Below are 57,671 nucleotides of genomic sequence, written 5' to 3' on the forward strand. Positions count from 1 at the left end.
CCCCCCCCCCCCCCCCCCCGCTCCGACTTGAGGACCTTCGTACGACTTCGTACGGGCCGGCGCGTCAGACCTCGACGACCACAGGGAGGATCATCGGGCGGCGGCGGTAGTTGTCCGAGACCCACTTGCCGACCGCGCGGCGGACCAGCTGCTGGAGCTGGTGGGGCTCGGCGATGCCGTCCTGGGCGGACTTGGCCAGCGCCTCGTCGATCTTGGGTACGACGGCCGCGAGGGACGCGTCGTCGATGCCGGAGCCACGGGCGTGCAGGTCCGGGCCGCCGACGATCTTGCCGGTGCTGGAGTCCACGACCACGAAGACCGAGATGATGCCCTCGTCGCCGAGGATGCGGCGGTCCTTGAGGGAGGTCTCGGTGACATCGCCGACCGAGAGGCCGTCGACGTAGACGTAACCGGCCTGGACCTTGCCGGCGATCCTGGCGACGCCGTCGACCAGGTCGACCGCGACACCGTCCTCGGCGATGACGATGCGGTCCTTGGGAACGCCGGTCAGGGCGCCCAGTTCGGCGTTGGCGCGCAGATGGCGCCACTCGCCGTGCACCGGCATGAGGTTCCGGGGCTTGCAGATGTTGTAGAAGTACAGCAGTTCGCCGGCCGAGGCGTGGCCCGAGACGTGGACCTTGGCGTTGCCCTTGTGGACGACGTCGGCACCCCAGCGGGTGAGGCCGTTGATGACGCGGTAGACCGCGTTCTCGTTCCCGGGGATCAGGGACGAGGCCAGGATGACGGTGTCGCCCTGGACGATGCGGATCTGGTGGTCGCGGTTGGCCATGCGGGAGAGCGCCGCCATGGGCTCGCCCTGGGAACCGGTGCACACCAGCACGACCTCGTCGTCCGGGAGGTCGTCGAGGGTCTTGACGTCGACGACCAGGCCGGCCGGGACCCGCAGGTAGCCCAGCTCACGGGCGATGCCCATGTTGCGGACCATCGAGCGGCCGACGAAGGCGACCCGGCGGCCATACTCGTGCGCCGCGTCGAGGATCTGCTGGATGCGGTGCACATGGCTGGCGAAGCTGGCGACGATGATGCGCTTCTGGGCGTTGGCGAACACCTGGCGCAGCACATTGGAGATGTCGCGCTCCGGCGGGACGAAGCCGGGGACCTCGGCGTTCGTGGAGTCCACGAGGAGGAGGTCGATGCCTTCCTCGCCGAGCCGGGCGAAGGCCGGGAGGTCGGTCAGGCGGCGGTCCAGCGGGAGCTGGTCCATCTTGAAGTCGCCGGTGTGCACGACCATGCCCGCGGGGGTGCGGATGGCGACGGCCAGGGCGTCCGGGATGGAGTGGTTGACCGCGACGAACTCGCAGTCGAAGGGGCCCAGACGCTCGCGCTCGCCCTCGGCGACCTCGAGCGTGTACGGGCGGATGCGGTGCTCCTGGAGCTTGGCCTCGATCAGGGCGAGGGTCAGCTTGGAGCCGATGAGGGGGATGTCCGGCTTCTCGCGCAGGAGGTAGGGGACACCGCCGATGTGGTCCTCGTGGCCGTGCGTGAGCACGATGCCGTCGATGTCGTCGAGGCGGTCCCTGATGGACGAGAAGTCCGGCAGGATCAGGTCGATTCCGGGCTGCTCCTCCTCGGGGAAGAGCACTCCGCAGTCGACGATCAGCAGCCGGCCGCCGTATTCGAAGACCGTCATGTTGCGGCCGATCTCACCCAGGCCGCCGAGGGGGGTGACGCGCAGGCCGCCCTTGGGAAGCTTCGGCGGGGCGCCGAGCTCAGGATGCGGATGACTCAAAAGACTCTCCTCACCACACGCGCCACGCTGCCGTAGGGGCACGTGGCGCGCATGACATTCGTGCACTTGCTATAAGGCGGTTGTTGGTCCGTATTCAGTTGTGAAGTCTTTGATCAGAGCTGTACCCCGCCGGCGGCGAGATCGCGCGTGAGCTGCTCGGTCTCCTCGGGGGAGAGCTCGACGAGCGGCAGGCGCAGCGGTCCGCCGGGCAGACCCTGGAGCCCGAGGGCGGCCTTGGTCGTGATGACGCCCTGGGTGCGGAACATGCCGGTGAAGACGGGCAGCAGCTTCTGGTGGATCTCGGTGGCCTTGGTGACGTCGCCGTTGAGGTGGGCGTCCAGGAGGGCGCGCAGCTCGGGGGTGACGACGTGGCCGACCACGGAGACGAAACCGATGGCTCCGACCGAGAGCAGCGGGAGGTTGAGCATGTCGTCGCCGCTGTACCAGGCGAGGCCGGAGCGGGCGATGGCCCAGCTGGCGCGGCCGAGGTCGCCCTTGGCGTCCTTGTTGGCGACGATCCGGGGGTGCTCGGCGAGCCGGACGATGGTCTCGGTGTTGATCGGGACGCCGCTGCGGCCGGGGATGTCGTAGAGCATCACCGGCAGGTCGGTGGCGTCCGCGATCGCCGTGAAGTGGCGCAGCAGGCCCTCCTGCGGGGGCTTGCTGTAGTACGGCGTCACGGCGAGCAGGCCGTGGGCGCCGGCGTCCTGGGCGGCGCGGGCCAGCTCCAGGCTGTGGTGGGTGTCGTTCGTACCGGCTCCGGCGACGACGAAGGCACGATCGCCGACCGCATCGACCACGGCGCGTACCAGCTGCGCTTTCTCAGCGTCACTGGTGGTCGGGGACTCACCGGTGGTGCCGTTGACGACGAGGCCGTCGTTGCCGGCGTCCACCAGATGGGCGGCGAGCCGCTGCGCGCCGTCGAGATCGAGAGCGCCATCCGCCGTGAACGGCGTGACCATGGCGGTCAGCACCCGCCCGAAGGGGGTCTGCGGTGTGGAAGTCGGAGCCATGGGTCCCACGCTACTCGTAGCTCACCGTGGGATGCGCCTCTGGGGAGCAGGGATGTGGACTCCGGCACTGCCTGCTCGGGGGTTCAAGCAGTGCCGGGTCCGTCTGTTCAGCGTAGATGAACTTCTCAAAATGCCGCAATCCGGACACCTCGTACGTCTGCCTCACGCACCCCGGCGTCCGGCCGGCGGCCTGGGCCTTACGGCGCGATCCGGCCGTTCGCATTGAATGCGCCGTACGTGAGCGGCATGAGCTTGGCCCAGTGGGCCTCCATCTGCTCGCCGACCATCTCGATCTCGCGCTGCGGGAAGGAGGGCACCTTCGCCTGCTCGTGCTGCGTCCGCAGACCGAGGAAGTGCATCAGGGACCGGGCGTTGCAGGTCGCGTACATCGAGGAGTACAGGCCGACGGGGAGGACCGCGCGGGCGACCTCGCGGGCGACGCCGGCGGCGAGCATCTCCTGGTAGGCGGCGTACGCCTGGCGGTAGGAGTCCTCCATGACGCGGCCGGTGAGCTCGTACTGCGCGGGGGTGCCCTCGACGAATTCGTACTTGCCCGGGCGGCCCTGCTGGACGAGCTTGCGGGACTCTCCGGGGACGTAGAAGACCGGCTCCAGCTGGCGGTAGCGGCCGGACTCCTCGTTGTACGACCAGCCGACGCGGTGGCGCATGAACTCACGGAAGACGAAGATCGGCGCGCTGATGAAGAAGGTCATGGAGTTGTGCTCGAACGGGCTGCCGTGCCGGTCGCGCATGAGGAAGTTGATCAGGCCCTTGGAGCGCTCGGGGTCCTTCTGGAGCTCTTCGAGGGACTGCTCGCCGGCCGTGGAGACCCGGGCCGCCCAGAGCACGTCGCTGTCCGCGGCGCTGTGCTTGACCAGCTCGACCGTCACCTCGCTCCGGAAGCTGACGGCTGCAGCCTCGGGGCTCTCAGCGCTCTCGGCGGGGGTGTGCGACACCGGCGGTTCCTTCCGTTCGATCCTCGTGCGCGACCAGCCTACGACCCCCCACTGACAGTCCAGGAAATGCGGCGTGATGCCGCATTAGCCGCAAAAGGGACGCTCTATAGCAGGGCGTCGAGCGGCAGTTGATATTTTTCACAGAAGTCTTGGAAAACGGGCACCAAACGGGCGGCACAGACGTCTATCCCTGTGACAGTGCCCACTACGAGGTTCCTAGGAGAGCCCCCTCATGTTCCGCCGGCGCGAGCCCGTCCCGTTCGCCTTCGTCGCAGAGGCAGACCGGTTCCGCAGCAATGTCACTCCCCCGCCGCGTGCGCGTCTCTCACGTACCCAGCTCGTCGGCCAGTCACTGATCACGCTGACAGTAGTGGGCGGCCTGGCCGGCGCGCTGCTGTTCGGCGTTCCCGCACTGCAGCAGGACAGCTCGGCCTCCAACCGGGTGCATCAGTCCGAGGCCGCCCACCGCTGATCGGCAGGGGGCCGGGGCGGACCAAGTGGTTCCGCCCCGCCGGTCCCGATAGCCTCACCGGTCACAGCTTCCATCGGTACGCCCCCGCGTGCCGAGCAGCCACCAGTGAGGATCAGCCGTGCCCCTGCCCTTTCTGACGGCCGACCGCCATCTCGACAACGGTGCCGCCGAACCGGCCGCACTTCCATATGACGAGCCCGACCACTGGCGCCGTCCCTACCGCCCCGGACCGTGGCGGGTGGGGACGGCGGCGGTGTTTCTGCTGCTCGCGTCGTTCGTGTTCCTGTCCGCGATGATCATCGCGATGGCCGGCTCGCTGCCCGGGGCGGCCGCGGTGGCGGCGATCGGCGCCGTGTTCATCGCGCTCGCGCTGCGGCTGCTGCGGGTGGGTGTGTGGGTCAGCGCCCGGGGCCTGCGCCAGGTGAACCTGCTGCGGACGGCCACGGAACCGTGGAGCGCGATCGCGTCGGTCCGTACGGTCCAGCAGCCGGTGCGCTGGCTCGGCCTGCCGCGGACCGTGCAGGGCCAGGCCCTCCTCGTCGAGCGTCGTCAGGGCGAACCCTTGCGGGCCCTGGTCACGGACCACAGCGGCGACTTCCTCGGCCGCCCGGAATCCTTCGAACGCGCCGCGGACGTCCTGGAGGCCTGGGCGGCGGAGTACCGGCGGGGGTAGGGCCGGGCGGCGGGGCCCGCCGGGGGCCCGGCGGGGTGTCCCGGCGAGGAGTGTGGCTGGGCAGGGCGGCCGGTAGTCGAGTGCCAAGACCGGCGGGGGTGCGGGGTTTCCAGTACTTGCGGCGCCGGAAGGGGCAGGTCGCGGCCGGTCGTCGTAGGGCCGGGCCCGCCCGCGTGGGCGGCTGTGGGGAGAGCCAGGGCGGGGTGGTCGGTGTTCGTGGTCCGGCCGCCCCGCCTCCGTTTTCGCGTATCGCCGGTGCTTGGCTAGGCCGGTGCTTGGCTAAGCCGGCGCGCCAGCCTCGTACAGGGTGATCGCGCGTTGCATGGCCTTGCGGGCGCGGGGGGTGTCGCGGGCGTCGTGGTAGGCGACGGCCAGGCGGAACCAGGTGCGCCAGTCGCCGGGGGCGGCTTCGGTTTCGGCCTGACGGCGGGCGAAGACCGCGTCGGCGGAGTCCCGGTCGATGCGGCCGCCGGGGGTCCGCTGCAGTTCGTCGGCCGGGAGGCCGCCCTCCGCCTCCAGTACGGCCGCGAGCCGATGGGCGTTGCGCGCGAAGCGGGTGTTGTGCCAGAGGAACCAGCCGCCGAGGCAGGGCAGCACGAAGGCCACCGCGCCCATGCCCATGGCGGCCGGCTCGCCGGTCAGCAGGAGCAGTACGCCCTCCATGGCCACCACGCCGAAGACGAGGACCAGAACGGTGGCGAGGAAGAAGTAGGTGAACTTTCCGCCCATGACTGCCGGCCTCAGCCCAGATCGAGGAAGTTTTCCAGGCCCACCGTCAGGCCCGGGGTGGTCACCACGCGGCGGACGCCGAGCAGGATGCCGGGCATGAAGCTGCTGTGGTGGAGGGAGTCGTGGCGGATGGTGAGGGTTTCGCCCTCGCCGCCGAGGAGGACCTCCTGGTGGGCCAACAGGCCGCGCAGGCGGACCGAGTGGACCGGGATGCCGTCGACGTCCGCGCCGCGGGCACCGTCCAGCGCGGTGGCGGTGGCGTCCGGCTGCGGGGCGCAGCCGGCCTCCTCGCGGGCCTTGGCGATCAGCTGGGCGGTGCGCGCCGCGGTGCCGGAGGGCGCGTCGGCCTTGTTCGGGTGGTGCAGCTCGACGACCTCGACGGACTCGAAGAACCGGGCCGCCTGCTGGGCGAACCGCATGGTCAGTACCGCGCCGATGGAGAAGTTCGGGGCGATCAGCACACCCGCCTGCGGTGCCGCGGCGAGCGAGGTGCGCAGCTGCGCGAGGCGGTCCTCGGTCCAGCCGGTGGTGCCGACCACGGCGTGGATGCCGTGCCGGACGCAGTAGTCGAGGTTGCCCATCACCGAGGCGGGGTTGGTCAGCTCGACCACGACCTGGGTGTCGTTCTCGACCAGCGTCTCCAGCTTGTCGCCGCGGCCCAGGGCGGCGACCAGCTCCATGTCCTCGGCGGCCTCGACGGCCCGTACGGCCTCGGAGCCGATGCGGCCCCGGGCTCCGAGTACGGCCACGCGCAGCTTGCTCATCGTTTCCTGTCTTTCTGTCGGTGGTACGGCGACGGGCGACCCCGCTCCAAGGGTGCGGCGCTAGGCGACGATGTCGTCCAGGCGCGCCGCCTGCCGGTCCTTCAGCGGGCCGATGACGGACAGCGAGGGGCGCCGGCCCAGGACCTCGCGGGCCACCTCGCGCACCTCGTCGGGGGTGACGGCCGCTATCCGGGAGAGCATGTCGTCGACCGACATCTGCTCGCCCCAGCACAGCTCGCTCTTGCCGATGCGGTGCATCAGGGCGCCGGTGTCCTCCAGGCCGAGGACGGTGGAGCCGCGCAGCTGGCCGATCGCGCGGTGGATCTCGTCGTCGCTGAGGCCGTGCGCGGCCACCTGGTCGAGTTCGTCCCGGCAGATCTTGAGGACGTCGTCCACCTGGTTGGGGCGGCAGCCCGCGTAGACGCCGAACAGGCCGCAGTCGGCGAAGCCCGAGGTGTAGGAGTACACGCTGTAGGCGAGGCCCCGCTTCTCCCGGATCTCCTGGAAGAGGCGGGAGGACATGCCGCCGCCGAGGGCGGTGTTCAGTACGCCCATGGCCCAGCGGCGGTCGTCGGTGCGGGCCATACCGGGGACGCCGAGGACCACGTGGGCCTGTTCGGTCCTGCGGTTGAGCAGTTCGACGCGGCCGGCGGTGCGGATGGCGCGCGATCCGGAGCGCGGTGCGACCGGGGTGGCGTCCGTCCGGTCGAGCGCACCGGCCTGCTCGAAGGCGCGGCGGACCTGGCGGACGACCTTGGCGTGGTCGATGTTGCCGGCCGCGGTGACGACGAGGTGGGTGGGGTCGTAGTGCTTCTTGTAGAAGCGGCGGATGCGCTCGGCGGTGAGGGCGTTGACGGTGTCGACGGTGCCCAGGACGGGGCGGCCGAGCGGGGTGTCACCGAGCATGGTGTGGGCGAACAGGTCGTGCACGCAGTCGCCCGGGTCGTCCTCGGTCATCGCGATCTCTTCGAGGATGACGCCGCGCTCGGCGTCCACGTCCTCGGCCTCGATCAGCGAGCCGGTGAGCATGTCGCACACCACGTCGATGGCGAGCGGCAGGTCGGTGTCGAGCACCCGCGCGTAGTAGCAGGTGTATTCCTTCGCGGTGAAGGCGTTCATCTCGCCGCCGACCGCGTCGATGGCCGAGGAGATGTCCAGTGCGCTGCGCTGCTCGGTGCCCTTGAACAGCAGGTGTTCGAGGTAGTGGGTGGCGCCGTTGAGGGCCGGGGTCTCGTCGCGGGAGCCGACGTGCGCCCAGATCCCGAAGGTGACGGAGCGGACCGAGGGCAGCGTCTCGGTGACGATGCGCAGACCGCCGGGCAGGGTGGTGCGGCGGACCGTGCCGGCGCCCGCGGTGCCCTTGAGAAGCGTTTGGGTACGGGCGACGGCCCGCCCCTCCGTGGAGGTGCGGGCCGTCGTCGTGTGCGTACGGGACGTCACTTGGCGGCGTCGTCCTTCTTGTCTTCCTTGGCGGCGTCCTCTTCCTCGATCACGGGGATGAGGGAGAGCTTGCCGCGCTGGTCGATCTCGGCGATCTCGACCTGGACCTTGGCGCCGACGCCGAGCACGTCCTCGACGTTCTCCACGCGCTTGCCACCGGCGAGCTTGCGGATCTGCGAGATGTGCAGCAGGCCGTCCTTGCCCGGGAGCAGGGAGACGAACGCACCGAAGGTGGTGGTCTTGACGACCGTGCCCAGGTAGCGCTCGCCGACCTCCGGCATGGTCGGGTTGGCGATGCCGTTGATCGTGGCGCGGGCGGCCTCGGCGGCCGGGCCGTCGGCGGCACCGATGTAGATGGTGCCGTCGTCCTCGATCGTGATCTCGGCGCCGGTGTCCTCCTGGATCTGGTTGATCATCTTGCCCTTGGGGCCAATGACCTCGCCGATCTTGTCCACGGGGATCTTGACGGTGATGATCCGCGGGGCGTTCGGGGACATCTCGTCCGGGGTGTCGATCGCCTCCATCATCACGTCGAGGATGTGCAGACGGGCGTCGCGGGCCTGCTTGAGGGCCGCGGCCAGGACGGACGCCGGGATGCCGTCCAGCTTGGTGTCGAGCTGGAGGGCGGTGACGAACTGCTTGGTGCCGGCGACCTTGAAGTCCATGTCGCCGAAGGCGTCCTCCGCACCGAGGATGTCGGTGAGGGTGACGTAGTGGGTCTCGCCGTCGATCTCCTGGGAGATCAGGCCCATGGCGATACCGGCGACCGGGGCCTTGAGCGGCACACCGGCGTTCAGCAGCGACATGGTGGAGGCGCAGACCGAGCCCATGGACGTCGAGCCGTTGGAGCCGAGGGCCTCGGACACCTGGCGGATCGCGTAGGGGAACTCCTCGCGGGTCGGCAGGACCGGCATCAGCGCGCGCTCGGCGAGCGCGCCGTGGCCGATCTCGCGGCGCTTCGGGGAGCCGACGCGGCCGGTCTCGCCGGTGGAGTACGGCGGGAAGTTGTAGTTGTGCATGTAGCGCTTGCGGGTCACCGGGGAGAGGGTGTCCAGCTGCTGCTCCATGCGGAGCATGTTGAGGGTGGTGACGCCCAGGATCTGGGTCTCGCCACGCTCGAACAGGGCGGAGCCGTGCACCCGCGGGATCGCCTCGACCTCGGCGGCGAGCGTACGGATGTCCGTGACGCCGCGGCCGTCGATGCGCTTCTTCTCCTTGATGACGCGCTCACGGACCAGGGTCTTGGTCAGCGAGCGGTACGCGGCGGAGATCTCCTTCTCGCGGCCCTCGAACTCCGGCAGCAGCTTCTCGGCGGCCAGGCCCTTGACGCGGTCCAGCTCGGTCTCGCGCTCCTGCTTGCCGGCGATGGTCAGCGCCTGGGCGAGCTCGTCCTTGACGGCCTTGGTGAGGGCCTCCAGGACGTCGTCCTGGTAGTCGAGGAAGATCGGGAACTCGCCGGTCGGCTTGGCGGCCTTGGCGGCCAGGTCCGACTGGGCCTTGCACAGGACCTTGATGAACGGCTTGGCGGCCTCCAGGCCGGCGGCGACGACCTCCTCGGTGGGGGCCTCGGCGCCGTCCTTGACCAGCTGGATGGTCTGGTCGGTGGCCTCGGCCTCGACCATCATGATCGCGACGTCGCCGTCCGGGAGGACCCGGCCGGCCACGACCATGTCGAAGACCGCGTCCTCGAGCTCGGTGTGCGTCGGGAAGGCGACCCACTGGCCCTTGATGAGGGCGACGCGGGTGCCGCCGATGGGGCCGGAGAAGGGCAGGCCGGCCAGCTGCGTGGAGCAGGAGGCGGCGTTGATGGCGACCACGTCGTAGAGGTGGTCGGGGTTGAGCGCCATGATCGTCTCGACGATCTGGATCTCGTTGCGCAGGCCCTTCTTGAAGGACGGGCGCAGCGGGCGGTCGATCAGGCGACAGGTGAGGATGGCGTCCTCGGAGGGGCGGCCCTCACGACGGAAGAAGGAGCCGGGGATCTTCCCGGCCGAGTACATCCGCTCCTCGACGTCGACGGTCAGCGGGAAGAAGTCCAGCTGGTCCTTCGGGTTCTTCGAAGCGGTGGTGGCCGACAGCACCATGGTGTCGTCGTCCAGGTACGCGACGGCGGAGCCGGCGGCCTGCTTGGCCAGGCGGCCCGTCTCGAAGCGAATGGTGCGGGTGCCGAAGGAGCCGTTGTCGATCACGGCTTCGGCGTAGTGGGTCTCGTTCTCCACCAGGAATATCTCCTCGTCTGCGTCTGCTGCCCGTATGGCGGCAGACCGTCTTCGGTGGAGCGCCGGTGCGGGCCGGTCTTCGATCGAAGCACCCGGAGTGATGACGCATGGTGTCCATGGATCGTCCGGGGGCCACTACCGAGGACCGGCGGCCAGGAGGCGCTCCTACCGCGTTCACTTTTGCGATATGGCACCAGAGTACAAAGCTTCCGTCCGCCATGTGGTGGCACGGACATCCGGTGCGTATGGCAAAGGGAGCGGTCCCCGGTGGGAACCGCTCCCTCTACGGCGTCTTACTTGGCGCCCGCCGCGCCGCGGCGGATGCCCAGGCGCTCGACCAGCGTGCGGAAGCGCGTGATGTCCTTCTTCGCCAGGTACTGCAGCAGGCGGCGGCGCTGGCCGACCAGCAGCAGCAGACCACGGCGGGAGTGGTGGTCGTGCTTGTGGGTCTTGAGGTGCTCGGTCAGGTCCGAGATGCGGCGGGAGAGCAGCGCGACCTGGACCTCGGGGGAGCCGGTGTCACCCTCCTTGGTGGCGAACTCGGCCATGATCTGCTTCTTCGTAGCGGCGTCGAGCGACACGCGTACTCCTTGGGGTCTGGGCCGTCGAGCGTCCCTGGTCTGCTTCACAGGGAATCCTTGGATGACTCGGCCGGGCCGTCACACAGCGTACCAGCTGGCAAACGGCCCCCCGACCGGGTGGTCGGGGGGCCGTGGCCGTGAGCGAGGGCTGCGCTAGTTGCCGGTGAGGCCGCGCACGGTGTTGTAGACGTCGAGGACCGCCAGGCACAGCGGCACCAGGGACAGCAGCACGAGGCCGTCGAAGATGTCGAAGATCCGGCCCCAGAAGGGGGTGACGCCCTTGCGGGGGACGACCAGGCCGACGCCGACGAGGACGGCCGCGCCGACCGCGATGCTGGTGGAGAACCAGACGGTGCGGATGTTGAGCGGGCCCGAGTCCTGGTACTGCAGGAGGTCGACGAAGATGTCCTGCGGCGGGTGCAGTGCGATGCCCAGGATGAGCAGAACGATGGTCAGGATGCCGGCGATGGTCAGGCAGGCGACCTGTGCGGTGTAGTCGAAGAGCCGGGCGCGCAGCATGATCGTGATGCCGGCGGCCAGGGCGAGCAGCTGGGCCCACATGTTGTCGGAGAAGCCGAGGACGACACCGGCGGAGCCGACGACGAGGGCGGAGCAGCCGGCGACGAGGCCGAGCAGCAGTTCGTGGCCGCGCTTGGCCTGGTTGCCGATCTTGATGAAGTCGACGGACTCGGTTTCGCCGCCGTTGTCCAGGGAGCCCTTGGCGATCTGGTCCGGGGAGCGGTAGCCGATGGGCAGCCGGGCGAAGCGGGCGGAGAGGCCGGGGAGCCAGGCGACCATGGCGATGGCGACGACGGCGGTGACGGCGGCGACCTCGCGGGGCTGGGCGTCGGTGAGGATCGCGGCGAAGACCGCGAGGGTGCCGATGGCGGAGAGGAAGGCGGCCGCGACGAAGGGGGCGTCACCGCGCGGCAGCAGCACCACCAGCAGGACGGACGCGATGAGTACGGTCACGCAGCCGACGAGGAGGTGCAGCCGGCCGGGGCCGGCGCCGTCGTCGACCGGGAAGATGCCGGAGCCGGCGATCAGCAGGTGCGGCAGCGCGGACAGGCCCAGGGCGATGGAGGAGCCGTGGTCGTCGTAGACCCGGGCGCGGACGCCGGCGAGGGCGACCAGGACGATGCCGACGACGCCGGCGATGATGCCGGGCAGGCGGTGCATGTCGCGGTTCATCGGGTTCGAGAACCACAGGGCGAACGCCATCATGACGAGCAGCAGCACACCGGCGCTGAGGCCGAGGGTGTGCATGAGGTCGTCGCTCCAGCGGCTGCGGTTGCGCTTGACCGCGGAGGCGACGGCGTCGGAGACGTCGTCGAAGACCGGGAGCGGCAGCGATTCGGCGAACGGCTTCAGGAGCAGGAGGTCGCCGTCGAGGATCTGCTGCTGCGCGAGCGACTGCCCGGCGTCGAGGACCGTTCCGTCGCGGCGTACGAGGTGGTAGCCGGTGGGTGCGCCCTCCGCCTGGGACTGTCCGGAGAGCCGCAGGATCTCCGGGTAAATGTCGACGAGTGCGACGTCCTCCGGCAGTGCCACGTCGATCCGTGCGTCCGGCGCGGCGACTGTGACCCGGCAAAAGCCGGTGCCAGTGCTCGTGCTCACCTGGCGGTTCCCCCTATCCGTTGGGCGTTTTGTCGCTTCGCGCGCCGTATATATAGAGCCGTCTCTGCGGGGCCGTGGCACGCTCGCGAGGCGTCAGCGTACCGTCCAATTCAGCGACCGCCCCACCCACCCCGAGTCTTGACGCTTAACAGTAGGATCAACGCCTGGTTCGGGCCAAGGACTTGGCTCGGGGGGACCGTCGAATCCAACGGGGGCGGTCCGAGACTGCGAGATGCATGAAGGACTGATGCCTCGGTGAGCGTTGTCATCGTCAAGCGCCCGCCCCGCGCGCTGCCACCCGAAGTCCCCTCGGAGGAGGTGACACTTGAGGCTCCGCCTGAGCTGCCCCGCGAAGGTGAGCAGGAGAACCTCTTCATGACCTTTATGCCCATGATGGGTATGGCGTCCTCCGCGGGATTCCTGTTCATGGGCAACCAGCCGTTCATGAAAATCATGGGTGGCTTTATGGTGGCGTCCACCCTGGCAATGGCGATCATGCAGATCGTCAAGGCCCGCCAAGGCCCTTCCGGACAAATGGTCCAGGAGCGCCAGGATTACCTCAAGTACCTTGCGCAGAAGCGGAAAGAGGTACGGCGTACCGCGCGTAAGCAGCGGGATGCACAGCTTTTCACCCACCCCGATCCGAGCCAGTTGTGGTCGATCGTCGCGGAGGGCAAACGCGTCTGGGAACGCCGGGCTTCCGATCCGGACTTCGGGCAGGTGCGTCTCGGGCTCGGGCCGCAGCAGCTGGCCACCCCGCTGAGGGCTCCGGAGACCGCCCCGGTCGACGAGCTGGAACCGCTCACCGCGCACGCGATGAAGGAATTCCTCGACAAGCACGGGCAGTTGGACAACCTGCCGCTCGCGGTCTCGCTGCGCGCCTTCTACCACCTGACGATCTCCGGTGACCCGGACACCGTCTACGGCTCGGCCCGTTCCATCCTCGCCCAGCTGTGCACCCTGCACTCACCCGAGGACCTGGTCGTGGCCGTCGTCGCGGCGCCCGGTGCGCAGGCGGAGTGGGAGTGGACGAAGTGGCTGCCGCAGGTGCAGGACAAGACCACGGACGGCGCGGGCAGCCGCCGGCTGGTCGTCGGTGACCTCGGCGAGGTCGAGGAGCTGCTGGCGGACGAGCTGGAGGGCCGCGGGCGGTTCAACCCGCAGGGCACCCCGGTCACCGACACCCCGCACGTGGTGATCGTGCTGGACGGCGGCGAGGTGCCGATGGACTCGGTGATCGCCGGGGCCGAGGGCCTGCAGGGCGTCACCATCATCGAGGTCGTCCCGGGCGACCTGGACGAGATCCGCGGTGGTCTGGCCGTCCAGGTGTGGCCGGGCAAGCTGGTGCTGGAGTCGGCCAGCGGCGCGGTCTACCACGGTGTCTGCGACACCCTCTCGATCGCGGAGTCCGAGGCGCTGGCGCGTCAGTTGGCCCCGCTGCGGGCGGGCTCCGGTGCCGACGGCGAGGAACCGCTGCTGTCCGCCCTGGACTTCACCGACCTGCTCAACATCGGCGACGCCGGGTCCCTGGACGTCTCGCGCACCTGGCGGCCTCGGACGCTGGCCGAGCGGCTGCGCGTCCCGATCGGCGTCGACCGCGACGGCCAGCCCGTCATGCTGGACATCAAGGAAGCCTCGCAGCAGGGCATGGGCCCGCACGGCCTCTGTGTCGGTGCGACCGGTTCCGGTAAGTCCGAGGTGCTGCGCACGCTGGTGCTGGCGCTGGCGGTCACGCACTCCTCCGAGACGCTGAACTTCATCCTCGCGGACTTCAAGGGTGGCGCCACCTTCACCGGTATGTCGGAGATGCCGCACGTCGCGGCGGTCATCACCAACCTCGGTGAGGACGTCACGCTGATCGACCGCATGCGCGACTCGATCACCGGTGAACTCCAGCGCCGCCAGGAGCTGCTGCGCTCCGCGGGCAACTACGCCAACATCACCGACTACGAGAAGGCGCGTGCCGCGGGTGCCCCGCTGGACCCGCTGCCCTCGCTGGTGATGATCATCGACGAGTTCTCCGAGCTGCTCGCCGCCAAGCCGGACTTCATCGAGATGTTCATCCAGATCGGCCGTATCGGCCGTTCGATGGGTGTGCACATGCTGCTCGCCTCGCAGCGTCTGGAAGAGGGCAAGCTGCGCGGTCTGGACACCTTCCTGTCCTACCGGCTGGGTCTGCGGACGTTCTCCGCGGCCGAGTCGCGGACCGCGATCGGTGTGCCGGACGCCTACCACCTGCCGAACGTCCCCGGTTCCGGCATCCTGAAGTACGACACCGAGACGATGGTGCAGTTCAAGGCCGCGTACGTGTCCGGTACCTACCGCGGTCCGGGCGGCGGTGGCCGGGGCGGCAGCGGCGGCCGGTCGATGCGGATGCCGGTGCCGTTCACCGCGGCCCCGGTCATCGAGCAGATCATCGAGGAGCCCGTCGTCGAGGCGACGGAGCCGGAGATCGACGACGCGCTCGCCGACACCGTGCTGGACGTCATGGTCCAGCGGATGCAGGGCCAGGGCCCGCCGGCGCACCAGGTGTGGCTGCCCCCGCTGGAGGAGGCGCCGACCGTCAACCAGCTGCTGCCGGCGCTCGCGGTCACGCCCGAGCGGGGCGTGCACGCGGCGGAGTACACCGCGCTCGGCAAGCTCGTGGTGCCGGTCGCGCTGGTGGACAAGCCGTTCGAGCAGCGGCGTGACGTGATGTATCTGGACTTCTCCGCCGGTGCCGGTCACGGTCTGGTCGTCGGTGGTCCGCAGTCCGGCAAGTCGACCCTGATCCGTTCCGCGATCGCGGCGTTCGCGCTCACCCACACCCCGGCCGAGGTGCAGTTCTACTGCCTCGACTTCGGTGGTGGCGGCATGCTCACGATGGAGGACCTGCCGCACGTCGGCGGGGTCGCCTCGCGTCTGGACGCGGAGAAGGTCCGCCGTACGGTCGCCGAGGTCGTCGGCATCCTCAACCAGCGCGAGGAGTTCTTCCGGGCCAACAACATCGACTCGATCGCGACCTACCGCCAGCGGCGGGCCGCGGGCGCCTTCCCCGACGAGAAGTGGGGCGACGTCTTCCTGATCATCGATGGCTGGGGAACCTTCAAGACCGATTACGAGCAGCTCGACCCGGTGATCCTGGACATCGCCGCGCGCGGTCTCGGTTTCGGTGTCCACCTGGTCCTCGGCGCCGCCCGCTACACCGAGGTCCGCCCGGCGCTGCGCGACCAGCTCCTCAACCGCGTCGAGCTGCGCCTGGGTGACCCGATGGAGTCGGAGTTCGACCGCAAGCGCGCGGAGAACGTCCCGATGGGCAAGCCGGGCCGTGGTCTGTCCCCGGAGAAGCTCGACTTCCTCTCGGCGCTGCCGCGTCTGGACGGGATGAGCGACCCGGAGACGATCAGCGACGGCATCGCCAACCTGGTGGCGACGGTCAAGGAGCACTGGCAGGGCGAGCCCGCCCCCAAGGTGCGGATGCTGCCGACGATGCTCTACGCCACCGAGCTGCCCAAGGGCAGCGACTACCCGGAGCACGGCATCGCGATCGGTGTCGACGAGACCACGCTGTCGCCGGCGTTCATCGACTTCGAGACCGACCCGCTGCTGGTCATCTACGGCGAGAGCGAGTCCGGCAAGTCGTCGCTGCTGCGCCTGCTGGCCAAGCAGATCGCCGAGCGCTACCCGTCGGACAAGGCGCTCATGGTGGTCTCCGACTACCGCCGTGCGCTGCTCGGGGAGATCCCCGAGAGCCACATGTACAAGTACTGCGCCGCGGGCCCGCAGCTGCAGGAGGTCATCAGCGGACTGGCCGGTTCGCTGGGCCGCCGGATGCCCGGGCCGGACGTCACGCCGGAGCAGCTGCGCAACCGCAGCTGGTACGACCTGCCGGACGCGTTCGTGATCGTGGACGACTACGACCTGGTGGCGACCAGCAGCGGCAACCCGCTGCAGCCGCTGCTGGAGTACCTGCCGTTCGCCCGTGACCTGGGTCTGCGCCTGATCATCGCGCGCAGCTCCTCGGGCGCCGGACGGTCGTCGTTCGAGCCCGTGATGCAGCGTACGAAGGAGCTCGGTGCGCAGGGTCTGATCCTGTCGGCCGACCCGGCGGAGGGCCCGCTGATGGGCAACATCAAGGGCCAGCAACTGACGCCCGGCCGGGCCACGTTCATCACGCGCAAGCGGGGTGCGCAGCTGGTCCAGACGGGCTGGCTGCCGGCCCACGGCGGGTAACCGGCGAACACGGCAACGGCGGTGGGGCGTCCCTCTGGGAGGGGCGCCCCACCGCCGTTTCGTGTGGGGTGCGCGGTACGGCCGGGCCGCCGCGGGCGGCGCGGCCGGTCGCTCAGCCGAACGCGCCGTGCTGGGTGGTGTCCGGGGCGGCGGGTTCCGCGGGCTTCTTCTCCGCCGGGGCCGGCGCGTCCTTCTTGCCGGGCGCGCCGGAGGTGGCGGAGCCGGCGGACGGGGCCGGCGCGGCCTTGGGGTCCCGCTCCGCGCCCGGTGCCGGCTCCGGGCCGGCCGGCTGGGTCCGTACGCCCTTGGCGAGGCCCTCGCCGCCACGGGTCGCGGCCTCGCCGTCCCGGGCCGGTCCGAACGGGTCCGGCCCGTGGGCGGCCGTGGAGGTCTCCCAGGTGTGCCGCAGGGGCGGGACCGAGCTCTGGCCGCCGCCCTTGCCGCCGCGCTTGCCGAACGCGCCGCCGAGGCCGTTGGCGAGCTGGCCGAGCGCCATGAAGCCGTAGGCGACCTGGGGACCGGACGAGCCCTGGCCGCCGCCGGAGGCGCTGTTCGCCTGCGGGGCACCGTGGTCCTGGTCGTCCTTGTGGTCGTCGGGGTGCTGCGCGGCGGCGTTCTCCAGGTCGGCCGCGGCCAGTTCGAAGGTCGGCAGGGCCTCGTCCACGGACCGCTTGAGGCGGTGCCACTCGGCGGCGAACGCCTCGCCCGCCGGGCCGTGCCAGTTGGCCGCGGCCGCGGTGCCGACGTGCCGGTCCAGGTCGCGGACCATGCCGTCGAGGTGCCTGCCCATCTCCCGCCAGCCGGCCGCCGCTTCGTGCAGGGCCTCGGGGTTGCGTCGTCCGCTCACTTGGCGCTCCGCATCTTCTCGACGCTCCGCAGGGTGTCGACCAGTTCGTCCTCGGCCGCCTCCGTGTTCGCGACGGTCTCCTTGATGCCGCTGCTGACCTCGGCGAGCCGCTCCTGCAGCTGGACGAGGGCGTGCTCGGCCTGCTCGTAGAGCTCGCGGAACGGCCGGGCCGCCTCGTCGCTGCCGAATCCGTCCCGCAGCGCCTCGGCATCGGCCCGCCGTCTGAATGCGGCCAGCTGCCGGCTCAGTTCTTCCGCGCGTATCCCGAAGGAGGCACCGAGCTTGTGCAACTCCTCCGTACTGAGCCGGACTTCGTCGGACATCATTTCTCCCCGAATTGAATGACAGCTGCCTGCCAACATCGCCTCAGGTCTAGCACACCCGCAATAGCTCCGAAGCCCACTGTGAACCGGCCGGCCGCCCGGCCGCGGAATGGATACGGAGCAATATGCGGCAATACCGACAACCCCCGCCTTGACGACGCGTTCACATCCGTCATTAGACTCTGGACGCCGGTGCAGCACGCGTGGTTGCTGTGCCATCACGTCAAGGGGGCAGAGATGAGCAACGAGCGGCAGATCCAGGACGAGGACCTGATGGACGTCGCCCAGGATCCGGAGCAGGCGCACCGGCTGCACAAGGCGCTGAAGGTCCTCGCGGACAACCCCAACGTCGGCGGCAAGCTCAAGGAGATGGCCCAGGAGGTGCTGTCCGGCCGCATCGGCATGAAGGACGCCATCCAGACGCCGGGCTACATGGACGCCATCGGTGACCGGCTGACCGAGATGCGGCGGGCCGCGGAGGACCAGACCATGGCCGAGCGCGAGGAGTCGCGCGAGAAGTTCGCCGCGTGGCAGAAGGAACAGGAAGAGAAGGAAGACCAGGAGCGCGCCGAGCGCGACGGCCCGTCGGGCAACATCGTCACCGGCTCGCGGCGCGGCGGCGGTCGCGGCCACCGCGGCTGATCCGGTTCGCCGCTGCCGCCCCTGACCGGCCCCGGAGCGAATTCCCGGGATCTTCCGGGGGCTCGGGCGTGCGTGTGCCGCCTTGCGCCGTATTGCAGCGTCGTGCCGTATTGCGTCGTCACGCAAAGCACCCGGGGTGTGCGGAGCGCACGAAGCAGATCAATACCCGGGAATTTCGGGCATTGATCTGCTTCTTTCTCCACAGGACATTTCCAGCACTCCCGTTTTCTCCACAACCGGCGGCCGCACCCGGCGGATGAGGCCGCAGGAGCCCCCGCCCTCACCGGCGCCCCACACGCCACTGGCATGCCGCCCGCGCACCCGCTCCGGCCTGCGTGTTCCAGTTCCGGCACAGCCGGACCCGCGGCGTCCCGCGCACGCGGCCCGGATCATAGGATCGAACCGGTAAGCCGGTACAACGGAGGAATCCACGAAGGTGGAGGGCGGGATTGATGGGGGACGAGGAAGCCATGAGCGCCTCAGATGAAGGAAACGCCCGAACGGCCGGATACGCTCCGCATCCGTACATCGGCGGCCGCACCGCCGTGCTGCGCGCCCTGTCGGCCTGGCGCATGCGCTGGCCCGGTGCGCCGCGCGTCATCGTGCTCACCGGAAACCCGGGCAGCGGGCGGTCACGCCTGATCACCGGCTTCCTGATGCTGTGCGATCCCGACTACCGCAAGCGGCTGCCGCTGGACGAGCTGGACCCGGCCACGGTGCCGCCGGACCTGCCGCCGCCGGCCGTACCGGGCCCCGAGGGCCGTACCGCCGCGCAGGTGCTGTGGCTCCTCGCCGACCACTTCGACCTGCGGGCCGGCCGCACCGAGGACGTCTTCACCGAACTCGCCGCGCGCGAGGAGCCGGTGACGATCGTGGTGCCGGACGTCGACCGGGCCGGTCCGGTGCGCGCCGCCCAGGAGCCGGCCCGCCTCATACGGGAGGTGCTCGCCCCGCTCGCCGCCGTCGAAACGGTTCAGCTGCTCGCCGACGTCCCGCGGGAACTGGCCGCGGAGCTCGCCGGGGCGCTGCCGTCCGGGCAGGTCCAGGTCATCGACCTCGACGCGCCCGAGTGGGCCGACCCCGCGGGCCTGGTGCTGCACGCCGAGACCGCGCTCGACCCGGGCACCGGCGCCCCGGAACTCCCGTACACCACCGACCCGTCGGCCCGCCGGGCGCTCGCCGAGGCACTGGCCGGACGCGCGGCGGGCAACCGGCTCACCGTGCAGCTGGCGGTGCAGTCGCTGATCATGCAGCCCGAGGGCTTCGACCCGGCGGACCCCGCCCTGCTGCCCGGCAGCGTGGGCGAGGCGCTCGATGTGCACGCCCGCCGGCTGGGCGCCGACCCGCAGACCCTGCGGCTGATGCTGGCCCCGCTGGCGTTCGCCGAGGGCGAGGGCCTGCCGGTCCAGCTGCTGGTCCCCCTGGCGAGCGCCGTCGCCGGACGGGACATGAGCCAGGACATCGCCGACGGCATGCTGCTGGCCGCCCCGTTCATCCAGCCGGTCGAGGCCGAGGCGGACGACGACGCGGCGGACGGCTCGGCGGCGGACGGCGAGGGGGACACGGACGCCCCCGGTGCCGGGCCCGCCCGGCCGCTGCTCCGCCTGATGCACCCCGCCCTCGCCGAGGAGATCCGCGCCGGCCTGCCCGACGTCCGGGACGCCCAGACCAAGATCGCCATGGCGCTGCTGGAGGCGGTCCCCCAGCAGGACTGGGCGCAGGCCGATCCGTACCTCCGCGACCACCTCGCGGCGCACACCCTCGAAGCCGGTCTGCTGCCCCAACTCCTCACCGACCCGGGCCTGTTCGCGCACGCCGACCCGGTGGTCCTGCGGGCCGCCATCGAGGCCGTCCCGCTGGAAGCGCTGGGCGCACCGGCCCGTACGTATCTGCGCACGGCGCCGCTGCTCACCCGCTCGCAGGCCCCGGCCGAGATGCGGGCGGCCTTCCTGGAAACCGCGTTCGTCGAGGACGGGCTGACGCCGTACGCCGAGGCGCTGCACACCCGCGGCTTCCGGCTGCCGTGGCGGACGCTCTGGAGCGCACCGCTGCCCGGCGTCCGCGCGGTGACGACCGGCACCCTCCCCCAGGAGGGCGCACAGAGCGCAGAGGGCGCGGGCCCGCGTCCGGTCGTCGCCCTGGTCGTCCCCGAGGGCACTCCCGGCTCCCGTACGGTGTCGTCCCCCGCGGAGGGCACCGGAGCCGAGCCGGGTACCACGGAGGGCACGGACGGGGCAGGCGCACCGGACGTCGCCCCCGCCCCCGGCGGCCAGGCGATCCTCCTGCACGACCTTCGGGCCCCGGAGTTCCTCGACGCCGACCCCGCGCAGGTGCTGCGCCCCACCGAGGACGAGCGCGCCGAGGCGCCCTTCGGGCTCAGCCGGGGCGCCGACTACCTGCGGGTCTGGGCCCGGGCGACCCAGGAGGTGGTGGCCGCGCTGGTGTCCGACACCCCGATCACCGGCGCCGACCTCTCCGCGGACGGTGTGCTCGTCATCGCCACCGAGCGCGGAGTGACCGCCCGGCAGATCCTCGCCGCCGCCCCCGCCGCCCCCACCGTGCCGGCCCAGCGCGCCGGCACCACTGACGCCGACGCTTCCCACGGCCTCGAAGGAGACCACTCGTGATCACCCAGGCGCAGGCACACGCCACCGCCGCCCGCTGGCTCAACCCCGAGGGGCACCAGGGCCCGCCGCGTGAGGTGGCCATGCAGGAGTTCGACCTCGGCTGGGTGGTGTGGGCCGTACCGCCGCCCCCGGAGGTCGACCCGGAGACCGGGCAGCGCCGCCCGCCCGCCGAGATCGGCACCGCCTGCGGCGTGGTCGACCGGGCCTCCGGCGAGCTGACGGTCTGGCCGTCCGTACCGGTCGACGAGGTCGTGCGGATGTACCAGCAGAAGCACGGCGGCGGCACGGCCCCGGCGGAACCCGCCCGGCCGCCGGCCACCGGCCCCGGCAACACCGCCGTCGCCACCTACGACGACCCCGCGACCGGCGAGGAGACCAGCCTCGCCCGCGTCTCGGGCCCGGGCCTGCCGCCCGCGGAGTACCAGCTGTACGAGGAGCTGCGGCGGCTGGGCGTGGATCCCGCGGCCGTCCGCGCGGTCCACACCGACCTGCGCCCGGCCCTGCTGCCCGGCGGCTACCCCGGCGACTTCGTCCTCCGTGCGTTCCCCAACGCCTCGTTCTCCTGCACCGAGGGCTACGGCATGCGCCCCGAGGAGCGCGCCGAGGGCGTCGCGGGGCTGCTGCGGCACGTCGAGATGATGCACCAACTGGCGGGCCAGCAGCCCCCACCGCGGCCGCATCGGGTGCCGGTGCCGGAGCGCGTCGAGCCGGCGCCGCAGATGCGGGACGTGGCCCTCGGCAAGCACCTGGTGGAGGTCTACGGCCCCGAGGGCATCCGCCGCCCGGACGCCGACGACCTGGCCGCGACCCAGCTGCCCGAGGCCACCAGGAACACGCTGGTCTGGGCCGGACTCCCGTCCCAGGTCCCGTACTTCTTCACGGCGGACCGCCCCGACACCCCGCCCGCCGGCGGGCCGTTCACGGACGTGGCGACCCACCTCCGGGAGATCGGCACGCAGGCCAAGGAGCAGACGCTCGAAACCCTGGCCGGCTACGTCCGGATCGGCACCGACGGCCTGTACACCATCGCCGTCCAGTGCACCGCCCCGGAGGCCAACCAGAACCTGATCGGCACCCTCTGGGCCGTCCAGCCCTCCTCCGGCGGCGGCCGCTTCGTCAACCGCACCGTCTCCGCCTACCTCCGCTCCCTGGCCCTCCTCACCACCACCCGCCAGGCGATGCAGGGCCTGGACCCGGCAGCGGCGGGCACGGCGGTGGCGGCCTTCCAGGAGCAGATCGCGGCGATCGACTCCTGGGCACTGGACGACCCCGGCAACTGGTGGTCGCTGGTGATCGAGCAGATGTGGCACGGGTTGTTCTGAGAGGAGGGGGTGGGACGGGGTTCCGGGGCGCGGAGGTTCCGGGACCTGAGATTCCGGGGGCCCGGAGATTCCGGGGCCCGGAGATTCCACGGTTCCGGGCGCCGGGCCCCGTCCCCTCCTGTTACGTGTCGCCGTACGTATCCCCCGGGGCCGCTCGGGGGGTACGCCAGGTTCCTACAGGGCTCGGTACTTACGGCAGCAGGAGCCAGTCCGCGGCCAGTGCGGCCGCCAGGCCGATGCCCAGCAGCCAGGTGCCGAGCCGGGTACGCCCGTGCCGGCTGAGTTCGATCACCACCCCGCAGAGCACCAGCGCGGCTCCGTACACCCCGACCACGAGCACCGACGTACGCGAGGCCAGGCGCACCACCAGCACCACCGCCATCGCGGCCATGAGCACCGAGGCCAGGACAATGCGTATCCGCCGCGCCTGACGCGGGGTCAGCCCCACGCGATTCGCGGACTCGGCCTCTTCGCCGTCGGACTCGATCTCTTCGCCGTCGGGAGCGAGGTCTTCCTCGCCGGAAGGGGTCTCTTCGCCGTCGCGAGCGAGCTCTTCCTCATCGGAAACGAGCTTGTCGTCCTCGGAAACCGGCTTTCCCTTACCGGGTTCGGCCTCTTCCTTACCGGGTTCGGGCTCTTCCTTGCCGGGGTCGTCCATGAGCGGTTCATGCACCTCGGTTCCATGCACTGACGAATGCCTCCATATGCGTGCGTACCGCGCTGCCAAGGGCGATCCATGAACCGTCGGTGAAGCCGACGTCGAACCGTCCCCGGCCACCCACGGCCTTGGGATGCGGATTGATCCGAGCGATGTCCGTACGAGACACCGCCACCCCGAAGTCCCACCGCGGCGTGGTGTCGCGCCAACTCGTGTTGCGGTCCACGAGCAGGATCAACCGGCTGTCGGTCATCGCCTGCCGCCGTGGGGTACTTCCGGCGTTGGTCAGGTCGACGAGGAAACGGCCGGCCGTGCTGTTCCAGCCGCCGTCCATGACAGTGCCCCAGATCGCCTTCTCGACGGCGCGGTCGGCCGCGTGGTCCAGGGCGTCCACCGTGCGCTCGACCCGGTCGCCGACGCGCCCCGCGGCCCGGGCCAACGGGTTGTTGACCAGACGGCTGTTGGTCACCGCCCCCAGCGGACGGGCCACCGCGCCGAGCGCGCTGCCCAGCACGCCCCGTACCCGCTCCTCGATCGCCGACGGAGCATGCGGAACGGTCGGGGCGCGCAGCTCGGCGGGGACGGAGGGCAGCGCCGCGTTGGCGAAGTAGTCACAGGCGATGACCAGCCGTTCGCCCGGCTGGAGAAACGGCAGGAAGCAGTCGCGGTACTCCGGCTTCATACGGCGCGGCTCCTCACGTCGGACGGGCATCAGCCGAAGTGGGGCATCGGCCGAAGGGTTGTCGGGATGGCGGGACTGCTGGACCACTGCTGGCCACACGGCCAGCCGCGGACCCTTCTCCACTGCCGGTGCGCGAGAGCGGCTGAGCGGATCCTGCGCGGTGGGCGACGGGTCGAAGTCCGGTGGCGACGGCAGCTGGTGGCTGCCCGGAGCACCGGCGCCGCTCCGCCCGCTGCCGCCGGAACCCGGACGGGGACCGCTCGCCGCTCAACGCCTGCTCGTGCTTCTCGACACCGTGCTCGTTCGCCTCGTGCGTCGTCCCGGCGCCCTGGGAGATGGCGAACTCCTGCGCTTCACCGGCCTCCTTGAGGTGCTTCCAGGTCAGCGGATTGTACCGCTCGGCCTTGGACACCTTCTTGGCCAGCCAGAACATCTTCAAGACGTTGGCGAGGCTCTCTGCTGAATATGGCACGCACCTTCTCGGCGCTCTGGTCAGAAGCCCACCCTGGTCCGAGCGTTTGGCGAACTGCCCCAAAGCTTCCGCGGCAGCTGGGAATTGCTCCGCCACGGATCCCCGCCCTCTCGCCCCCACCCCCACGCCCCCACGCCCTCGCTCCCCAGACCCCTGGGGCGCAGACCGACGCCCCCTCCCCCGCCTTCAGAATGCCGCTATGCCGCTATGCCGCATGTGCCACTAATGCCATAGACAGGCCAATTTTCACGGAATCTCCACGGCGCCGAGTAAAGACATTCCCTTGAATCCACCGCAGGATCACCCGCCTTGACAGGTCTGCGTTCGGTTCACCTAACCTGGGAACGCTAAACTCGCGCCAAGAGTCAGACGCTAAGAGTCAGAGCGGACGCGCCGAAAAAACGGGGGTTGTGGTGGCAGGCAAGGAATTTGACGTCGATCCGGATGTCCTGCGTACGCAGGGCAACGCGTTCGTCCACATCGGTGGCGATTTCTCCAAGGCGTCGAAGAAGCTGAAGGCCGACCTGGAGGACCTCGGCAGCCCCTGGGAGAACTGCGACTTCGGCGACATCTTCGAAACGATCTACACGCCCATCAGGGACGGAATGTTCGAGTCCATGGACTCCCTGGGCGAGCGCCTCGAAGGAATCGGCGACAAGCTCCAGCACATGGCCCAGACGTACGCCGAGTCCGACCAGCAGGGCATCCACACCATCAGCGCCGTCGGCCGCCCGGTCATCTGACGCCCCGCCCACCGTACTTACTTCGGGGCGCGCAACCCGGGCCGAGGGCGTGAAAGCTCCTCCCGCACCACCTCCCATCCCCTCAGCCCGATTCCCCACCTCTCACTTCCCACTCTTTCCATTGCTCTCCGCAATCGGCTACCACTGCACGGGGGACGATCACTGTGTCATTGACGCTGCCAGGCGAGGTCACCTGGGTCCTGGACCTGCTCGGCTACAACTGGCCGGACGCCGACGAGGACAAGCTCCACGAATGCGCCCAGGTCTGGCGTAACTTCGCCGAGTCCGTCAACCAAGCAGCTTCCTCGGGCACTTCGGCAGCCAATGAGGTCGTCTCCGCCAACTCCGGCGAAGCGGTCGAAGGCTTCACCAACGAATGGGGCTCCTTCTCCGGCGGCGGTAACAGCGGGGACAATTACCTCCGCGACGCCGCCGCGGCGGCGGAAGTCATCGCCGTCGCCTTCGACGCCGCCGCCATCGCCGTCCTCGCCGGCAAGGTCGCGGTCATCGTCCAGCTCGTGATGCTGGCCGCGGAACTCATCGCCGCGCAGGCCGCCGCGCCCTTCACCCTCGGCCTCTCCGAACTCGGCGCCGCGGGCGCCACGCAGGCGACCCGCCTGATCGTCCGCCAGATCCTCGACAAGATCAAACGCGAGGTCATGGAGGCGGCCACCAAGGCCATGGAGCACGCCACCATGGACGCCATCAAGAAGATGGCGAAGAAGGCCGTGTCCAAGGAAGCCCGCAAGCTGGCGATGGACTACGCCAAGAAGACGGTCAAGGACACGGTCAAGGACACCGTCAAGGAAAAGGTTGTCGACGCGGCCAAGGAAAAGGCCACGGAAGCCGGCACCGAAATGGCCCAGAACGTCGCCCAGCAGGGCATCGAAAGCCACTTCGGCGCCCGCGACGGTATCGACTGGGGTGAAACGGCCGACATCGGCAAGGAAAAGGCCGGTGAATACGTCGACGGCATCAAGGAAGGCGCCCAAGACCTCACCGACCCGAAGACCTACGTCGACCACGCCCGCCAGGACCTCACCGACCGCGGCCTCAACGCGGCCCAACGCCACGCCGACCAACGCACCGGCGGCGCCGCCACCCGCCACCAGGGCGCCACGGATGCGGTCAGGGAAACGGTGAGCGGCAGCGTCGAGGACGTCTTCGGCTGAGCCCTCGCCCCTCAGCCCTCGCCTTCGAGTTCAACGACAAACCCGTCCTGTCGCCCTGCAGGGCCGCTGCACCCCGGAACCACCCGGGCGCCCGCAGCGGCCCTGCAGCCTTTCCCCATCCGCCTGGACGGGAATTCATAAGCCGCCCCTGAAAACACATTGGGGTCCGCGACCCGAAGGCCGCGGACCCCACATGAACTTGGTTGCTTTCCGCTCTAGTACCTACACCTACGTCAGAGCATTACCGACCAGGCGGCTGCGTGGGCGGCGCGGGCGGATAGGCCCCGGGCCCACCGGGCTGCTGCTGGTACGAGTTGTTCGGGTTCGGCGGATGCGGCACAAACCCACCGGGACCGCCGGGCCCACCCGGACCACCAAAACCACCGGGGCCACCGGGCGGCGGGCCGTTACGACGGTTCTTCTTCTTGGCCACGAGAACGACGACCAGGATGATGACGAGGACGACCAGCCCGACGACCGCCACGAGGATGATGAAGGGCGTGCTCAGGCCCTTGTCACTTTGGATCTTCGGGCCGGCCTCATTGCTACCGGCCGCGCTGGAGGGGTCGGAAGACCCGCCACTCTTCAGTGCCGGGAACGGACCGTTCTTGGAACCGGCGGGAACATCCTTGGTCAGGGCGCTGTAGGGCTTGATGAATCCGTAGCCGTAGTGCGCGTCCGGAAGCTTCATGTCTTGCTTATCCACCGGGATTCCGGCTGTCTTGATCAGACGGTTCGCTACCTGACCAGCAGTCAGGTCCGGAAACTTGGAGCGAAGAAGCGCGGCCGCAGCGGAGACGTAGGCGGCGGAGTCGGAGGTGCCGTTGGCCAAGCGGTACTTGCCCTTGACGTCCACGACGGGACTTGCGGACCTGATGTGCACGCCGGGGGCAATGAGCCTGAGGTAAGGACTGTAGTTCGACTTATCCCAGACGTAGCCATGGTCGTCCACTGCTCCCACTGCGAGAACGCCTGGAGCCGAAGCCGGGTCCTGAGAAGACCCCACCCCTTCGTTGCCTGAGGCCGCAACTAGGAGCACATCATGTTTGCGGGCATAGTCGATGGCTTGCTGCTCCTCGGCAGTGGCCTCCGATTTGCCGGTACCGAACGACATGTTGACGACCTTCGCGCCATGGTCGACGGCATACTTCAGGGCTTCGGCATACTTTGTCTCTTCTCCCAACTTTGGGATGTCATCATGAGACGCGAGGTTGATTGCAACCGGAAGAATCTTGGCATCAGGAGCCAGGCCCTTCACGCCCTCGGATCCACCAGGCCCGTGGCCATGTCCGGCGATCAGCGACGCCATCGCCGTGCCGTGATCCCCTTGATCGCCAGAGCCCTGGTCTCCGCGGCCGCCAGTCACGAAGTTCTTGCCTGGCAGAACCGAGCCTGTGAGATCAGGATGATCTCCAGCCACCGGCCCATCAATTACCGCGACAGTAACGCCCTTGCCCGTTGAAATCTTCCAGATCGACTCAGCGTCGAACTTTTGCAACGGCCACTGGTCGTTTCTGATCTGGTCCGCTGAAGCAACCGGCGCGGTGCCGAAGAGCAGTGCTCCCGCCACTACCGCGCCGCCCACCGCACGCAGCGTCCGCGTGAAGCTCATGCCATAACACCCTTCCTCACAGAGTTGGGGCCCGCAGCCCGAGAGCTGCGGGCCCCAAGCGTCTCTACCGATTGCTTGTCCGGCCGGTCCTACTCGATGACCCGGGGAGCCACATTACGCTCCGTCGTCCAGGTCTCCTCGTCTTCCACGAGGTAGTCGGGACGGCTGGAGTCGTTCCCCTTGCCTTCGCCCTTGCCACCGTGCGCACCGTGTGCGCCGCCCATCATGCCCGCCGGGCGACGACCGGAGCCCGAATTGGTACCCGCGGCGGTTCCTCCTCGGCTGCGGTGCAGCCCGGAACCGCCTTGGCCTCCAGTACTGCTCTTACCGCCGGCCGCACCGCCGACGATGCCGCCCTTCTGCCGGGCCATGGCTCCACCGGTGCTGACGCCCGGCTTGCCGCCCATGCCCTTGCCTGCGGCACCACCGTGTGCACCGCCCATGCCGGGCATACCGGCACGCCCGGTGCGGGCACCTGCCGCGCCACCAGCGCCCGCCGTGCCGCCCTTGAGGCCGCCGGCACCGCCCTTGACGCCACCTGCACCACGACCGGTCATACCACCGGTTCCACCAGCCATGCCGAGGCCACCCCCACCGGGGATGTTGACGCCGGCGCCACCGCCGCCGCCACCGGGCATGTGAACGCCGCCACCGGCGCCGCCGTTCAGGCCACCTGCACCGCCGCCACCGGGGATCTTCACCCCGGTGCCACCGCCGCCACCACCGAGACCATCCAGGCCGGTGTTGACGTTGGGGGTCTTCGGCTTCATCGAACCGAGACCACCGCTAATGCCAGGCGTCTTCGGCGTATTCGGGGTGTTGATCCCGGGAGAGGTCGGCATCTTCGGGGTGCTGCCACCCTTCATGCCGCGGGTGGGGATCTTCACGCCGCCCCCGCCGCCTCCTCCCGGCCCGCCCATGCCAGGCATGGGCATAGGCATAGTGCCCAGGCCGTTCGTGGGGTCCTTTTGCTCGGGGACCTTGTCGTCAAAACCACTTCCCGGGCCCATGCCCGGCGGCTTCAAGGACGACGCCCGCACCACATAGGCCGTGCCGAGGTTCTCCATGGCCACAGCGGCCTCAAGCCGCTTCTTCTGGTGGCCGGACAGATTGTCCTTGTTCGCGTCAAGGATCCCCTGGGTGCTCACGCCGGTCTTCAGCGCGTCGTTCAGATCGTCGTCGTCGATCTGGTCTGACCAGGGCATCTCACCCCAGACGTCATCGCTCCAGTTCCAGCCGTCGTCGATCGGCTTGACCTTGTCGATGGCCTTCTGCAGATCTTGAGCAGTCTGCCCCATGACCTGCGCCGTGTGCGTGGCGTAGGGAGCGCCGGCCCTGAAGTTGTTGCTGATCTTCTGGGCCTGCTTGGCGAACTTCTCCGCCGTGTCGCCGTGCCAGGACTCCAGCACCTTCTTCACGGCGTCCTCGAAACGCTTCTGGAGGCCGCCGCCGCCTTCGCCCGGCCCGACCAACTGGTCGTGCAGGTCCTGCCAGTTCTGCGCTACGGCGCGCACCTGATGGACGTCCGCACCGTCCAACATTCCCTTGAGGCCATCGAGGTCGTGCTGATTGAACCTAGTCGTGAACGTCTCCCAGGTGTTTCCACCCGTGGGCGCACCGCCCGCGTCTCCACCCATTAGTGGACCCCCTTCTCTCTCACCTACAGGTCAACCGAACTACTGCCACCGTCAGTGCATGCTGTTGTCATGCTCGGCGTCCTCGTAGGCGTCCTTCGTCTGCTTGGACTTCTTGCCGAACTCGTCGATCATGTTTTCGATCTTGTCGACGATCTGCTGTTGGATGAAATCCTTCATCTCGTTGTGGGCCTTGTGCATCCGGTCGCGCTCTTCAAAGCCCTTCCCGAGCGCCCCGTCCGGCAAGTAAGTCTGGTTCTTCGCCTTGTCCTTCGGGCCGCCCATGTCCTTCAGGACCTGGTTCAGCTCCTTCACGACCTGGTCGAGGGCGTCGAGATCAACGCCGTATTCCTTGCTAGCCATGCTTGGCCTCCCCGTGTGTTGTCAGTCCGGTCTTGCGGCGCCAGTCGCGGATGGCGATCGAGGAGCCGACGACCGCGGCGACGGCCAGGAGTCCGCCGCCGACAATGTAGATGGCGATGCGGGCGCGCCGTTCCCCAGGTGACTCACCGATGGTGATGGCGGCCGGCTGGATGTTGGAGCCGTCAGCCGCGTTGGAAGGCTTGTCCGGCTGGGGTTCGGCGGTGGGCTTGGTGTCGTCCTTGAGGGCGGCCACCGGGTCGACGACGCCCCAGCCGATGTTGTGGTCCGCCTTGCTGCGCACCCGCTCGGCGGTCTGCTCCAGGTGCCAGATCACCTCTTGAGGTGTCCAACGCTGGCCCTCGTCCTTGTGCTTGGCGATCAGGAGCGCCGCGGCGCCCGCCGCGTACGGTGCCGCGAAGCTGGTGCCCTGGTCGACGCAGTTACCGCCGTTGGGGACGGTGGAGACCATGTCGACGCCGGGTGCGGCGATGTCGACCCAGCTCCCGGGCTGGGAGAAGGGGGCCCGCTCGTTGTTGCGGTCCGAGGCGGCGACGGACAGGACGTTGTCGAACTCCTGGAAGGCGGCGGGGTACATGTTCTTCTCCACGCCGCTGGCGCCGTCGTTACCCGCCGAGGCCACGATCAGAACGTTGTTGCTGGCCGCTTTCCGGATTGCCGTCTTGAGGAGTTCCAGCCTGGCCGGGCTGGCTGCCGTGCCCTGCGAAATGTTGATGATGTCGACCTTTTGCGAAACCGCGTAATTGATCGCGTCGGCCAGGCTGGCAGCATTGCCCGCCTTCTTGTCGCTGGTCTGCTGCAGGGGAATGACCTTCGCCTCGGGCGCAATTCCGAAGAAGCCGGAGCCGGCCCTCGGGCGCGCGGCGATGATGCCCGCGACCTTGGTGCCGTGGCCGACCGTGTCCTCGGTCGGCTTTCCTCCGACGAAGGATTTGCCGCCGCTGATGTTGGGCCTGATCTGCGCGTTGCCCGCGTCGATCCCGGTGTCGATCACCGCGACCCGGACGCCCTTGCCCCTGGTGTCGGCCCACATCTGATTGGTCAGCAGACGCTGCAACGACCAGGGGGTCTCTTTGATGTCGTCGGCGCCGAACTTGCACTCACCACTGTTGAGCGGAACGTTCGTGTCCGCCATCGCCGGCGTGGCGGTGGCGCAGGACAGGCCGACGAAGCACGCCGCCGTGACCAGTGCGCCCGCCGCTCGTCGACGGTGCCCGGCTCGGTGACCAATGGCGCGAGATCCCACGGGTTGTCTGCTCTCCATGTGTGGCGAAAGGGGCGGGAACGAATCGAGGGGTGAGAGTGGGGGGAGGTGTGAGAGGGAAGAAGGAAGAGAAGTGGGGGGAGGGGTCGGAGGTGCGGTGGACGGCAGAAGGGCGAGCGCACTGATGCAGCGCGCTCGCCCTCATTGACCACTGTGCGAGCCGTCGGGGCTGCTCAGCCGATCGCCATCCGTAGCTGTGCCGACCTGGGTCAGCCGCCCCAGATACCGGCGTTCTTGTGCTCGGTGGACTGGTAGTTCTGGGCAGCGGTGTCCAGAGCCTTGGCGATGGCCTCCAGCGTGGAGTGCAGGGAGGCAGCGCGCTGGTCCCACTCGCGCTGGCGGGCCTGGTAGCCCTCCTGCGCGGCACCTTCCCAGCTGGCGGCGATCTTCTTGACGCCGGCCTCGAGGTCGTCGAGCTGCTGGCGGATGTTGTTGGCCGTACCGCGCACGTCGGAGCTGGCCTGCTGGATCGTCGCAAAATTAACGAGGATCTGGCCTGACATGGTGTCTCCTCAGGAGTTGATGCTGCTGGTCGAGTCACATACCGCAGCGGGCCGGCACGGTGGCCGGCACGGGCTGCGGCGAGTGGGCCGGGCGCCGCGGGTCAGCGGCGCGGCCCCATCATCCGAACGGGGAAGCCGAGGCGGAGATGTGCGAGATCGACTGCGCCTGCTCCTCTTCGGAGGCGGAGTAGTTCTTCGTGGTCTCGTCGATCGCTTCCTTGATCTCACCCAGAAGCTGGTTGAGACGGTTGGCGTCCTCGTTCACCTGCGACTGCAGCTGGTTGTACGAGGAAGCCGCAGCACCCTTCCACCCCGAGGTGATGGTGTCGACGACCGTGTTCAGGCGGGAGATCTCACCCTGGATCGACTGATTGACCGAGGCGATCTTGCCGCTGAACGCGACCATCTCCTCCTCGGTGGTTGTGTACTGCTGACCAGCCATAGTCAACGTCCCCCATGAGACTCGTACGTCGTGCCGCGCCGGGCCGCCAACGGGGCCCCACGCGGTTGGCATCACCTGCTGACGCCTTTGACTACTCTAACCACTCCATATGCCCGTTCCCAACAGGGGGGAGACTGTTGTGACGGGATCACAACATTGTCAACTCCCCGTCGCCCAAACGACGTTCAGGGAAACGGACAGATCCGATGCTATCGGTCGAAGGGCCGATACGGCCGGGGAACGACGAAGATCACACCGAGAAGTCCGCAGACCGGCCCGTGAATTGCGCGCCGCGAGAACGGCCCGGAATCCGCACCACCGCAAAAGGCCGCGCCGAATGCCCGTTTCCGGGGGAATTCGGCGCGGCCTTCTCTCGCCTCACGGCGAACTACGCAGAAGCGACCGACATCGTCACGACGACTGCGGCTTCTTCGCGCTGCGGATGTCGAGCGCCGGCCCGTTGGAGAGCAGGGTGGACCAGGCCTTCAGGATGAGCGGGGGGTGCGTGCCGCCGTACCCGAGGTGGATCCGCGCCTGGTCGACCTCCTGCTTGTCGCTGCCGGCCTGGGTGGCGCTGTCGTTGCTCCGCGGGATGAAGTAGCGCAGCCCGGTGTCGGTGACCAGGAACAGGCTTCCGCTCTTGGCCTTGGGGGTGGCGACCTCCGTGTAGAGCAGGCCGCTGCCGGGGGTGACGTACGAGCTGGCGCCCGAGGCGATCTTGGCGGGGTAGTCGTCGCCGACCCAGGTCTGCATGTCCGGGACGCCGTTCGGGTAGCCGAGCTGCTTCTCCTCGCCGCCCGGGTACTTGGTGGTGGTGCCCTTGTAGACGCTGCAGGAGACACCGTGGTCGGTGGGACCGCCCAGGCCGCTGGTCTGGGAGCCGTGGGCGAAGTCGTTGGCCGCGCTGACGGTGTCGGTCGGCCACGGCGAGGTGAAGCCGGAGACCTTGCCCAGGAACGTCGAGTAACCGTTGCCGGTCTCGTCCGGCTTCGGGCGGAACGAGCCGGCGGCGACCTGTACGGCCTTCAGCGCCTCGCCGTTGGAGTTCAGCTGCTGCGCGTTCGCGCCCTCCATCAGCAGTTTGGCGACGAAGTTCGAGACCTGCTCGACGCCGTCCTTCTCCACGACGTACTTCTGTCCGTCGCTGTCCTCGAGGATCGAGCCCACGGTCCTGGCCTCCGCCGGGACCTCCTTGTCGGTGGTCGGGGTCCCCGCCCCCGAGACCGTCGGCATGGAGATGCCGATGGCGCTGGGGACCTTCAGCAGGGTGTCCATGAACTGCTGGGAGACCTTCTGCGGCTGGGCCTGGGCGCCGAAGATGATGCGGCGCAGGTCGTTGTCGCCCTGCTCCTTGCCGCCCTTCGGCTGCCACCCGAGGGCCGTGGAGTTGAACTCGAAGGCCATGCCGTTGTGGTCGACCAGCCACTTCTTGCCGGCGGGGTCCTCGACGTAGAGCGCCTGGTGGAAGTCGAGCCTGCCCTTGCGGGTGTCGTCGACGAGCTGCTTGTCCTTGCCGGCCAGGACGAACACGGCCTGCTGCGGCTTGCTGTCGGCGCCGCTGGTGCCGGGGCGGTTGCAGACGGCCCAGGTCTTCGGCTTGTCCGCGTCGTCCGCGCTGGGCAGCCGGTCGGGGGCGAACGGGATGCCGATGGCGGGGCCGTGCGGGATCTTGCCGTCGAGTTCGGATTCCTTGACCTTGACGACCTGGAACTTCGGGTCGAGAAGCAGCCGGGCGGATGCGAGGTTCAGGATGGGGTGCAGGAGTTTCTGGTTATTGCCATTGGCGTCCTTGGTGTTCAGGACGATATAGCGGGTGGTGGATTCATCCCCGACGATGACGTTCTTGCCGACCTCGTCCCACCCCGACGGCGCCACCGGCTTGAGAATGCCGCAGGCGCCGAATCCCACGAGCATCAGGACACCCATGATGACGCTGGGCACCACCGCCTTGAGCGGCTTGGGGGCGCTCTCGATCGAGCCGTTGGGCAGCGGCTTCAGAAATGCCGCATTCGTGCGCTTTCGAGCAAACGAATACGCATTCAGCTCGTCCCGACGTGATGCCATTGTTGCTTTCTCTCCCCGCCTGTTGGATCCACATCGAACCGCCCCCGGCACTCACGCCGTAGCGCCCTCTACTATGCCGTGTGTCGATCGACCCGTACGGTACGGGTGCCACCTTCCAACGCACCAGTCTCAACGGCGGTCGATACGCCTAGAGGCCCACATCACCAGTAGAGGAGCAGGCCGGGGGATGTCCAGCGCCACCAGGGCTCGACGCCGCAATGGGCGGCAACAGCAGCAACAGCCTTCCGGGGCACCGCAATATGCGGGAAATGCTGGCCAAAACGGCACAGCTTCGGGCAACAGAGGAAATGGCGGCCGGGGTTCCGCGGCCCGCCCGGCGGGTCCGGTGGCGCCGCGGCTGCGCCAACAGGCCGGCACGATCGGCGGTGTCCGCGTCCAGCAGCTGGCCATCATCGAACTCGCCGCCGCGCTGGTGCTGGTGGGCTGGTCGATCCACCCGGCCGCACTGACCGCGGCCATCGTCGTCGCGGCCGTGCTGGTCGTCTTCGCGCTCGGCCGGCGGCGCAAGATCCCGCTGCCGGAGTGGATCACGACCGTGCGCGCGATGAAGCGCCGCGGCAAGAACAGCACCACCGCACTCGCGGCCACCCAGGGCGTCGACCCGGCGATCGCCCCCGTGGTGGAGTGCGAACCGGCGCTGCGCACCTACGAGTACACGACCGAGGCCGATCAGCGGGCCATCGGTTTCGTCGGCGACGGTACGTTCCTGACGGCCATCGTCCAGGTGGACGCGCGCGACGAGCCGCTGCGGCCGCAGCGCGGCAGCCACATGCTGCCCCTGGAGGTGCTGCACACCGCCCTGGACATCGAGGACATCCACCTGGAGTCCGTCCAGTTCGTGCAGTACACCCAGCCCGCGCCGGCACCCCACCTGCCCGAACAGGCCGTGGCGTCCCGCTCGTACGCCCCGCTGCAGGCACAGTCGCAGACCCCGGCCGTTCAGCTGACCTGGATCGCCCTCAAGCTCGACCCGGAGCTGTGCTCGGAGGCCATCGAGGCCCGCGGCGGCGGCCTGGAGGGCGCCAAGCGCTCGCTGCTGCGCGCCGCGGACCAGCTCGTCAGCCGGCTCACCGCGCACGGCGTGCGGGCCAGGGTGCTCAACGAGCGCGAGGTCACGGCCTCGATCGGCACGGCCGTGTGCGTCAGCCCGCGGGCGGCCAACGGCGCCATGGGCCGGGACGGCCGGGCGGTCCGGCGCACCCAGGAGACGACCCGGGCGATGCGCTGCGACGACCGCTGGCACTCCACGTACTGGATCGGCCGGTGGCCCCAACTGGGCCAGGGCGGTGCGCCGTTGGCGGCCGTCACCCAGCTGCTGACCAGCACCAGGGCGATGGCCAGCACCTTCGCGCTGACCGCCACGCACGGCGGCGGCCGCGCCCCGGCCATCTCGGGTTACATCCGCCTCTCCACCCGCAGCGAGAACGAACTCTCGGCCGCCCAGGACGAGTTGGAGCGCCGTTCCGGTTCCGCGAAGGTCGGGCTGGTCCGCCTCGACCGTGAACAGCTGCCCGGCCTGCTGGCCACGCTCCCCCTCGGAGGTACCCGCTGATGGCCTCGCCCACGTATCAGCCCCGCGTCAACACCAGCAGCGACGGCTGGCGCAATCCCCCCTTGTCGGCGGGCATCAGCGGCGGTGACGGCCGTCGGCTGTCGCACCAGCCGCGTCCGGAGGAGGAGCAGAGCGGGCCGACCGGGCCCAAGCCCCGGCCCGGTTACGGCCTGCGCGGCCCGCGGCGCAGCCCGCACGTGCTGACCGCCGAGTCGCTGGCCGCACTGACCCTGCCGGTCGGCGACGACGGCGTGATCATCGGCATCGACCCGCAGAACCAGCCCGCCGTGCTCAGCCTGCTGCGCCCGACCCCGCTGGAGGTCGTCCTGGTCGGCAGCATGTGGATGGCGCAGGTGCTGGCGCTGCGTACGGTCGCCACCGGCGCCCGGGTCGCGGTCGAGACCGCCCGGCCGCCCGCCTGGGGTCAGATGGCGCAGAGCGCGGGCGGTGGCCAGCAGTGCGTGTCCGTTCATGACGTCCGCCAGATCGCGCCCCAGGGCCCGTCGGTTTCCAGCCCCGTGCTGGTCGTACGGGACATGGGTGCCCGGCCGCCGCGCAATCAGCTCGCCCCGAGCCCCTGGCAGTCGGTGCTGACCGTGCTGCCGTTCCTCGGGCCGCGGTCGCCGCAGATGCTCAGCCGTGCGGACCTCGTCGGGCTGCAGCGGCTGTCGCCGGAGGAGGCGGAGGTCGTGACGCGCATCATGCGGCTGCCGGAGCAGGTCGGCGCGGTGCTGCCGACGCTCAGCGACAACGCCATGCTGTGGTGCCGCCGTGACGGTGGTCACCAGTTCGTCATGACCCAGCCCACGGAGGCGGAGACCAACCTGCTGGGCGGCCCGCGCCGTATGGACTGATACCTGAACAATCACCACCGGCACGGCCGCACGGGCGCATCCAGGCGAAATCGCCGGGTGCGCCCGTAGGTGTGCCGAAGGACTTGAAGACGACATGGCACCGACTGCCGTTATGGGCCGACTCTTGATTAGGCTGTGTGGAGAGCCGCAGGAGCACAGCACGACGGCAGTCGATACGGGGACGGAGACAGTTAGTGTTGGCGCAACCCCGGGTGGTGTGTTCCCACTTCCGCTACACCCGAACGATCCGCCTGTATCCGGTCCTGCCGTTCAGGTGCGTTGCAGTACACCAGGAGGCACAGTGAACGAGCAGGAGGCTTTCCGGCCGGACGGAAACGATCCTGACGACGACCAGTCCGAGTTCGACCTGACCGGCGAGTTCAAGATCGACTTTGCCGCGCCGGCCTGGTACGCGAGCAACGACACCAGCGGCGGCGCGGGTGCCGCGGCTTCTCCTGCGCCTTCGCCCACCACTCCGCCGGCCGCGACGCCGCCCGGCCCGCCGACCGGTCAGCCGCTGACCGGGCCGGCCCAGGGCGCACCGGTGCCGGGCCTTCCGCAGCAGGGCGCACCGGCCGTGGACGCCGCACCGCCCGGTTTCCCGACGCTGCGTCCGCAGGGCGCGGACGGCGCCGCGCCGGAGGCTGCCGCGGAGCCCGCGCCGGCCGCGAACGACGCGTCCGACGGCGGCAACAAGCGTTCCGGCACGGGTGTCGACCCGTCGGCCTCCCTCTGGGACGACGACGATGACGACAGCGAGCCGGAGCCCGAGGCGGCGCCCGAGACGGCGAACGCGGCCGCCGCCCCGGCACTGCAGCCGGAGGCCGTGGCCCCCAACTCCCCCACCGAGGGCGCCGCCCCGGCCGCGGAGGCCGCTCCCCCGGTCCAGCAGGCCCCGCCCGCCCAGCCGGTCCAGCACGTTCCCGATGCCGCCGCTCAGGGCGCGCAGGCGGGCCAGCCGCCGGTGCCGCAGCAGGCGCAGCAAGCGCAGCCGCAGGGCGCACCCGTACATGGGCAGCAGCAGCCGCCCGCCCAGCAGGGTCAGCAGCCGCAGCAGGGCGTGCCGCAGGGCGCTCCGCAGCAGCAGGGTGTCCCGCAGCAGGGCGCTCCGTGGGGCGCCGCGACGGACGGTCAGCAGCAGGGCGTCCCGGGCCAGGCAGTTCCCGGACAGGGGGTGCCCGGGCAGGGTGTCCCCGGTCAGGCCGTTCCCGGACAGGGTGGACTGCCGCCGCTGCCGCCGGAGTTCCAGCCCGCCGACCCGCGCATGGCGCAGGCCCAGGCCGGTCAGCAGCCGCCGGCCCAGCAGGGTCAGCAGCCGCAGCAGGGCGTGCCCCCGCAGGGCCAGCAGCAGATGCCGGCCCAGCAGCAGCCGCAGGCACAGCAGCAGGCCGGATACCCGCAGCAGGCGCAGCACCCCCAGCAGGCCGGGTACCCCCAGCAGGGCCAGCCCGCGCAGCAGCAGGGCGCCTACGGCTATCCGCAGCCCGCGTACGGCTACCCGCAGCAGGGCCAGCCGCAGCAGCACCCCAACGCGGCCGCGCAGCAGCCCGCTTACGGCTACCCGCAGACCGCGGCGCAGGGCTACCCCCAGCAGGGCCAGCAGCAGCCCGGGTACGACCAGCACCAGGCGGCCCAGCAGGCCGCCCAGGCCCAGCAGGCCGCCCAAGCCCAACAGGCCGCCCAGGCCCAGCAGCAGGCACACCAGGCCCAGCAGGCCCAGCAGGGGCAGCAGGCCCAGCAGGGGCAGCAGACGCCGTATCAGCCGCTGCCCGGCCAGCAGGCGGACCCCAACGCCGCGGCGAACTACGCGACGTACTCGCAGCCCGGTCAGCAGCAGCCGCAGCGGGCGGCTCCGGGCGCACCGCTCGGTTACAGCGCGGCGGTCGAGCTGACCTCCGACCGGCTGCTGCGCAACCAGCCCAAGAAGCGCAAGCCGGGCGCCAACGCGCAGCCGTCGAAGTTCAAGCTGGGCGCGAAGAAGGAGCAGGAGGAGCGGCAGCGCAAGCTGGAGCTGATCCGTACGCCGGTGATGTCCTGCTACCGGATCGCGGTGATCAGCCTCAAGGGCGGCGTCGGCAAGACGACGACCACCACGGCGCTGGGCTCCACGCTCGCCTCCGAGCGGCAGGACAAGATCCTCGCGATCGACGCCAACCCGGACGCCGGCACGCTCGGCCGACGGGTGCGCCGCGAGACCGGTGCGACCATCCGTGACCTGGTGCAGTCGATCCCGCATCTGCACAGCTACATGGACATCCGCCGGTTCACCTCGCAGGCCCCGTCGGGTCTGGAGATCCTCGCCAACGACGTCGACCCGGCCGTCTCGACGACGTTCAACGACGACGACTACCGGCGAGCGATCGACGTCCTCGGCAAGCAGTACCCGATCATCCTCACCGACTCGGGTACCGGTCTGCTCTACAGCGCGATGCGCGGAGTCCTCGACCTCGCCGACCAGTTGATCATCATCTCCACCCCGTCCGTGGACGGTGCGAGCAGTGCCAGTACGACCCTGGACTGGCTCTCCGCGCACGGCTACGCCGACTTGGTGCAGCGCGGCATCACGGTCATCTCCGGTGTCCGCGAGACCGGCAAGATGATCAAGATCGACGACATCGTGTCGCACTTCGAGACCCGCTGCCGCGGCGTCGTGGTCGTCCCCTTCGACGAACACCTCGCCGCCGGTGCCGAGGTCGACCTCGACATGATGCGGCCCAAGACCCGCGAGGCGTACTTCAACCTCTCCGCCCTGGTGGCCGAGGACTTCGCGCGGGCCCAGCAGGCGCAGGGGATGTACCCGCAGCAGCAGATGGGCGGCGATCCGTACGCCCAGCAACAGCAGCAGTACGCCGCCCAGCAGGGCCAGCCGCAGCAGGGGCAGCCGCAACAGCACCCGCAGCAGGGCCAGCCGCCGGCCGGCTACCCGCCGCAGCAGGGCGGCTGGACCCAGCAGCCCGCCCAGGCGCCGGCCCACTGGCAGCAGCAACAGCCCGCCCCGGACGCCCCTCAGCCGGACCAGTCCGGCCTGGCCCCGGGCTGGCAGCAGCAGCCGCCTCCGCAGTAGCACGGGCGGACGGGCGCGCACGCGCAGAGCGATACGGGTCGGGGCCCGGCACCTTGTGGGTGCCGGGCCCCGACCCGTGTGCGATGTCGGTGTGCCGGTCCGGCAGGCGATGCCGGTCCGCTCCGTGAACGTCTTGGGCGTCGTAGGCGATGCCGGTCCGCTCCGTGAACGTCTTGAGCGTCAGCGTCCTGAAGGTCATCGTGAAGGTCATGTACGTCGCGCGGGCTGCGGCCCCGCAAAGGCCGTCACGCCCGTACCTCACGCCGACCCGAACGAGTGAACCATTCCCGGTCGAACTCCGCTTGATTCCGGCCGAGTTGACGTTCACGGCGGCACGACACCCGAGCGCTGCACCCGCCCACGCAACACGGCAGCCGCAGCCACCGCCAGCACCGGCACCAGCACCAGCACCAGCACCAGCACCACCGCCACCGCCACCGCAGCACTACACCCGCCCACCCCCCGAAGGGGGGTGGGCGGCGGGGAAAAAACTGGTTCGCGGGGAAAAGCAGCGGGGAAGGCTTGCGCCGACGAGAGCGGCTGCCGTCGCCCGGCAAGGCTCCCGTCGCCGGGGAAACCTCCGCCAGGCCGTCACGTCTCAGGCGCTCAGGCCCCAACCGGCCGCGGCCGCGCGTCCCGTCAGTCAGCCCGCGTCGGCGATGAGGCCGCGGGCCAGTTTCACGTCGACCGCCATCCGGTCCAGCAGGGCGTCGAGGGTGTCGAACTTCTCCTGGCCGCGGATGTAGGCGAGGAAGTCCACGCCCACGTGCAGCCCGTACAGGTCCAGCCCGACGCGGTCGATCGCGTATGCCTCGACCGTGCGCACCTTGCCGTCGAACTGCGGGTTGGTGCCGACCGAGACGGCCGCCGGCATCGCCTCGCCCTCGACCTGCAGCAGCCCCGCGTAGACGCCGTCGGCCGGGATCGCCGTGTGCGGCAGGGTTTCGACGTTGGCCGTCGGGAAACCCAGTTCACGGCCGCGCTGGGCGCCGCGGACGACGACGCCCTCGACGCGGTGCGGCCGCCCCAGGACCTCCCGCGCACCGGTCACATCGCCGTCGGCGACCAGCCGTCGGGCGAGCGTGGAGGAGAACGGCTCGCCGCCGCCCGCCTCCCCGCGCTCGAAGAGGTCGACGACCTCGACGGTGTAGTCGTAGGTGGTGCCGAGTTCGGCGAGGGTCTCGACGTTGCCGGTCGCCTTGTGGCCGAAGCGGAAGTTGGGCCCCTCGACGACGACCTGTGCGTGCAGCTTGTCGACCAGCACCTTGACCACGAAGTCGGCCGGCGACAGCTTCGAGAACTCCTTGGTGAACGGCAGCACCAGGACCGCGTCCACACCGAGCTCGGTCATCAGCTCCGCACGCCGGTGGTGCGGCGCCAGCAGCGGCGGGTGGGTCCCGGGCCGTACGACCTCGCTGGGGTGCGGGTCGAAGGTGACGACCACCGCCGGGATCCCCAGCTCGCGGGCGCGCGCGACGGCCTTGCCGATGATCAGTTGGTGGCCGCGGTGCACACCGTCGTACGAGCCGATGGTGACGACGCTGCGTCCCCAGCCCTCGGGGATGTCCTCCAAGCCACGCCAGCGCTGCACTCTGCCCGCTCCTCGCCCGAACTCTTGTCAGTCCACTGCGCCACGTCGGCATGGCGCAGGTCTAAGACTGCCATGCCCCGGGTGGTGCTTCGCGCGAAGGGTCGCCGGCGACCGCCCGGTGGATCTTCACGGCGGCACCACGCCGACCCCGCACCCGGGCCGGGTACCCGGCCTCCGTCCCACGGACACCTGATCGCGAACCCCAGACCGACGGCATCCGAGGTCGGGCTCGGGGCCGGGCTCGTGGCCGGGTCGGGATCGGAACCCTGGCCCCGGCCCGTTTCCCGGTACCCGCCCCGGCCCCACCCCCCGGCCCGATCACCCGCTCCGGCTCCCGGCCGCCGTCGTACGGGCGCGGGCTCCCCTCGTCGCGGCGGACCCCGCCGGATCCGCCGCCGTCCCTTCCCGGAGCCGGCGGGCGAAGCCGGGCAGTCGGCGGCCCAGCTCCGCCAGCCGCCGCTCGTAGCGGGCCGCACCGCCCGGCGTACGGGCCAGCAGCACGCCGGTGCGCCGCACCAGGTCACGGGTGCGCTCCGCGGGCCGCCGTTCGCACCCCTCGGCGGCCGCCCGGAGCAGCGCTTCCAGGACGCTGGTGTCGGCGGCACCGTGCTCGCCCTGGGCCAGGCCGTACGGGCCCCTCTCCTGTTCCTCCTGCGCCAGCAGGGCCTCCAGCAGGTCGCCGCGCAGCGCTTCCGAGGCTCCGGAACCGGCCTCCGCCAGTACATCGGCCAGCGCGCACCGGACCGGCGCCGGGCAGCCGGTGATCAGGTCACCGACCAACGGGCGCAGTGCGGCGCGGGCGGCCGGTCCGCGCTCCAGGCGATGGGCGACGAACTCCGCGACCGGGCGCGCGGCGCGGTCCGGGCTGCGCCGGGCGTAGTCACGGACGAGCGAGGCGGCACGGGTGGCGGGCCCGGGCGCGTCGAGCCCGGCGAGCAGCCGCAGCAGCGCGGCGGCGACCGGTGGCCCTTCGCCGCCGGTGAGCCGGGCCCGGAAGGCGGCCAGCACCGGTACGGGGTGCTCGGCGAGGGCACCCGCGAACGCCGTGGGCGGCAGCTGCGGGTCTCCCGCCACGAAACGGGCCAGCGCCCGGGCCAGATAGCGGGGGCGGCTGACCGGGTCGCCCACCAGGAGCGCCAGCGCCGAACCCACACAGGGTTCGGCGAACGGTTCGCCCTCCGCTTCGCCCGTCACTCCGCCCCTCGCCGCGTGCTTCACTTCGCCCGTCACTCCGCCCCTCGCCGCGAGCTTCGCAACGTCCGTCGATTCGGACGACGTCCCGTGCGGTGTGGCCTGAGGCCCGGAGAGCAGGTCGAGGGCCGCCTGGCGGAGCAGGGCGCGGTCGGCCTCCGTACGGGCGTGGGGCGCGGCGCGCAGGCCGTACGACGCGGCGGCCGCCCGGCGGCGGGGGCAAGGGTCCTGGGCCCATCGGGCGACGGCCCGGCAGACCGTCGACGGCTCGTCCTCGGCGAGCGCGCCGAGCAGCTCGTCGCCCCTGGGGTGTGCGGCCGCCACCAGCGCCTCGGTGAGCGCATCGGGTGCCCGCCGGCGGTGGGCGTACAGCAGGGCCTGCGCGGCGGCCGCCACGGTGATCTCGCGCGGCGCCGGTACGGACGAATCCAGCAGGGGTGTCGAGTCGGGAGGCGGAGGCGCGGCCCCCCGGGGCGGAGGTACGGAGCCGAGGGCCGAGCGGCCCGGCAGTCCGGCGCCCAGCAGGCGGTTGTCGTCGAACCACGAGCAGAACAGGGGCTGGATGCGCTGCGGGTCGGCACGCAGCAGCCCGGCCGCGGTGTCCAGAAAGCGCGCCGGTGTGCCCACTGCTCCGCCGGCCCCCCGCCCGTCAGCCGGCACCAGCCGGCGCAGCAGGTCCAGCCGGTCCTTGTCCGCCAGTGCCAGCCGTTCCCAGAACCACGGCCCGAACGCGTCCAGCCCCGTGTGCGCGAAACCGCCCGCCCGCAGCGACCGTTCGGTGATCCGGTCGGCCAACAGCCGCAGCACGCCGGTGTACGGCCCGGCGTCGGGGACCTCGAGCAGTACGCCGGTCAGCAGCTGCCGGGCCCACCGGGGGCCGTCCACGGGCCGTGGGGACGCGATCGCCGCCCCCTCCCCGAGCGCATCCGGCTCCGACCCCCGCTCCGCCTCCGGTCCCCCTCCCGGAACGGCCGACTCGCCCCCTTCATCCGGAACACCCGGAAGGCCACGAACACCCGGAACACCCGGAACGGCCTTGGAATCCGGAACATCCGGCGACGACCCGTCGCAACCATCGCCATCGCCGGAACCGCCGCAGTCGCTGGAACCGCCGGCGCCACCGTCGCAAGAGAGGAACGCGGGCTGCGGCTGCGGTTCGTCCTCGCGCGGGGCCGGGGGCAAGCCGCTCCCGGAGGTCGCCCCGAGCGGCCCCCCGTCGGCCGCCGTCGCCATCGGTACCAACTCGGCGAGCCGGAAGGTGAGTTGGACCCGGCCCGCCTGCCGGGCGAGCCGGCGGAGCGCCTCGACGACCGGGGCGGGGCGGTGGCCCGGTACGGTCAGCAGGTCGAGATCGACGTGGGCGCCCTGCAGCCATTCGCCGAACTCGTCGTGGGCGAAGCGGTATCCGGGGCCGGCCGGCACCAGCAGGCCCTCCGCGAGCACCGCGGCGGACCAGCCGGCCCGGGCCGGGAAGACCTCCTCGAAGGACGGACGGTCCAACGCGCCCTCCACGGAGGCGAGGCAGCGGCGGGCGGCCTCGTGCACCTGGCCGGCGACCTGGGTGGCCAGCCGGCGCACGGCGGCGCCGCGCGGCGCGGGCCGGTACCCCGCGGCGATGCGAAGGGCGATCCGCAGGGACGTCAGGGCCAGGTAGGCGTCGAAGACCTGGTGGCGGTCCGGTGCGCCGAGCAGCGCCCCGGCCGGCTCCCCGCCCCACTCTCCGTTTTCGCGTTCCGCCCCGGCAGCGTCCCCTCCCCCGGCCAACTCCTCCCGTACCTCCGCCAGCAGCCGCAGCGTCAGCGGGTGGCGGGCGTCCGGGGCGGCGGGGGCGCCGGGCGGCAGGCCGTAGCGTTCCCGGGCGCGCTCCGCCGCCGTCTTGGGGAGGTCGCCGATCGCCACGCAGTCGGGGAGGGCGGGCGCCGCACCGCCCGGTCGCGGCCGGTGCAGCAGCCCGGGCGGAAAGAGCGCTCCGGCCCGTTCCCAGTAAGCGGGGCGGCAGGCGATGACGAGCTGGACGCGGGCGGTGCGTAGCCAGTGGACCGTCGCGGCGGTCCACTCGGCCAGTCGCTCGTGCCGGGCCAGAGCGGGCGGCATCTCCTCCGGACCGTCGAGGAGCACCAGCAGCGGTCGGCCGGCGCCGGCGGCGAGTGCGGCAACGATCTCGGGTGTGGCGTCCGTCGGGTCGCCCGCCGTACGGCCCGAGGCGACGAGGTCCCGGCCCGCGGAGCGCAGCGCGCGCCCCACCGCGGCGCGTACGCCCTCGTCGCCGGCCCGCAGGTCGGCGCCGCGCAGCCGGACGGTGGGGGCCGGTCGCGCGCCGGCCGCCCGGCGCACCGCGAGCCGGGCCAGCTCCGTGCTCCGACCGGTGCCCGGGCCGCCCACCAGAGCCAGCACGCGCGCCCCGGATGCCCGGTACGTCTCCGCCTCCGTGAAGCGGGTCAACTCCCCCTGGATGTCTGGGCGTTCGACTGGTTCGGGGACCGGTCGGGTGGGGGCGGACGGGCTCGCGGAGAGGGCCGTGAGCCGCAGCACCCCGGCGGGGTTCAGTTCGCTGCCGTACGCGGGGACGGTCGCGGCGTTGCGTGCCAGCAGGGCGGCCAGTGGGCCCCTGGGCTCGGCCTCGGCGACCGCGCGCAGCGGGACGGCGAAGCCGCCGGCCCGGCGGCCGGCGTGCAGCGCGCTGCCGAGGACGCCGAGCACCACACCGGTCCGGCCGTCCAGCACCGGCCCGCCGATCGCGGGTCCGCCCAGCCGGAGTGCCTCCCGGCCGCCCGCGCACAGGGCCAACTCCAGGGTGTGGTCGAGGGGGTGGACGCGGTCGCCGGTGGTGTACGTGACGCCGGAGGCGGGGCCGACGACCGTGCCGTCCAGCCAGCCGCCCGTCCAGAGCCGGGCCGGGGCGCCCGTGTCCGGCCGGGCCGTGCCGATCGGCAGCGGGCGGAGCCGGTCCGGGCGGAAGCCGGTGGTCTTGATGAGCGCGAGCCCGCTTCCGGGGAGGGGCGTGATGTCGCTCGGCTCCACCGGGCGGGTCCAGGCGGTGGCCGCCCCGCCGGTGGCCGTGACGGACCGCATGGGCTGGAGCACCAGTCCGGCCGCGCCGTCCACCGCCTCATGACTGGTGACCACCGTGCCCTCGTGATCCGCGAGGAATCCCGTGCCACGGGTGTGACCCGCCAGATCGCGGATCCGCACCAATGCGGTGTCCGCATCGGCATCCAGCAACGCCATTGCCGATCCTTCCCGCCGGTACCGTCCCCCGACGGTAAGCAGGCCGTGATCGTCCTGGCAGGGTGTGCGGCGAACGCGCCCCTGTCCACGCCTTGATTCACTCCGAGCGCCTCGCCGAATGAGTGAATGCCCGAGGTGCGCTGGATAGAGATCAGGCGGAGGGGGATGGTGGAGCGCGGACCGGCACCCGTGCCTGCCGGGCGGCCCGCGTTCCACCACCTCCCCCGGAAGCCGGGTTTCCGGTCCGTCCCCAGGAGTCAGATGGCGAAGACCGCCAGGCTCTTGGCCTTCCCGCCCTGGTTCTCCACCAGCGCCAGGAACCGCCCGTCGGGCCCGAAGGCCGCGACCGGACCGTCGGCCTCGAAGCGCGGCATCGCGATCCGCGCGCCGTTGAGCAGCAGTCGGGCCTGTGCCTCGGTGACGTCCCAGCGGGTGAAGGCCGCGTCCGCCGCCTCACCGACCGGCATGATCGGCAGTCCGCCGCCCTCGGGGGCGTCCACCGCCGCCTGCAGCTGCTCCAGGGTGTGCGCCCGGTCCAGCTTGTACGGCCCGACGCGGGTGCGGCGCAGCGCGGTCAGATGGCCGCCGACGCCGAGCCCGGCGCCCAGGTCGCGGGCCAGGGCGCGGATGTACGTACCGGAGGAGCACTCGACGGAGACCAGCAGGTCGGTCACCGGCGTGCCGTCCTCCGCCTCGGTCTCGTGCGCGGAGTGCACCACGAACGAGGAGACGGTGACCGGGCGGGCCGGGATCTGGACGTCCTCGCCCTCGCGCACCCGGGAGTACGACCGCTTGCCGTTGATCTTGATGGCGCTGACCTTGGACGGCACCTGCATGATCGCGCCGGACAGCTGCGCGACCCCGGCGTCGATGTCCTCGCGGGCCAGGCCGTGCGCCGCCTTGGACGCGGTGATCTCGCCCTCGGCGTCATCGGTGATCGTGGTCTGGCCCAGCCGGACGGTGCCGACGTACTCCTTCTCCGTCAGCGCCAGGTGGCCGAGGAGCTTGGTGGCCCGTTCCAGGCCCAGGACGAGCACGCCGGTGGCCATCGGGTCGAGGGTGCCGGCATGGCCGACCCGGCGGGTGCGGGCCATACCGCGCATCTTCGCCACCACGTCGTGCGAAGTGAAGCCGGCCGGCTTGTCGACGATGACCAGGCCGCCCGGCTTGTTGCTCTCACGCTTCATTCTTACGCGGTGCCCTCGTCATCCTCGTCGTCGCCGGGCTTGCGGTACGGATCGGCCTCGCCGGCGTACTGGGCGCCCGAGGAGGCCTCACGGACCTTGGCGTCCGAGGCCCGTGCCTTGTCGAGCAGGTCCTCGATGGTCTTGGCGTTCTCCGGCAGGGCGTCCGCGACGAACGCCAGGGTCGGCGTGAACTTCGTGCCGGCCGCGGCGCCGACCGCGGAGCGCAGCATGCCCTTGGCGCTCTCCAGCCCGGCGGCGGCGCTGGCCCGGTCCTCGTCGTCGCCGTAGACCGTGTAGAAGACCGTAGCCTCCCGCAGGTCGCCGGTGACCCGGGTGTCCGTGATGGTCACGTGCGAGCCGAGCCGCGGGTCCTTGATGCCGCGCTGCAGCTTCTGGGCGACCACCTCCCGGATGAGGTCCGCCAGCTTCTTCGCCCGCGCATTGTCGGCCACTGGTCCGTCTCCTTCTTGTCTTCCACAATTGTGCTTCCACCGGCGGCGACCTGCCCCGTCATCAGGTCAGTCGTCGTCGCCGTGCAGCCGTCGGCGTACCGACAGCAGCTCCACTTCGGGCCGTGCGGCGACCAGGCGCTCGCAGCGGTCCATGACATCGGTGAGATGCCCGACGTCCCCGGACACCACCGCCAGGCCGATGGTGGCCCTGCGGTACAGATCCTGGTCCCCGACCTCCGCCACGCTCACCGCGTATTTGCGGTGGAGTTCGGAGACGATCGGGCGGACGACGGAGCGCTTCTCCTTCAGCGACCGTACGTCGCCGAGAAGCAGGTCGAAGGACAACGTCCCTACGTACATGCAAGCCGGGTCAAGCCACCCGTGGGGCCTTGGGGGCACCTCCCGGCATGGGCCGGGGGCGTACGTGTCAGTTCGAACCGTACACGCAACGGCCGGGGCCGATCGACGGAGTTTCTTCCGCCGACCGGCCCCGAAAGGTCAGTGCGTGATCAGCCGCGCGGCTTCTCTCGCATCTCGTACGTCGCGATGACGTCGTCGACCTTGATGTCGTTGAAGTTGCCGAGGTTGATACCGCCCTCGAACCCTTCGCGGATCTCGGTGACGTCGTCCTTGAAGCGACGCAGACCGTCGATGTTGAGGTTCTCCGCGACCACCTTGCCGTCGCGGATGAGGCGCGCCTTGGTGTTGCGCTTGACCTCGCCGGAGCGGATGAGAACACCCGCGATGTTGCCCAGCTTGGACGACTTGAAGACCTCGCGGATCTCCGCCGTACCGAGCTCGACCTCCTCGTACTCCGGCTTGAGCATGCCCTTGAGGGCCGCCTCGATCTCCTCGATCGCCTGGTAGATGACCGAGTAGTACCGGACGTCGACGCCCTCGCGCTCGGCCATCTGCGTCGCACGGCCTTCGGCGCGCACGTTGAAGCCGATGACGATCGCGTCGGAGCCGGACGCCAGGTTGATGTCGGTCTCCGTGACCGCACCGACGCCGCGGTGCAGCACCCGGATGTCGACCTCTTCGCCGACGTCGAGCTGGAGCAGCGAGGACTCCAGGGCCTCGACGGAACCAGAAGCGTCACCCTTGATGATGAGGTTGAGCTGCTGGACCTCGCCGGCCTTGAGCACCTTGTCCAGGTCCTCCAGGGAGACCCGGCGGGTGCGCTTGGCGAAGGCCGCGTTGCGCTCGCGCGCCGCGCGCTTCTCGGCGATCTGGCGGGCCGTGCGGTCCTCGTCGACGACCAGGAAGTTGTCGCCGGCACCCGGGACGTTGGTGAGACCCAGGACCAGGACGGGGGTCGACGGACCCGCTTCCTCGACGTTGTTGCCCTTGTCGTCGAACATCGCACGGACTCGGCCGTACGCGTCACCGGCGACCATCGTGTCACCGACGCGGAGGGTACCGCGCTGGACGAGGACGGTGGCCACGGCGCCGCGGCCGCGGTCGAGGTGGGCCTCGATCGCAATACCCTGCGCGTCCTGCTCGGCGTTGGCCCGCAGGTCGAGCGCGGCGTCCGCGGTGAGGACCACGGCCTCCAGCAGGGAGTCGATGTGCAGACCCTGCTTGGCGGAGATGTCGACGAACATGGTGTCGCCGCCGTACTCCTCGGCCACCAGGCCGTACTCGGTCAGCTGACCGCGCACCTTGGTCGGGTCGGCGCCCTCGACGTCGATCTTGTTGACCGCGACCACGATCGGCACGTCGGCCGCCTTGGCGTGGTTCAGGGCCTCGATCGTCTGCGGCATGACACCGTCGTTGGCCGCCACCACGAGGATCGCGATGTCGGTCGACTTGGCACCACGGGCACGCATGGCGGTGAACGCCTCGTGACCGGGGGTGTCGATGAAGGTGATGCGCCGCTCTTCTTCGTTGACCTCGGTCGCGACCTGGTAGGCACCGATGTGCTGGGTGATGCCGCCGGCCTCGCCCGCGATGACGTTCGTCTTGCGGATCGCGTCGAGCAGTCGGGTCTTACCGTGGTCGACGTGACCCATGACGGTCACCACCGGCGGACGGGAGACGAGCATCTCCTCGCCGCCCTCGTTCTCGCCGAACTCGATGTCGAAGGACTCGAGCAGCTCGCGGTCCTCCTCCTCCGGGCTGACGATCTCGACGACGTAGTTCATCTCGTCGGCGAGCAGCTGGAGCGTCTCGTCGGAGACCGACTGGGTCGCGGTGACCATCTCGCCGAGGTTCAGCATGACCTGGACCAGCGACGCCGGGTTGGCGTTGATCTTCTCCGCGAAGTCCGTCAGCGAGGCACCGCGCGACAGCCGAACCGTCGCGCCGTTGCCGCGCGGCAGCATGATGCCGCCGACCGACGGGGCCTGCATGGCCTCGTACTCCTGACGGCGCTGCCGCTTCGACTTGCGGCCGCGACGCGCCGGACCGCCGGGACGGCCGAACGCACCCTGCGTGCCACCACGGCCACCGGGGCCGCCGGGACGACCGCCGAAGCCGGGACGACCGCCGAAGCCGCCGCCACCGCCACCGGGGCCACCGCCACCGGGACGACCGGCGAAGCCACCGCCGGCACCGGGACGACCGCCGCCGCCACCGGGACGGCCGGCGAAGCCGCCGCCACCGCCCGGACGACCGCCGCCGCCGGGACGACCGGCACCGCCGGGACCGCGGCCGCCGCCACCGGGGCCGGGACGCGGGCCGGCAGCCGGACGCTGCGGCATCATGCCCGGGTTCGGGCGGTTACCGCCGCCGGGACGCGGGCCGGCGCCAGGCGCGGCACCCTGCGGACGGGGCATGCCACCGGGGGTCGGACGCGCGCCGCCCTGGCCCTGGGGACGGGGACCACCCTGGCCGCCGCCCTGCGGACGCGGGCCGCCGGGACCACCCTGGCCGCCGGGACGCGGCGCGCCACCGGGACGGGGGGCCTGCGGACGGGCCATGCCCGTGGAGCCACCGGAGGTGAAGGGGTTGTTACCCGGACGCGGGCCGGACGGACGACCGCCGGGACGCGCGGCCGGACGCTCGGCGCCGGGGCGCGGGGCGTTGCCACGGCCCTGACCACCCTGACCGGGACCGGGCGCCGGACGGGCCGGGCGCGGGCCGGGGGTGGCACCGGGACGGGGGGCCGACGGGGCGGCCGGGGGCGCCTGGAACTCGGGCTGCGCGGGCGCGGCCGGAGCGGGCTTGGGTGCTGCCGGGCGCGCCGGGGTGGGGCGCGGGCCGGGAGCGGGGGTGGTGCTCTTGGGGGCCGCGGGGGCCGGCGCCTCGGAGGCGGCCGGCGCCGGGGCCGCGGGGCCCGGCTTGGGGGCACCCGGCTTCGGGGCAGCAGGACGAGCCGCCTGCGCCGGAGAGGGCGCCGACGGCTTCGCGGGGGCCGACTTGCGCGGCGCCGCGGGCTTCCCGGCGGCGCGGCCGTTGCCACTGCCTGCCTGGAAAGCGTCGGTCAGCTTGCGAACAACCGGCGCCTCGATCGTCGAGGACGCCGAACGGACGAATTCACCAAGTTCTTGGAGCTTGGCCATGACGACCTTGCTCTCCACGCCGAACTCCTTGGCGAGTTCGTATACCCGGACCTTAGCCACTTCGCTCCTTCTAGGTCCGGGGTGTCCACCGGACCGTCGCTACTTCATGGGCGTACTCATCGCGTACTCATCGAGTGCTCATCGCAATCTCGACCTACTTCCGACTCGCGAGGTACCTGACCGCACGGTTTTCCGTGCGCTGTGCGTCTTGCTGTGCGTTATTGCAATGGGCGGCTTCAACCGGCGCGCCGTTCGAGGAACCGACGCACGTCCGTCGTGTCGAACGGCCCCCGGCCCCGAAAGGCCCGGGGAAACGCCCGGCGGCGGACCGCCAGGTCGAGGCAGACCAGTGTCGGGTGCACGTATGCACCCCGGCCGGGCAGCGTACCGCGAGGATCAGGGGCACACTCGCCCTCGATCTCCACGATGCGCAGCAAATCGCCCTTGGCCACCCGCTCCCGGCATCCCAGACATGTGCGCTCAGGGCATGCGCGGGCATGCGTCCGGCCAGACACTGCTTAAGTCTACCTCCCCGCGCCGACCGCACCCCGATGGGGTAAAGGCCGAACGGCTGCTCAGAATTCCCGTCGAGGTGCCGCGGCGCCACCGATTTTCCCGTGGGCCGCGGCTCCGGCGGCTACGACGTGTGATCCCCGGCCTGCGATGCGTGCTCGGTGTCCGGTCGGATGTCGATCCGCCATCCGGTGAGCCGGGCCGCGAGACGGGCGTTCTGCCCTTCCTTGCCGATGGCCAGTGACAGCTGGTAATCGGGGACGGTGACCCGGGCGGAGCGCGCCGCCAGGTCCACGACCTCGACCTTGCTGACCCGGGCCGGCGACAGCGCGTTGGCGACCAGGTCGGCGGGGTCGTCCGACCAGTCCACGATGTCGATCTTCTCGCCGTTGAGCTCGGCCATCACGGCCCGCACCCGCCCGCCCATGGGGCCGATGCACGCGCCCTTGGCGTTCAGCCCCGACCGCGTCGAGCGCACGGCGATCTTCGTACGGTGCCCGGCCTCGCGGGCGATGGCGGCGATCTCCACCGACCCGTCCGCGATCTCCGGCACCTCCATGGCGAAGAGCTTCTTCACCAGGTTGGGGTGGGTGCGCGACAGCGTCACCGACGGGCCGCGCACGCCCTTGACCACCCGGACGACGTACGACCGCAGCCGGGTGCCGTGGGTGTACTCCTCACCGGGGACCTGCTCCTGCACCGGCAGGATGGCCTCCAGCTTGCCGATGTCGACCAGGACGTTCTTGGGGTCCTTGCCCTGCTGGACCACGCCGGTGACGACGTCGCCCTCCCGCCCGGCGTACTCACCGAACGTGATCTCCTCCTCGGCGTCCCGCAGCCGCTGCAGGATGACCTGCTTGGCGGTGGTCGCCGCGATCCGCCCGAAGCCGGACGGGGTGTCGTCGAACTCGCGCGGCTCGGCCCCCTCCTCCAGGTCCTCGGGGTCCTCCTTCGCCCACACCGTCACATGCCCGGTGTTGCGGTCCAGCTCCACCCGCGCCCGCCGGCGGCTGCCCTCGGTGCGGTGGTAAGCGATGAGGAGGGCCGACTCGATCGCCTCGACCAGCAGGTCGAACGAGATCTCCTTCTCCCGCACCAGCCCACGCAGGGCACTCATGTCGATGTCCACGGCTACGCCTCCTCCTTGTTCTCGTCGATCTTCTCTTCGTGCTGCGCGTCGCGCTTCTCCGCCTTCTCCGGCTTACGGCTGAATTCCAGCTCGACGCGCGCCTTGGCGATCTCGTCGAACAAGACCCGGCGGGCCGTCGGCTTGCGCCCCTTCACGCCCGGGACCTCCAGATCGAGGCCGTCCTCGTCGACGCCGGTGATCCGGGCGACCAGCTCCCCGGACCCTGCCGCGTCGGTGAGTTGGGCCTTGATGAGGCGGCCGAGGGCGCGGCGGTAGTGGCGCAGCTCGGTCAGCGGGCGGTCGGCGCCCGGGGACGTCACCTCGAGGGTGTAGGGCGCGCCGCCCATCACATCGGTGTCGTCCAGGACCTGGGACGCCTCGCGGCTCAGCTCGGCGCACTCGTCCAGCTGGACGCCCTCGTCGGAATCGACCACGATCCGCAGCACCCGGCGCTTCCCGGCCGGTGTCACCTCGATCTCTTCCAGATCCAGGTCTCGCGCGGCGACGAGCGGTTCAAGCAGTCCGCGCAGCCTCTCGCTCTGGGTGGTGCTCATCCGGGTGACTCCTCGGCCGCGTGTGCTGTTGTGTGTGGATCGCGTGTCGGGTCAAAGCCTATCGGTTCCGGCGGGGTACTGACGATTCGGTGGGTGGTCACGGATACTCTCGCCTGCGGTGATCACAACGGAAGACCCCGGGAAGTGCAACGTGCCGAAAGTGGCGCTCACACGCAGAAGGACCCTGCTGGCCGGCGCCGCCCTGGGGGGCGCGGCGCTGCTCGCCGGCTGCTCCGAGGACGTCTCCCCCGACCGGGACGAGCACTCCTCCGCCGCCGACCGGCTGCGCACGGCCGCGGCCCACGACAGTACGGCGCTGCTGGCGCGCTACGACGCGACGCTCGCCGCGCACCCGGCGCTGGAGCCGCGGCTGCGCCCGCTGCGCGCCGAAGTGGCCCGGCACGTCCAGGCGTTCACGACCGGGGACGCCTCCCCCTCCCCCGCCGGCTCCGCCCGCCGGGGCCGTCCGCGCCAGGGCGCCGCGCCTCCGGTGCCCGGGGACGAGAAGGCCGCGCGGAGCGCCCTGGCCGCCGCGGAACGCAAGCTCGCCGACAACCGGACCACCGCGCTGCTGACCGCGCCGCCCGAACTGGCCCGGCTGCTCGCCTCGGTGGCCGCGTCCGGCGCGGCGCACGCCTATCTGCTGACGGAGCCGCCCCGATGACCTCCCGGAAGAAGAGCGACGAGCAGAGCGACGAGAGCCGTGCGGAGCTGACCGCCGTGCAGGCCGCGCTGGCCGCCGAGCACGCCGCGGTCTACGGCTACGGCGTGGTCGGCGGCCGCATCTCCCGCGACCGGCGCACCGAGGCCCAGGCCGCCTACGATGCCCACCGCGCCCGCCGGGACGCGCTGCGCCGCGAGGTGCTGGCGCTGGGCGGCACGCCCGAGGCCGCGGCGGCCGCGTACGAACTGCCGTTCCCGGTGCCCGACCCGGCCGCCGCGGTGCGGCTGGCGGCGGAGCTGGAGGACCGGCTGGCCGCCGTCTACGCGGACCTCGTACGGGCCGGCGGCCGGGCGCGGCGGCGGGAGGCGGCCGCCGCGCTGCGCGAGGCAGCGGTGCGGGCGGTGCGCTGGCGCGGCGGCGGCGTAGCCTTCCCTGGGCTCACGGAGCGGGCCTCGGCCGCCGCTCCGTCCGGCTCCGCGAGCGCCCCCGCGGGCGCGCTCTGAACGACCGGCGGTCACCGCCCCAGGAAAGGCCCCAGGAAAGGGACAGCGCAGGCATGGCAACGGCACCCATCGAACCGCCGCAGCGTTTGGTGAGTTCGGTGAGCGGCGACCCGGAAAGCCCGGTACGGAGGTGGCTCGACGCGCTGCCGACGCTGGTTCAGCAGCGGCTGGACGACTGGGAGCTGACGCTGGAACGGGTACACGCCCCCGGTGGCCGCAGCAGTCTGCTGGCGCTCGTGCGGCAGGCTGACGGTACGCCGGCGGCGCTGAAGTTGCCGGCTCCGGGGCGCCGCGCCGGGCACGAGGCGGCGGCGCTCGCGACCTGGGACGGCTGGGGTGCGGTACGGCTGCTGCGGGCCGATGCGGCGAGCGGTGCGCTGTTGCTGGAGCGGTTGCGGAGCGGGGTGTCGCTGCGCTCGCTGCCGGAGGCCAAGGCCCTGCTGGAGGCCGCCGGCACGGTCCGCCGCCTGTGGGTGGAGCCGCCGGCCGAGCACCCGTTCGAGACCCTGGCCGGGCGTGCCGAGGAGGACGCGGAGGCGCTGGGCGCGGCGGGTGGGCTGACCCGGGCGGCCGGTCCGCTGGTGGCGGAGGCCCAGGAGCTGCGCCGTGGTCTGCCGGCCGCTTCGGAGGAGCGGTTCCTGCTGCACGGTGCGTTCCGCCAGGGCAAGGTGCTGGCCGGTGAGCGGGCGCCGTGGCTGGCGATCGGCCCGTCGCCGGTGGTCGGCGAGCGGGCGTACGACCTGGCGGCGCTGGTGCTGGACCGCTTCGAGGACCTGGTGGCCGGGTCGGGGGCGGCCGCCGCGGTCCGCCGCCGGGTGGCCAAGCTGGCCGACTCCCTGGAAGTGGACCGGGACCGGCTGCGCGACTGGACGCTGTACCGGGCGGTGGACGCCGGGGTGCGGGAGGCGGCCGTGGGCGACCGCCAGCGCGGCGAGCTGCTGCTGGAGTTCGCGGCCTGGCTGTAGGCCCCTCATACGTGCGCTGCGGCGCCGCCGGTCGAAGGACCGGTGGCGCCGCAGCGGCTTCGTATCAGGCGTACCCGGTGGATCAGGCGCTGAGTCGGGCGACGGCCTCCTCGACCGTCAGCTCCTCGCGCTCACCGGTGCGGCGGTCCTTGACCTCGACCACGCCCTCACCGGCGCGCCGGCCGGCGACCACGATGGTCGGCACGCCCAGCAGTTCGGCGTCGGTGAACTTCACGCCCGGCGAGACCCCGGCCCGGTCGTCGACGAGGACGCGCAGGCCGGCGTCGCCGAGCCGGTCGCCGATCGCCAGCGCGAGCTCGGTCTGCTGGGCCTTGCCCGCCGCGACGACGTGCACATCGGCCGGGGCGACCTCGCGGGGCCAGCACAGGCCCTTCTCGTCGTGGGTCTGCTCGGCCAGCGCGGCCACCGCACGGGAGACGCCGATGCCGTACGAGCCCATGGTGACCCGGGTGGGCTTGCCGTTCTGGCCGAGCACGTCGAGCTCGAAGGCGTCCGCGTACTTGCGGCCGAGCTGGAAGATGTGGCCGATCTCGATGGCGCGGTCGATCTTCAGGCCGGTGCCGCACTTCGGGCAGGGGTCGCCGGGCTCGACGACGACCACGTCGAGGTAGTCGTCGACCTCGAAGTCCCGGCCCACGACGACGTTGCGGGCGTGCTTGCCCTCCTTGTTGGCACCGGTGACCCAGGCCGTGCCGGGGGCGACGCGGGGGTCGGCGATGTAGCGGAACGCCTTGCCGGCCAGGCCCTGCGGGCCGACGTAGCCGCGGACCAGCTCCGGGCGGTCGGTGAAGTCCTCGGCGGTGACCAGCTCGACGGTGGCCGGCGCGAGGTGCTCGCCCAGCTTGCCGAGGTCGACCTCGCGGTCGCCGGGCACGCCCACCGCGACGATCTCGCCGTCGACCTTGACCAGGAGGTTCTTCAGGGTCGCGGAGGCCGGTACGCCGAGGAACTCGGCGAGCGACTCGATGGTCGGGGTGTCGGGGGTGTCCAGCTCCTCGACGGGGGCGTGGGCGGAACCGTCGGCCGGCTCGACCTTGACCGTGACGGCCTCGGTGTTGGCGGCGTAGTCGCAGGCCGGGCAGTCGACGAAGGTGTCCTCACCGGCCGCGGCGGGGGCCAGGAACTCCTCGGAGGCGGAGCCGCCCATCGCGCCGGAGACGGCGGAGACGATGCGGTAGTCCAGGCCCAGACGCTCGAAGATCTTCTGGTACGCCTCGCGGTGCAGCGCGTAGGACTGCGCCAGGCCCTCGTCGGTGGTGTCGAAGCTGTACGAGTCCTTCATGTGGAACTCGCGGCCGCGCAGCACGCCGGAGCGGGGGCGGGCCTCGTCGCGGTACTTGATCTGGATCTGGTAGAGGATCACCGGCAGGTCCTTGTAGGACGTGCACTGGTCCTTGACCGTGAGGGTGAAGATCTCCTCGTGGGTGGGGCCGAGGAGGTAGTCGGCGCCCTTGCGGTCCTTGAGGCGGAAGAGCAGGTCGCCGTACTCCTCCCAGCGGCCGCTGGTCTCGTAGGGCTCCTTGGGCAGCAGGGCCGGCAGCAGGACCTCCTGGCCGCCGATCGCGTCCATCTCCTCGCGGACCACGCGGGAGACGTTCTCCAGGACCTTCATGCCCAGCGGCAGCCACGTCCAGATGCCGGCGGAGGAGCGGCGGACGTACCCGGCGCGGACGAGCAGCTTGTGGCTGGCGGTCTCGGCGTCGGCCGGGTCGTCGCGCAGTGTCTTGATCATCAAGCGGGACATGCGCTGGACCTGTGCGGCGTTGGCCATGGGAGTTTCTCCTGCGTAAGAAAGGTGACTCCCTGGAGGTTAGCGGGCCGGGTGTGTCCGGCGAAAATGCGATACCGCTGCGCTTGGCCTTTGCCCCACGTTTTTGGCTGGCCCGCCGTGGGGGTTGCTCGTTGTTGCGCGCTTGGCGGCGCCTCCCACGTACCTGGCTTTCCCGCCGCGGGGCTTCTCGCCGTTGCGCCTGCGGCGGGCTGGGTTGTGGTGGGTGCGGTGACGGGCCTGCGGGGCCGGGGTGTGGGACTGCTTCGCTTTACGTCCCGCACCCCGGCCCCTCCGGCCCGTCCCCTCCCGTGGTTGGGAGGAGAACCGTGAGTGGGGGCTTGCCCTGTGGGTCCCGGATCAGGGGCGCTTCAAGGGCAAGGGGGCGCCCATGACGGCGTAGGGGGTGGGGGCGCTGGGGAAGAGGACGCGGCGGGCCAGGTCGTGGTAGCCGAGGGAGCGGTAGAGCTTGCGGGCGGGGCTCTCGACGTCGATGGCGGAGAGGATGGAGCGGGGTTCGCCGGCGCCGTCGGTGATCCGGGTGATCAGTGCCCGGCCGAGGCCGCGGTGCTGGTAGGCGGGGTGGACGTGCAGCTCGGTGATGGTGAAGGAGTCGTCGAGCCAGTGGTCGAGGCCCTCGCTGCGCAGATACGGCTCGACGACCGTGGACCACCAGTGGGCGCGGTCGTTGGGCATGCCGTAGATGAAGCCGACGAGCCGGCCGGCGGGGGTGGTGGCGCCCAGGGCCCGGGCGCCGGGGCAGCCGAGGTGGCGCAGGACGATGTGCCGGCGGACGGCGATCTCCTCCTCGCTGAGGCCGAAGGCGAGCGCCTGCACCGCGAGCGCGTCGTCCACGCGGGCGGCGAGATCGAGGGGGCCGACCGCGACGTCATCCATGGTCGGAGCGTACAAGGCCGGGGGTCAGAACAGTACGCTCATGAACGCGCCGACTTCCTCGAAGCCCACCCGGCGGTAGGCGGCCCGGGCGGCCGTGTTGAAGTCGTTGACGTAGAGGCTGACGACGGGGGCGACGTCGCTGAGGGCGTAGCGGAGCACGGCGGCCATACCGGTCTCGGACAGGCCCTTGCCGCGGTGCG

At 71.0% G+C, this 57,671-nt stretch carries 46 protein-coding genes (1 of these 46 running past the window's edge); 14 read left to right on the plus strand and 32 right to left on the minus strand.

Annotated features, from left to right (window positions below; genetic code table 11):
* Window positions 1–64 precede the first annotated feature (64 nt).
* The 3 genes from V2J85_RS29380 to thyX form a co-directional block, all read right to left on the minus strand.
* Window positions 65–1,750 carry a ribonuclease J gene (locus tag V2J85_RS29380; protein ID WP_261955358.1) on the minus strand — a complete coding sequence of 562 codons (1,686 nt, stop codon included), beginning with the start codon at window positions 1,748–1,750 and terminating at the stop codon, window positions 65–67.
* Window positions 1,751–1,863: 113 nt separating this feature from the next.
* Window positions 1,864–2,763, minus strand: a complete 900-nt coding sequence (gene dapA, locus V2J85_RS29385; protein WP_030417239.1) for a 4-hydroxy-tetrahydrodipicolinate synthase — start codon at window positions 2,761–2,763, stop codon at window positions 1,864–1,866.
* 197 nt (window positions 2,764–2,960) lie between these two features.
* On the minus strand, window positions 2,961–3,719 hold the full coding sequence (gene thyX / locus V2J85_RS29390) for an FAD-dependent thymidylate synthase (protein ID WP_261955359.1): 759 nt from the start codon (window positions 3,717–3,719) through the stop codon (window positions 2,961–2,963).
* A 232-nt stretch (window positions 3,720–3,951) separates the two neighbouring features.
* Between thyX and V2J85_RS29395 the strand changes: the two genes are divergently transcribed.
* Window positions 3,952–4,191 (plus strand): hypothetical protein, encoded by a 240-nt coding sequence (locus tag V2J85_RS29395; RefSeq protein ID WP_261955360.1) that lies wholly within the window; start codon window positions 3,952–3,954, stop codon window positions 4,189–4,191.
* 118 nt (window positions 4,192–4,309) lie between these two features.
* Window positions 4,310–4,864, plus strand: coding sequence for a PH domain-containing protein (locus V2J85_RS29400; protein WP_261955361.1), 555 nt, complete (start codon window positions 4,310–4,312; stop codon window positions 4,862–4,864).
* Between the two features lie 279 nt (window positions 4,865–5,143).
* On the opposite strand, the gene V2J85_RS29405 is transcribed toward V2J85_RS29400, so the two are convergent.
* The 6 genes from V2J85_RS29405 to eccD all read right to left on the minus strand — a co-directional run bounded on the left by V2J85_RS29405 (window position 5,144) and on the right by eccD (window position 12,214).
* Window positions 5,144–5,593 carry a hypothetical protein gene (locus V2J85_RS29405; protein WP_261955362.1) on the minus strand — a complete coding sequence of 150 codons (450 nt, stop codon included), beginning with the start codon at window positions 5,591–5,593 and terminating at the stop codon, window positions 5,144–5,146.
* 11 nt (window positions 5,594–5,604) lie between these two features.
* Window positions 5,605–6,357: a 4-hydroxy-tetrahydrodipicolinate reductase gene (gene dapB / locus V2J85_RS29410; RefSeq protein WP_261955363.1), complete on the minus strand. Its 753-nt coding sequence runs from the start codon at window positions 6,355–6,357 to the stop codon at window positions 5,605–5,607.
* A gap of 60 nt (window positions 6,358–6,417) precedes the next feature.
* Window positions 6,418–7,797, minus strand: a complete 1,380-nt coding sequence (locus tag V2J85_RS29415) for a M16 family metallopeptidase (RefSeq protein ID WP_330823231.1) — start codon at window positions 7,795–7,797, stop codon at window positions 6,418–6,420.
* Complete coding sequence (locus tag V2J85_RS29420; RefSeq protein ID WP_261955365.1) at window positions 7,794–10,016, minus strand: polyribonucleotide nucleotidyltransferase; 2,223 nt, start codon at window positions 10,014–10,016, stop codon at window positions 7,794–7,796. Before V2J85_RS29420 ends, V2J85_RS29415 begins: the two co-directional genes overlap by 4 nt.
* 293 nt (window positions 10,017–10,309) lie before the next feature.
* Complete coding sequence (gene rpsO, locus V2J85_RS29425; protein ID WP_261955366.1) at window positions 10,310–10,597, minus strand: 30S ribosomal protein S15; 288 nt, start codon at window positions 10,595–10,597, stop codon at window positions 10,310–10,312.
* 153 nt (window positions 10,598–10,750) lie between these two features.
* Complete coding sequence (gene eccD, locus V2J85_RS29430) at window positions 10,751–12,214, minus strand: type VII secretion integral membrane protein EccD (RefSeq protein ID WP_261955367.1); 1,464 nt, start codon at window positions 12,212–12,214, stop codon at window positions 10,751–10,753.
* A gap of 255 nt (window positions 12,215–12,469) precedes the next feature.
* Here eccD and eccCa point away from each other — a divergent pair, with 255 nt between their 5' ends.
* Window positions 12,470–16,426: a type VII secretion protein EccCa gene (gene eccCa, locus V2J85_RS29435; RefSeq protein ID WP_261955368.1), complete on the plus strand. Its 3,957-nt coding sequence runs from the start codon at window positions 12,470–12,472 to the stop codon at window positions 16,424–16,426.
* A gap of 112 nt (window positions 16,427–16,538) precedes the next feature.
* On the opposite strand, the gene V2J85_RS29440 is transcribed toward eccCa, so the two are convergent.
* Both V2J85_RS29440 and V2J85_RS29445 read right to left on the minus strand, forming a co-directional pair.
* Window positions 16,539–17,273 carry a WXG100 family type VII secretion target gene (locus V2J85_RS29440; protein WP_330823235.1) on the minus strand — a complete coding sequence of 245 codons (735 nt, stop codon included), beginning with the start codon at window positions 17,271–17,273 and terminating at the stop codon, window positions 16,539–16,541.
* Entirely contained in the window at window positions 17,270–17,596 is a 327-nt protein-coding gene (locus V2J85_RS29445; RefSeq protein ID WP_261955370.1) for a hypothetical protein, read from the minus strand. The genes V2J85_RS29440 and V2J85_RS29445 overlap by 4 nt, the downstream gene beginning before the upstream one ends.
* Window positions 17,597–17,833: 237 nt before the next feature.
* Here V2J85_RS29445 and V2J85_RS29450 point away from each other — a divergent pair, with 237 nt between their 5' ends.
* The 3 genes from V2J85_RS29450 to V2J85_RS29460 all read left to right on the plus strand — a co-directional run bounded on the left by V2J85_RS29450 (window position 17,834) and on the right by V2J85_RS29460 (window position 22,187).
* Complete coding sequence (locus V2J85_RS29450; RefSeq protein WP_330823236.1) at window positions 17,834–18,238, plus strand: hypothetical protein; 405 nt, start codon at window positions 17,834–17,836, stop codon at window positions 18,236–18,238.
* A gap of 470 nt (window positions 18,239–18,708) precedes the next feature.
* Window positions 18,709–20,865 carry an ATP-binding protein gene (locus V2J85_RS29455; protein WP_261955372.1) on the plus strand — a complete coding sequence of 719 codons (2,157 nt, stop codon included), beginning with the start codon at window positions 18,709–18,711 and terminating at the stop codon, window positions 20,863–20,865.
* Window positions 20,862–22,187, plus strand: coding sequence for an SUKH-4 family immunity protein (locus V2J85_RS29460; RefSeq protein WP_261955373.1), 1,326 nt, complete (start codon window positions 20,862–20,864; stop codon window positions 22,185–22,187). Before V2J85_RS29455 ends, V2J85_RS29460 begins: the two co-directional genes overlap by 4 nt.
* Before the next feature lie 190 nt (window positions 22,188–22,377).
* Here V2J85_RS29460 and V2J85_RS29465 read toward each other — a convergent pair whose 3' ends face one another.
* Together V2J85_RS29465 and V2J85_RS29470 are read right to left on the minus strand one after the other, a co-directional pair.
* The gene (locus V2J85_RS29465; RefSeq protein WP_330823237.1) at window positions 22,378–22,845 is read right to left on the minus strand and encodes a hypothetical protein; all 468 of its coding nucleotides are present in this window, start codon (window positions 22,843–22,845) and stop codon (window positions 22,378–22,380) included.
* A 7-nt stretch (window positions 22,846–22,852) separates the two neighbouring features.
* On the minus strand, window positions 22,853–23,557 hold the full coding sequence (locus V2J85_RS29470; RefSeq protein WP_330823238.1) for a hypothetical protein: 705 nt from the start codon (window positions 23,555–23,557) through the stop codon (window positions 22,853–22,855).
* An 855-nt stretch (window positions 23,558–24,412) separates the two neighbouring features.
* On the opposite strand from V2J85_RS29470, the gene V2J85_RS29475 reads away from it, so the two are divergent.
* Both V2J85_RS29475 and V2J85_RS29480 read left to right on the plus strand, forming a co-directional pair.
* Window positions 24,413–24,742, plus strand: a complete 330-nt coding sequence (locus tag V2J85_RS29475) for a WXG100 family type VII secretion target (RefSeq protein WP_261955376.1) — start codon at window positions 24,413–24,415, stop codon at window positions 24,740–24,742.
* A gap of 164 nt (window positions 24,743–24,906) precedes the next feature.
* On the plus strand, window positions 24,907–25,914 hold the full coding sequence (locus tag V2J85_RS29480) for a WXG100-like domain-containing protein (protein ID WP_261955377.1): 1,008 nt from the start codon (window positions 24,907–24,909) through the stop codon (window positions 25,912–25,914).
* 241 nt (window positions 25,915–26,155) lie between these two features.
* Here the strand turns inward: V2J85_RS29480 and V2J85_RS29485 are convergent, their stop codons facing one another.
* From V2J85_RS29485 to V2J85_RS29515, 7 genes are all read right to left on the minus strand, one after another.
* Window positions 26,156–27,526, minus strand: a complete 1,371-nt coding sequence (locus V2J85_RS29485) for a S8 family serine peptidase (protein WP_330823239.1) — start codon at window positions 27,524–27,526, stop codon at window positions 26,156–26,158.
* Window positions 27,527–27,615: 89 nt separating this feature from the next.
* Entirely contained in the window at window positions 27,616–29,163 is a 1,548-nt protein-coding gene (locus V2J85_RS29490; RefSeq protein ID WP_330823240.1) for a WXG100 family type VII secretion target, read from the minus strand.
* Between the two features lie 51 nt (window positions 29,164–29,214).
* Complete coding sequence (locus V2J85_RS29495) at window positions 29,215–29,523, minus strand: hypothetical protein (protein ID WP_330823242.1); 309 nt, start codon at window positions 29,521–29,523, stop codon at window positions 29,215–29,217.
* Complete coding sequence (gene mycP / locus V2J85_RS29500) at window positions 29,516–30,676, minus strand: type VII secretion-associated serine protease mycosin (protein ID WP_261955381.1); 1,161 nt, start codon at window positions 30,674–30,676, stop codon at window positions 29,516–29,518. The genes V2J85_RS29495 and mycP overlap by 8 nt, the downstream gene beginning before the upstream one ends.
* Before the next feature lie 338 nt (window positions 30,677–31,014).
* Window positions 31,015–31,308, minus strand: coding sequence for a WXG100 family type VII secretion target (locus tag V2J85_RS29505; RefSeq protein WP_030414182.1), 294 nt, complete (start codon window positions 31,306–31,308; stop codon window positions 31,015–31,017).
* A gap of 118 nt (window positions 31,309–31,426) precedes the next feature.
* Window positions 31,427–31,750: a WXG100 family type VII secretion target gene (locus tag V2J85_RS29510; RefSeq protein WP_030414183.1), complete on the minus strand. Its 324-nt coding sequence runs from the start codon at window positions 31,748–31,750 to the stop codon at window positions 31,427–31,429.
* A 411-nt stretch (window positions 31,751–32,161) separates the two neighbouring features.
* Window positions 32,162–33,814, minus strand: coding sequence for a type VII secretion protein EccB (locus V2J85_RS29515; protein WP_261955382.1), 1,653 nt, complete (start codon window positions 33,812–33,814; stop codon window positions 32,162–32,164).
* 346 nt (window positions 33,815–34,160) lie between these two features.
* Here V2J85_RS29515 and eccE point away from each other — a divergent pair, with 346 nt between their 5' ends.
* From eccE to V2J85_RS29530, 3 genes are all read left to right on the plus strand, one after another.
* Window positions 34,161–35,387, plus strand: a complete 1,227-nt coding sequence (eccE, locus tag V2J85_RS29520) for a type VII secretion protein EccE (RefSeq protein ID WP_261955383.1) — start codon at window positions 34,161–34,163, stop codon at window positions 35,385–35,387.
* The gene (locus tag V2J85_RS29525) at window positions 35,387–36,241 is read left to right on the plus strand and encodes a hypothetical protein (protein WP_261955384.1); all 855 of its coding nucleotides are present in this window, start codon (window positions 35,387–35,389) and stop codon (window positions 36,239–36,241) included. The genes eccE and V2J85_RS29525 overlap by 1 nt, the downstream gene beginning before the upstream one ends.
* 301 nt (window positions 36,242–36,542) lie before the next feature.
* Window positions 36,543–39,305, plus strand: a complete 2,763-nt coding sequence (locus V2J85_RS29530; RefSeq protein WP_330823244.1) for an SCO5717 family growth-regulating ATPase — start codon at window positions 36,543–36,545, stop codon at window positions 39,303–39,305.
* A 643-nt stretch (window positions 39,306–39,948) separates the two neighbouring features.
* On the opposite strand, the gene V2J85_RS29535 is transcribed toward V2J85_RS29530, so the two are convergent.
* The 9 genes from V2J85_RS29535 to rimP form a co-directional block, all read right to left on the minus strand.
* Window positions 39,949–40,896, minus strand: a complete 948-nt coding sequence (locus V2J85_RS29535; protein WP_261955386.1) for a bifunctional riboflavin kinase/FAD synthetase — start codon at window positions 40,894–40,896, stop codon at window positions 39,949–39,951.
* A gap of 318 nt (window positions 40,897–41,214) precedes the next feature.
* Entirely contained in the window at window positions 41,215–45,315 is a 4,101-nt protein-coding gene (locus V2J85_RS29540) for a hypothetical protein (protein WP_330823247.1), read from the minus strand.
* Window positions 45,316–45,572: 257 nt separating this feature from the next.
* Complete coding sequence (gene truB, locus V2J85_RS29545; protein WP_330823248.1) at window positions 45,573–46,502, minus strand: tRNA pseudouridine(55) synthase TruB; 930 nt, start codon at window positions 46,500–46,502, stop codon at window positions 45,573–45,575.
* Between the two features lie 2 nt (window positions 46,503–46,504).
* Window positions 46,505–46,954, minus strand: coding sequence for a 30S ribosome-binding factor RbfA (gene rbfA / locus V2J85_RS29550; protein WP_261955389.1), 450 nt, complete (start codon window positions 46,952–46,954; stop codon window positions 46,505–46,507).
* A 66-nt stretch (window positions 46,955–47,020) separates the two neighbouring features.
* Window positions 47,021–47,314: a DUF503 domain-containing protein gene (locus tag V2J85_RS29555; RefSeq protein ID WP_261955390.1), complete on the minus strand. Its 294-nt coding sequence runs from the start codon at window positions 47,312–47,314 to the stop codon at window positions 47,021–47,023.
* Between the two features lie 149 nt (window positions 47,315–47,463).
* Window positions 47,464–50,517: a translation initiation factor IF-2 gene (gene infB, locus V2J85_RS29560; RefSeq protein ID WP_261955391.1), complete on the minus strand. Its 3,054-nt coding sequence runs from the start codon at window positions 50,515–50,517 to the stop codon at window positions 47,464–47,466.
* 176 nt (window positions 50,518–50,693) lie between these two features.
* On the minus strand, window positions 50,694–50,972 hold the full coding sequence (locus tag V2J85_RS29565; RefSeq protein ID WP_261955392.1) for a YlxR family protein: 279 nt from the start codon (window positions 50,970–50,972) through the stop codon (window positions 50,694–50,696).
* Window positions 50,973–51,094: 122 nt separating this feature from the next.
* On the minus strand, window positions 51,095–52,099 hold the full coding sequence (gene nusA, locus V2J85_RS29570; protein ID WP_030802569.1) for a transcription termination factor NusA: 1,005 nt from the start codon (window positions 52,097–52,099) through the stop codon (window positions 51,095–51,097).
* A gap of 2 nt (window positions 52,100–52,101) precedes the next feature.
* Complete coding sequence (rimP, locus tag V2J85_RS29575; protein ID WP_261955393.1) at window positions 52,102–52,653, minus strand: ribosome maturation factor RimP; 552 nt, start codon at window positions 52,651–52,653, stop codon at window positions 52,102–52,104.
* A gap of 160 nt (window positions 52,654–52,813) precedes the next feature.
* On the opposite strand from rimP, the gene V2J85_RS29580 reads away from it, so the two are divergent.
* From V2J85_RS29580 to V2J85_RS29590, 3 genes are read left to right on the plus strand one after another with little or no spacing between them, the layout of a single operon-like run.
* On the plus strand, window positions 52,814–53,317 hold the full coding sequence (locus tag V2J85_RS29580) for a hypothetical protein (RefSeq protein ID WP_330823250.1): 504 nt from the start codon (window positions 52,814–52,816) through the stop codon (window positions 53,315–53,317).
* Window positions 53,314–53,820 (plus strand): ferritin-like domain-containing protein, encoded by a 507-nt coding sequence (locus tag V2J85_RS29585; protein ID WP_261955395.1) that lies wholly within the window; start codon window positions 53,314–53,316, stop codon window positions 53,818–53,820. The genes V2J85_RS29580 and V2J85_RS29585 overlap by 4 nt, the downstream gene beginning before the upstream one ends.
* Before the next feature lie 53 nt (window positions 53,821–53,873).
* A complete protein-coding gene (locus tag V2J85_RS29590) occupies window positions 53,874–54,785 on the plus strand; it encodes an aminoglycoside phosphotransferase family protein (protein ID WP_330823251.1) in 912 nt (303 codons plus the stop codon).
* A gap of 82 nt (window positions 54,786–54,867) precedes the next feature.
* On the opposite strand, the gene V2J85_RS29595 is transcribed toward V2J85_RS29590, so the two are convergent.
* The 3 genes from V2J85_RS29595 to V2J85_RS29605 all read right to left on the minus strand — a co-directional run.
* Window positions 54,868–56,577: a proline--tRNA ligase gene (locus V2J85_RS29595; RefSeq protein ID WP_261955397.1), complete on the minus strand. Its 1,710-nt coding sequence runs from the start codon at window positions 56,575–56,577 to the stop codon at window positions 54,868–54,870.
* A 357-nt stretch (window positions 56,578–56,934) separates the two neighbouring features.
* Window positions 56,935–57,471 carry a GNAT family N-acetyltransferase gene (locus tag V2J85_RS29600; protein WP_261955398.1) on the minus strand — a complete coding sequence of 179 codons (537 nt, stop codon included), beginning with the start codon at window positions 57,469–57,471 and terminating at the stop codon, window positions 56,935–56,937.
* Window positions 57,472–57,495: 24 nt separating this feature from the next.
* Window positions 57,496–57,671, minus strand: partial view of a GNAT family N-acetyltransferase gene (locus V2J85_RS29605; protein ID WP_261955399.1) — the end only. Its footprint extends 670 nt past the window's final position; 176 of the gene's 846 nt are visible here — the last part of the coding sequence; its start codon lies off the right edge, out of view — the gene reads right to left on this strand; it ends in the stop codon at window positions 57,496–57,498.

Origin of the sequence: Streptomyces bugieae (genome assembly GCF_036352915.1) — a bacterium.
Classification (GTDB): Bacteria; Actinomycetota; Actinomycetes; order Streptomycetales; family Streptomycetaceae; genus Streptomyces; species Streptomyces endophytica.

What these genes read in the sequence shown, in the direction of transcription:
- dapA (WP_030417239.1), bottom strand. Translation starts at nt 2,763, where the DNA reads ATGGCTCCGACTTCCACACCGCAGACCCCCTTCGGGCGGGTGCTGACC.
- V2J85_RS29395 (WP_261955360.1), top strand. Translation starts at nt 3,952, where the DNA reads ATGTTCCGCCGGCGCGAGCCCGTCCCGTTCGCCTTCGTCGCAGAGGCA.
- V2J85_RS29405 (WP_261955362.1), bottom strand. Translation starts at nt 5,593, where the DNA reads ATGGGCGGAAAGTTCACCTACTTCTTCCTCGCCACCGTTCTGGTCCTC.
- dapB (WP_261955363.1), bottom strand. Translation starts at nt 6,357, where the DNA reads ATGAGCAAGCTGCGCGTGGCCGTACTCGGAGCCCGGGGCCGCATCGGC.
- V2J85_RS29445 (WP_261955370.1), bottom strand. Translation starts at nt 17,596, where the DNA reads ATGTCCGACGAAGTCCGGCTCAGTACGGAGGAGTTGCACAAGCTCGGT.
- V2J85_RS29450 (WP_330823236.1), top strand. Translation starts at nt 17,834, where the DNA reads ATGAGCAACGAGCGGCAGATCCAGGACGAGGACCTGATGGACGTCGCC.
- V2J85_RS29455 (WP_261955372.1), top strand. Translation starts at nt 18,709, where the DNA reads ATGAGCGCCTCAGATGAAGGAAACGCCCGAACGGCCGGATACGCTCCG.
- V2J85_RS29465 (WP_330823237.1), bottom strand. Translation starts at nt 22,845, where the DNA reads ATGGACGACCCCGGCAAGGAAGAGCCCGAACCCGGTAAGGAAGAGGCC.
- V2J85_RS29470 (WP_330823238.1), bottom strand. Translation starts at nt 23,557, where the DNA reads ATGCCCGTCCGACGTGAGGAGCCGCGCCGTATGAAGCCGGAGTACCGC.
- V2J85_RS29485 (WP_330823239.1), bottom strand. Translation starts at nt 27,526, where the DNA reads ATGAGCTTCACGCGGACGCTGCGTGCGGTGGGCGGCGCGGTAGTGGCG.
- V2J85_RS29490 (WP_330823240.1), bottom strand. Translation starts at nt 29,163, where the DNA reads ATGGGTGGAGACGCGGGCGGTGCGCCCACGGGTGGAAACACCTGGGAG.
- V2J85_RS29495 (WP_330823242.1), bottom strand. Translation starts at nt 29,523, where the DNA reads ATGGCTAGCAAGGAATACGGCGTTGATCTCGACGCCCTCGACCAGGTC.
- mycP (WP_261955381.1), bottom strand. Translation starts at nt 30,676, where the DNA reads ATGGCGGACACGAACGTTCCGCTCAACAGTGGTGAGTGCAAGTTCGGC.
- V2J85_RS29505 (WP_030414182.1), bottom strand. Translation starts at nt 31,308, where the DNA reads ATGTCAGGCCAGATCCTCGTTAATTTTGCGACGATCCAGCAGGCCAGC.
- V2J85_RS29510 (WP_030414183.1), bottom strand. Translation starts at nt 31,750, where the DNA reads ATGGCTGGTCAGCAGTACACAACCACCGAGGAGGAGATGGTCGCGTTC.
- V2J85_RS29515 (WP_261955382.1), bottom strand. Translation starts at nt 33,814, where the DNA reads ATGGCATCACGTCGGGACGAGCTGAATGCGTATTCGTTTGCTCGAAAG.
- V2J85_RS29525 (WP_261955384.1), top strand. Translation starts at nt 35,387, where the DNA reads ATGGCCTCGCCCACGTATCAGCCCCGCGTCAACACCAGCAGCGACGGC.
- V2J85_RS29540 (WP_330823247.1), bottom strand. Translation starts at nt 45,315, where the DNA reads ATGGCGTTGCTGGATGCCGATGCGGACACCGCATTGGTGCGGATCCGC.
- truB (WP_330823248.1), bottom strand. Translation starts at nt 46,502, where the DNA reads ATGAAGCGTGAGAGCAACAAGCCGGGCGGCCTGGTCATCGTCGACAAG.
- V2J85_RS29555 (WP_261955390.1), bottom strand. Translation starts at nt 47,314, where the DNA reads ATGTACGTAGGGACGTTGTCCTTCGACCTGCTTCTCGGCGACGTACGG.
- rimP (WP_261955393.1), bottom strand. Translation starts at nt 52,653, where the DNA reads ATGAGCACCACCCAGAGCGAGAGGCTGCGCGGACTGCTTGAACCGCTC.
- V2J85_RS29585 (WP_261955395.1), top strand. Translation starts at nt 53,314, where the DNA reads ATGACCTCCCGGAAGAAGAGCGACGAGCAGAGCGACGAGAGCCGTGCG.
- V2J85_RS29590 (WP_330823251.1), top strand. Translation starts at nt 53,874, where the DNA reads ATGGCAACGGCACCCATCGAACCGCCGCAGCGTTTGGTGAGTTCGGTG.
- V2J85_RS29595 (WP_261955397.1), bottom strand. Translation starts at nt 56,577, where the DNA reads ATGGCCAACGCCGCACAGGTCCAGCGCATGTCCCGCTTGATGATCAAG.
- V2J85_RS29600 (WP_261955398.1), bottom strand. Translation starts at nt 57,471, where the DNA reads ATGGATGACGTCGCGGTCGGCCCCCTCGATCTCGCCGCCCGCGTGGAC.